This is a genomic window from Eikenella corrodens (assembly GCF_003990355.1).
Lineage (GTDB): Bacteria > Pseudomonadota > Gammaproteobacteria > Burkholderiales > Neisseriaceae > Eikenella > Eikenella corrodens_B.
Genome location: NZ_CP034670.1, coordinates 1031158 through 1088699, shown reverse-complemented (window position 1 = coordinate 1088699; position 57542 = coordinate 1031158). Strand labels below are relative to the sequence as shown.

Genomic DNA, 57542 nt, shown 5'->3' with positions numbered 1-57542 from the left:
ATTCAGGCTTCTCTGACAGACATATTCCCAACATATTATGAACATTACCTGTTTCTCGAACAATGACATAACCATTATCTGGTTGAATATAGAAATCCATTATTTTATTTTTCTTTCTCCAACCTAAAATCCAAACCAAATGGAAAAATATATACACAAGTTGTATCACAATTGAAATTCTTATAGATGCTTAGAAGCCGCCATTTCCATAGTCAGATACCAACTCATGAACAGCGCCATCATCTCTTATAAAATCAATTCATTGTATAACTTCTCAGAAACAATTACATCATTTTCAATATCCGAATAAAAAATCAGTCATGATAACGGCGTATTTACTCTCTGATATATTCACCAATATATACATTCTTAAATTCTGATCGAATAACTTGATATAAATTATCTTTCTTTCATAAATAATCTTACTTTAGAATCCATTTTCCATACCAGCATCCTTAATGAGAGTACCCGCTATATATAAACACCCAATTGCACCTACCAATCCGCAGGATAAAAACTAAAGCTTAACTCTAAATTTAATCCACTAATCAAGTTCATTTGTTCCGGCCATATTGCAGGACCACCAGATATGCCTTTTGCGAACCAAACACATTTTAAAGACATACGGCATTGGCTTTGTAAGGCAAGAATATTTTCTTTTTCCGGATAAATTATATTGAGCACATAGTCTAAATGGTCTCTTGCATCCTTAGAGATAATTTTCTTATCAGAAGAAATTACCCATAAATCATTTGGTACTACCCATTTTTTACCTCTCGAGTTAGTAAGAATTTCTCCCTTTCTTACATCTTTATCAGGTATAAAGGTAGGATGAAATTTTTTCTTGATTTTATTGAAATCACAATAAACAGTAAAAAATACATAAACATCATCACAATTATCATAATCCCTATTAACAGGAGTAAGTCTACTTTGTATATTTGGAAATATTTTCATATATGATCTCCTATGTTACCAAAAATTTCCCCATCCCTACCTATATAATCACCATTAGACATAATTTTCCCATGATGATTATCAGGCAAACCGTAGTAATTTTTTAGCGATTCAAGACCACGACCAATATCCCTTGCATGATAATTGCTGCCTTAATGTTTATTTAACTCATTTGCTGTCCTTTTATTGATCGCATTTCCGCCACTCTGTACAACCCTAGAACCACAACCATTATGTACCCAAACCCCTTCGGTTTGGCTGCCACTGCCACACACAAAATAAGTATGCCAATCCGATACGTTCAGATTGTAGGCAATCCGTGGTTTTTGCTCGGTACTTACCTTTTCCACTACCTGTTCTGAACCGCTCTCAGACAGTAGCCGTTCTCCTGTTTTCCAGGTAGCCTGTCTCTATCCATCTGCCGTTACTGTAAAATATCGGAATTATCTTCTTTTAGAAAATCTCTGAGTCAGCTTAATATTCAAGGCAGCTAACCGTAATATTTCTAAAGACCATCTATAAATTAGTTTTTTATTGAACAACAGATTTTCTTATTACAGATAAATAATTTATTCCAACTTCATCTAATTTTTCCTCTAACTCTTCCACTTTATGATTATCTAAAAATTCTTTTTCTTTATCTGTAATAGGTAATAGCCAAAAAAAGCGAATATTTCCCATATATTCTATTTTTTCCCCATACGGGTAAGGCAGTGATATTAAAAAATTCTCCATATTTGATCCATCTATCCATGGCCTACCTATTTCAATAACACGTCCCAAACCAAAATAACCATCTTTATGATTAAAACAAACAGAAGCCAACATTGCAAGAGTTTCTACATGGATTGAATCTTCAGTTGGACTGACAATAATAAACTCTTGATTAATTATTTTACCCAAGCCAGAACTGATATAAACCCATGGATGACTTCTATCATAAGGAGGAGCTATACGGTAAACAGTAAAATCAGGCAATTCATCCAATATTCTGCCAAATTCCCAAGAAAATGCTGTAATCTCCTGATCTATCCAAAATTTCTTTAAATGTCTAAAGACGATTCTATTATAGTCCATACTTTATTGCCTGCTCTCTTGAATATCTGGCCATCTTAGCTCCCTCTTTTTTCTGACAAATTAAACATTGTGAGCCATTAATACCTTTACTACGTGCATACATCCTTCTTTCTTCATTTGTCATTAGGTGTCCTCCATGTTCATAGTAATGCTGGACTAGGGTCGGCTCATGCTGGGGACTTGGGGCAGTTTTAGTACCACTAACCATAGTATTACCACAAGTTGGGCATACCTGTCCCTCACCAGCAAGTCTTGCCTCCTTTGCAGCAGAGCTATTTGTTTGAGACCCGCCATAATGGGCATTACGGTTATATCGTTCGGAAGGAGCTTTAGTTAGGCACTCATTATGCACCCAAACCCCTTCGGTTTGGCTGCCACTGCCCCTTACAAAATAGGTATGCCAATCCGATACGTTCAGATTGTAGGCAACCAGCGGTTTTTGCTCGGTACTTACCTTTTCCACTACCTGTTCTGAACCGCTCTCAGACAGTAGCCGTTCTCCTGTTTTCAGGTAGCCTGCCTGCACCCATCTGCCGTTGCTGTAAAACGGATGGATGGTATTGGAGACAATGGTGTGCACTCTACCTGTGGAGTCTTTGATGCGGATATAAGTGGTTTCGGCATAAGGGTTGCTGTATTGCCTCAATACTTCTTTATAGCCGGTTTGTCCGTTTCTTTCGTTTCTGGCCAACACCTTGTCGCCTACCCGGATATCGGCAATAGCTTTGTAGCCTGCTTCGGTTTTTACTTGCGTATCGGGGTGAAATGAGCAAGTATAAGCACGGCGGTAGCTGTGACTAACGGTGCCTTCAGCCGATGCAATAGCATTTTTTCCTACCCCGGCCGCCCTTAATCCCGTAGCGGTTTGAATAACATTTCCCCACATTTTGACCGCTTCGGCACTATTCGGATGTTCCCTCGCCCATTCTTGAGCCTGCCCTACCGCATAGTCGGCAAATCCGGCGGTATGCGCCAGTTTTTCCACTGCCGCCATCTTGTCTTCGTCGGACATGCTCTCCAGGCCGTGCATGGTAGTGATGGCGGAGCCATCTTTTATGCCCTGCACAACGTCGCCCATGCCCAGCCCTTCATAAAAGCTGATTCCGGGGTTAGCCACAGCGCCGAATAATCCGTTGACGAATTCCACACCGTTGCCCCACCTGCTCAGATTCGGATTGTGCTCGAACATCTGCCGATGGGCTTCATTGGCCCGATCAGAGAAATTGCCGGGCAGGTTGGTGTAGCGGTCGGATATCCTTTGTGCCGCGCTGCGGGTGTCGTCGCTCTCAAAGCGGATGTTTTGGGCATAACCGCCGATGCTGTAGCTGTATTCGTCCCGCGCCCCAGTGGGCTCAGGATGGCCGCCGCCCTGCTCGCCATCATAGCCATCGGCGGGGTGGCGGAAGCTACCGCTCCAATCTAGGCGCAATATGGTAAACCCGTCTTCCGGACTGCCTTCTGCTTTGGTATCCCTATTGTTTGCAAAATGGTCGGCCGGGCCGTGTTCGTGCCAGGGGTGGTTGTGGAAGCGGGTGGTGTAGCCAACGTTGCCGCTAATCAGGGCTTCCTGGATATGCAAGCTACCCAGTTTGGTATTGTGGGCGGGAATAACGGCAATCTGCCCAGTGCGGTCGGTTACGCTGCCTCGGGCATAACCGGGGAACAGGAAATACGGCTTGTCGGGCTCATAGTTTTTTGGATTGACGGCATTTTGGATCAAAGTGCTGCCGGTAATGTTGTCGCCCCACGCGGGTACGGCAAACAGGGCGGACAGGACGAGAGCCGCCGAAAGGGTGATGTTGCGCAATACCTTCATTCTTATTCCCTCCCCCGCCGCTGACGGATGGTAGCATCGTCCAAACTGCCGACTTCCTGCCCGGCTTCGGTTTTGTTTTCAGGTAGCCCGCCGCCCATTCTGTTTCCGTAGGGCTTGATATCGGAAAAATCCACCAACAGGCCTTCGGCGGCACGGATGTTCTTGGTTGTTTTTACCGGCCCCGTCCACAAAATATAGTTCTCCCGATAACGTGCTTCGTAGGCAGATACGGCAGGCTTAATCAGCAGCCCCCTGCCCTCTCTGGCTACGGCGAAATATTCCAGCTTGGTTTGGGCGGAGAGGGTTTCGGCATTGTAAAGATGCAGCTCGGTGCGGCTGCGAACCGTACCGAATACATCCACGCTGACAAACACATCGGTGTCGGCATAGGCCGGGGGAACCACATCAATGCCGCGCAGGAAAAAGACAGCCTGAATCAGGTTGTCGAGAAAGGCCGCATCGCGCGGATTGGCGGTAAGCGTTTCGTTGCGGTAATCCCCCATCCCGTTGATGGCGAGCCCGATATTGCGCCGACCAGCCGCACCGCTGTTTTTAGTGCGCATGGAAGATGGTGCATTCAGCACAGATTTTGAAGTTGTTGCACTGGTCAACATACCCGATACCGTATTGGCCGTCGATGTATAAACCGGGTACTCATACTGGGTTTGTGAAGCAGGGTTGCTCAAATACTCCCCACGCAACAAGGCATCTATCGAATAGCGGCCTCCGGTCATTGTGCCGGAGCCCTGATCGCCCATAGTGGAAACATGTATTGCCACTTTACGGCCTTGCAATGCAGACAAATCCATATTTTTTACTGCCGCACGCGCAGATGCGGCTACTAATTCCTGCTCAACGGCAAAGCGTTTACCACCGCCGTGAGAGGGAATACCAGTTAATGTGCCGCAGGCCGTCAGTAAGGCGAATGCGGAAAGTAAAGCCAAAATACGCAATTTCATCAATGTTCCGCCCTATTTCCACAAGCTCCACGGCGAAGCCATCCACAGGCCGTAGAAAACGATGGCGACAAAGCCGATGGGAATCAGCACTTTCCAGCCCAAACGCATGATTTGGTCGTAGCGGTAGCGCGGGAAAGTGGCGCGAATCCACAGATAGCCGTAGAGCACGAAGGCCATTTTGGCAAACATCCAAATCGGGCTGGGCGTGCCGACGATGCCCCAGCTTTGCGGAAAGGGCGACAGCCAGCCGCCGAGGAACATAATGGAGGTGAGCGCGCCGATTAGAATCATGAAGATGTATTCGGCCAGGAAAAACAGGGCGAAGGCGAAGCCGGAATATTCAACGTGGAAACCGGCCACGATTTCGGATTCGCCCTCGGCCACGTCGAACGGGGCGCGGTTGGTTTCGGCCACGGCGGAAATCAGATAGACGAGGAACACGGGGAACAGGGTGAACCAGTTCCACGAGAAAATCGAGCCGCCCGCAATACCGGTGCTTTGCGCGGCCACGATGTCGTTGAAGTTCAGGCTACCTGAAACCATAATCACGCACACCAAAGCCGCACTCATGGCGATTTCGTAGGAAATGGTTTGCGCGGAAGAACGCATCGCGCCGAGGAAGGCGTATTTGGAGTTGGACGCCCAGCCGGCAATAATCACGCCGTACACGGAAAGCGAGGTAATCATTAAGATATACAGCAGCCCGGCATCGACTTTGGTTAAGAGCCATTGGTCGGAAAACGGCACTACCGCCCACGCGGCAAACGAAGGCGCGAGCGAGAGCATGGGGCCGATGTAGAACAAGGCTTTATTGGACGAGCTGGGGCGGGTAACTTCTTTAAACAGCAGTTTCAACACGTCGGCAAACGGCTGAATCAAGCCCCACGGGCCGGTTACGTTCGGGCCGACGCGCAGCTGCATGAAGCCGATGACCTTGCGCTCGAAGTAGGTCAGGTAGGCCACGGTCAGAATCAGCGGCACAAGGATAATCACGATTTTGACGACAATCGACACCAAGAGGCCGATGTCGTTACCCGCCGCGCCGAACCAGCCGGCAAACAGGGCTTGAAACCATTCCTGCATCATCAGACTCCTTCCAGTTCAATCGCGTTCATCAGCCCACCCAGCGCGGCGTTGGCCGGATGCTGCGGCAGATGGACGACATTGGGCGGCAAAGTGTTGTCGGCCATTACGGTTACGCGCACGCGGCTGCCGTTCTGCACGGCTTCGGCAGTTGCACCGTCGGCGAGGCCGAGCGCGGCCAGCGTATCGGGGTGGACTTGGGCGGCGGGCACTTGGGCGTGCGAGGTTTGCTGCAGGGCTTCGGCGCGGCGCACGATGGCGTCGGTGTGGTAGATGCCCACGCCGCCGGTGCGGATCAGGCCTGCGGCAGCAGGCGCGGCTTCGCCCTGCCAGCTGCTGCGGTTGTTCAGTTTTTCAGGTAGCCTTTGGGCATCCAACGCGTCGTGCAGGATTTGCTCGCTGCTGTCGTATTCAAAGCCTTCCAGCTCCAGCAGGTTACCCAGCACACGCAGGATTTTCCACAGCGGGCGGCTTTCGCCCAAGCCTTTTACTACGCCGTGGAAAGATTGCAGACGGCCTTCCATGTTGACGAAGCTGCCGGAAGTTTCGGTGAACGGAGCAATCGGCAGCAGCACGTCGCACACCTCGAGCAAGGTGTCGCTGACGAACGGGGTAAACGCCATCACGCTCTTGGCCTGTTTCAGCGCGGCCACGGCGGCGGCTCCGCCAGCCACGTCGGCTTCCGGCTCAACGTTGAGCAGCAGCACGGCTTGTTTCGGCGCGGCAATCATTTCGGCAATGCTGCCGCTGTCGGCGTTCAGCAAATCCGCACCCACGCTGTTGGCAGCCTGCGGCAGGATGCCGAATGACGCGCCGGTTTGTTCGGCCAGCCTTTGGGCGGCGGTGTAAATCACGGCGTAGTCGGGGTGGTTTTGCGCTTCCGCGCCGAGCAGGACGACGGCTTTTTCCGCGTCTTTCAAACCGGCGTGAATCGGATTGGCGGCATCGGCGGCAAGGGCTTTCAGGTAGCCTGCCCATTGGTTCGGATGCAGGGTTTCCTGTGCGGCCAAGGGCATGTGCAACTGCTCTTTACGCGCGGCCACCACGCTGATTTTGCTGCCTTGGTTGGCGGCTACGCGCAGGCGGGCGGTCAGCAGCGGCTGCTCTTGGCGCAGGTTCGCACCCACCACCAGCACGGCTTGCGCATCGGAAAGGTCGGCGATATTGCAGCCCAGCCATTGCGCGCCTGCCAACGTGCCTTTCAGACGGCCGTCTTGTTCGCGCAGGCGGGTGGCGAAGTTGCGGCTGCCGATGCCGTCGGCCAGTTTTTTCGCCAGATAGAGTTCTTCCAGCGTATTCATGGGGTTGGCCCAAAAGCCGATTTGCTCTTGGTTGCCGTCTTTGGCGATGCATTCGATGCCGTTGCGCACGTATTCGAGCGCGGTTTGCCAGTCCACATCGATCCATTCGCCGCCTTGTTTGATTTTCGGATTTTTCAGACGGCTTTCGTGGTTCAGGCCTTCGTAGGCGAAGCGGTCGCGGTCGGACAGCCAGCATTCGTTGATGGCTTCATTTTCCAGCGGCAGCACGCGGCGCACGGTGTGTTCTTTGGTTTGCACAATCAGGTTGCTGCCCAATGCGTCGTGGGCAGACACGGATTTGCGGCGGTTCAGCTCCCAGGAGCGGGCGTTGAAGCGGAAGGGTTTGCTGGTGAGCGCGCCTACGGGGCAGAGGTCAATAACGTTGCCGGAAAGTTCGGTTTCCACGGCGCGGCCGATGAAGGTGAGGATTTCGGAATGTTCGCCGCGGTTGGCCATGCCGATTTCCTGGTTGCCGGCGATTTCCTCGGTGAAGCGGATGCAGCGGGTGCAGTGGATGCAGCGGGTCATCTCTTCGGTGGAAATCAGCGGCCCCATTTCTTTGGCCACCACGGCGCGCTTGGGTTCGAACAGGTAGCGGGTGGTGGATTTGCCGTAGCCGACAGCCAAATCTTGCAGCTGGCATTCGCCGCCTTTGTCGCATACGGGGCAGTCGAGCGGGTGGTTGATGAGCAGGAATTCCATCACGCCTTCCTGCGCCTGCTTGGCCATTTTGGAATGGGTGTGCACCACCATGCCGTCGGTTACCGGCGTGGCGCAGGCAGGCAGCGGCTTGGGCGCTTTTTCCACTTCCACCAGGCACATGCGGCAGCTGGCGGCGATGGAAAGTTTTTTGTGGTAACAGAAGTGGGGGATGTAGGTGCCGAGCTTCTGCGCCGCTTCAATTACAGTCGCGCCCTGCTCTACCGATACTTCCTTACCGTCAATGCTGATTTGTAACATGGTGTATTTCCTACGTTACGGGTATTTAAAATTTTTCGTTGTGAGGCCGTCTGAAAAAAGGCGACGGCCTGCGGGCTGTTTTTCAGGCAGCCTGTTTTCAGACGGCCTTTTTGCTTTCAGGTAGCCCAATTATTCCGGCAGCTAGCACCACTTGTGCTCTTTCATCGGTTTGCCGTGTTCGATGTAGTGGACGAATTCGTCGCGGTAGTGCTTCATAAAACCGCGCACGGGGAAAACGGCGGCGTCGGCGAGGGCGCAGATGGTGCGGCCGGCCATGTTGTTGCCGATGCTTTCCAGGAGTTCGAGGTCTTCCATACGGCCTTGGCCGTTTACGATGCGGTGAACGATGCGGTAGAGCCAGCCGGTGCCTTCGCGGCAGGGGGTACATTGGCCGCAGGATTCTTCGAAGTAGAAGTAACTCAATCTTTCCAAGGCCTTAACCATGCACACGTCTTCATCCATCACGATAACCGCACCGGAACCGAGCATGGAACCGGCTTTGGCGATGGCATCGTAGTCCATGGTGAGGGTCATCATCATGTCGCCGGGAATCACGGGCGAAGACGAACCACCCGGGATAACGGCTTTCAGTTTTTTACCGCCGCGCACGCCGCCTGCCATGGCCAGAAGGTCGGCAAAGGGTGTGCCGAGCGGCACTTCGTAGTTACCCGGGCGTTCAACGTGGCCGGACACGGAAAAGAGTTTGGTGCCGCCTGCGTTGGGAATGCCTTTATCGGCAAAGGTCTGACCGCCGTCGCGGATGATAAACGGGACGGAGGCGAAAGTTTCGGTGTTGTTGATGGTGGTGGGTTTGCCGAACAAACCGAACGAAGCCGGGAACGGGGGTTTGAAGCGCGGCTGGCCTTTTTTGCCTTCGAGCGATTCGAGCAGCGCGGTTTCTTCGCCGCAAATGTATGCGCCGTAGCCGTGGTGGGCAAAGAGTTCGAAATCGAAACCGCTGCCCAGGATGTTTTTGCCGAGGAAGCCTGCCTCGCGGGCTTGGGCGAGGGCGGCTTCGAAGCGTTGGTAGCCTTCGAAGATTTCGCCGTGGATGTAGTTGTAGCCGGCACACGCGCCCATGGCATAGCCGCCGATAATCATGCCTTCAATCAGGGCATGCGGATTGAAACGGATGATGTCGCGGTCTTTGAAGGTGCCGGGCTCGCCTTCGTCGGTGTTGCAGACGATGTATTTTTCGCCGGGGAAGGAACGGGGCATGAAGCTCCATTTCAGGCCGGACGGGAAGCCGGCACCACCGCGCCCGCGCAGGCCGGAAGTTTTGACTTCGGCAATCACGTCGTCTTGCGGCGTTTTTTCGGCCAAAATTTTACGCAGGGCGGCGTAGCCGCCGCGTTTGACGTATTCGTCCAGCGTCCAGCAATCGGGATTGGCGGTATCCACTTGGTCAAAAATCACGCCTGATTGGTAAATAGCCATTTTGGTGTGCCTATGTGTTTCGGTTTCTGCTGCGGCCTTGTCGGTTTCAGACGGCCTGTCAATATTGCGGTGTTTTTCAGGTAGCCTGTTAGGCCGTCTGAAAAGGGTTTTCTGTTTTCTTCCTGTTCGGTTTCGGGGCGGCCTGCGTTGGTTTTTCAGACGGCCTTTACGGTTTCAGGTAGCCTCTAACCCAATTCGGCGAGTTTCGCTTCAATCGCTTCTTCGGTCATGAAGCTGCACATTTTATGGTTGTTCAGCAGCATCACGGGGGCGTCGCCGCACGCGCCCATGCACTCGCCTTCAACCAAAGTGAATTTGCCGTCGGGCGTGGTTTCGCCGTAGCCGATGCCGAGTTTTTTCTTCAGATATTCGCCGGCATCCACACCGCCGCGCAGGGCGCAAGGGAGGTTGGTGCAGACGGTGAGTTTGTATTTGCCGACAGGCTTGAGGTCGTACATATTGTAAAAGGTAGCAACCTCATAGGCCTGCACTGGGGTAATGCCGATATATTCGGCGACAAATTCGATGGTTTCGGGGGCGAGCCAGCCTTTTTCGGTTTGGGCGATACGCAGCGCGCCCATGATGGCGGAACGGCGGCGGTCGGCCGGGTATTTGGCCAGTTCGGTATCGATTTGTTTCAAGGATTCTGCGGATAACATTAGCGGTCTACCTCTCCGAATACGATGTCTTGCGTGCCGATGATGGCAACGACGTCGGCGAGCATGTGGCCTTTGGCCATTTCGTCCATGCCTTGCAGGTGGGCGAAGCCGGGGGCGCGGATTTTCAGACGGTAGGGTTTGTTGGCGCCGTCTGAAATGATGTATACGCCGAATTCGCCTTTGGGGTGTTCCACGGCGGTGTAGGTTTCGCCTTCGGGCACGTGCATGCCTTCGGTGAAGAGCTTGAAGTGGTGGATAAGATCTTCCATGCCGAACTTCATTTCGGTGCGCTTGGGCGGGGCAACTTTGTGGTCGTCCACGATGACGGGACCGGGATTGACGCGCAACCAATCGACGCATTGCTGAATAATGCGCACAGACTGACGCATTTCGTTGATGCGGCAAAGGTAGCGGTCGTAGCAGTCGCCGTTCACGCCGACGGGGATGTCGAAATCCATTTTGTCGTAAACTTCGTAGGGCTGTTTTTTGCGCACGTCCCATTCGATGCCCGAGCCGCGCAGCATCACGCCGGTGAAGCCTTTTTGCAGGGCGCGCTCGGGAGAGACCACGCCGATGCCGACAGTACGCTGTTTCCAGATGCGGTTATCAGTCAGCAGGGTTTCAAGGGTGTCGATGCGGCCGGGGAAGCGTTGGCAGAAGGCTTCAATGAAATCGAGCATAGTGCCTTCGCGGGCTTCATTGAGCTCTTTCAACACTTTGGCGTTGCGAAATTTGCTGGCTTCATATTTGGGCATGAAGTCGGGCAGGTCGCGGTATACGCCGCCGGGGCGGAAGTAGGCGGCGTGCATACGGGCACCGGAAACGGCCTCATACAAATCCATCAGCTCTTCACGATCGCGGAAGGCGTAGAGGATGGCGGTCATCGCGCCGATATCGAGGGCATGTGAGCCGATGCCCATCAGGTGGTTCAGAATGCGGGTTACTTCCGCAAACATGGTGCGGATGTATTTGGCGCGAATGGGGATATCGATGCCGAGCAGTTTTTCGATAGCGAGACAGTAAGCCTGCTCGTTCACCATCATGGAAACGTAGTCCAAACGGTCCATATACGGCAGGGCTTGCAGGTAGGTTTTGGTTTCGGCCAGTTTTTCCGTGCCTCGGTGCAGCAGGCCGATATGAGGATCGGCGCGGACGATTTGTTCGCCGTCCAATTCCAAAATCATGCGCAATACGCCGTGGGCGGCAGGGTGCTGCGGGCCGAAGTTGATGGTGTAGTTTCTGAGTTTAGTGGCCACCGTAGTTCTCCTCGCGGACGACGCGCGGGGTAATTTCGCGCGGCTCGATGGTTACAGGCTGATAGATAACGCGTTTTTCGGTTTCGTCGTAACGCATTTCGACATAGCCGGAAATGGGGAAATCTTTGCGGAAGGGGTAGCCGACAAAGCCGTAGTCGGTAAGGATGCGGCGCAGGTCGGGGTGGTTTTCGAAAACGATGCCGTACATATCAAAGGCTTCGCGTTCGTACCAGTCGGCACTGTTGTAAATATTGATAACGGATTGAACCAACGGGAAATCGTCGTTTTCCGCCCACACACGCACGCGGATGCGCTGGTTATTCTTCACAGATAACAGCTGGCTGACCACGGCAAAGCGTTGACCGGGCCAAGGTTCGTTTTTATAGGTGCTGTAATCGACACCGCACAAATCCACCAAGAGCTCAAAGTGCATTTCTTCGTGGTCGCGCAGGGTTTGCATAATATCGAGATAGTGTTCAGGGCGGCATTCGACAGTTACTTCATCCAAAGCCAACAATACTTTATCCGCCTTGCCTGCCAAGATGCGCTGTGCCGCGCTGTATAAATCTTTCGGGTGCATGGTGCGCTCCTAGTTGCGGGCAATGGTGTAAGTGCGCTTGATTTTGCCCTGAAGCTGAATCAGGCCGTAAATCAAGGCTTCGGCAGTCGGCGGGCAGCCGGGCACATATACGTCTACCGGCACCACACGGTCGCAACCGCGCACCACGGAATAGGAATAATGGTAATAACCGCCGCCGTTGGCGCACGAACCCATCGACAACACCCAACGTGGCTCGGCCATCTGGTCGTACACGCGACGCAGGGCGGGTGCCATTTTATTGGTCAGCGTACCGGCCACAATCATCAAGTCGGATTGGCGCGGCGACGGACGGAAAATGATACCGAAGCGGTCGAGGTCGTAACGCGCCATACCGGCATGCATCATCTCTACTGCGCAACAGGCCAAACCGAAAGTTACCGGCCACAGCGAACCGGTACGCACATAGTTGAGCACGGTATCCGCGCTGGCGGTAATGAACCCTTTGTTCAGAATGCCTTCTACTCCCATTCCAGCGCTCCTTTTTTCCACTCGTATACAAAACCTACACCGAGCACGACGATGAAGACAAACATCGACCAGAAGGCAAACTGCCCCGACTGAGCCAGCAAATCTTTGAACACCACTGCCCACGGAATCATAAATGCCACTTCCAAATCAAACAGGATAAACAAAATCGCCACCAAGTAATAACGCACGTCAAACTTCATGCGCGCGTTTTCAAACGCCTCGAAGCCGCACTCGAACGGCTGGTCTTTTTCGGCATAGTGGCGCTTGGTGCCCAGCAGCGTACCGAGCAGGATAAACAGCACGCCGGCAATCAGGCCGACCAAAATAAAGACAAAAACGGGAAAATAGTTAGCCAACATGGTTTGCACTCTGAAATAGACATAAAAATGCAGGTAAAACCAACTCGCATTGTAACCAAATTTTTTTCCGCATTCAAAATAAACAGGCTTAAAAGTACAATATTATCATTATATTATAATGATAATAATTTTCTATATTAAAATAGTGCTGGTAAGAATCACACCTTTTTACAGAGTTTTTATTTAAATCAATGCCATAAGTTTAGCCGTATAAAATATATGGATATAGTGCATGATTTCTCTGCTGCAGGCTACCTGAAAGCGGTTTGTCGCCTCAGAGCAAAAACGTGTAGAATATATCGGTTTGCTATTGATGCCAGATTGGGGCGCCAAACTTATGGATCCTTCCGGTTCCCATCCGATTTTGTTTTCCCTTATTTATTCTTCCTGATTTCTCCCGTGCGCCATTACCGTGATGCACGGTAAGGAGTGCGCATGCCTACCCTACTGCCCTCTTCCGAACAACCGCAGATCGACACCGGCCGTATTCACGAACTGGCCGATGCCCTGCTGCCCGTGTCCAACACCATCCGGCCCGACAGCGTGCTGGATAATCCCTATCTCAACAGCTGCCTGGCCGAACTCATCGAAATTCTGCACGAACTGCATCCGGCCGACATTGCCGCCGTATTGGAATCGTTGCCGCTGCAATCGCGCCTGTTGGTGTGGAAATTGGTGGAGCCGGAGAGCGACGGCTCCATCCTGTTGGAAGTATCCGATGCCGTCCGCGAATCTCTGATTGAAAACATGGAGCGGCAGGAAATTCTGGCCGCCGTGGAAGACATGGATGTGGACGACCTGGCCGAGCTGGCAGACGACCTGCCGCGCCAAGTCGTGGCCGAAGCCCTGAAATCATTGGATGAAGACGAACGCGCCAAGGTACAGGCCTCCATGTCGTTTGCCGACGACCAAGTGGGCGCCATCATGGACTTCGAACTGGTGAGCATCCGCGCCGATGTTACCTGCGAAGTGGTGATGCGCTACCTACGCCGCTTCGAGAGCCTGCCCGACCACACCGACAAAATCTTCGTGGTCGACGAAAACGACGTCTTGCAAGGCGTGCTGCCCATCCGCAAGCTCCTCGTGGCCGACCCCGACGAAATCGTCGAGCACATCATGGCGCGCGACATTGTGTGCTTCCACCCCGAAGACAACACCGAAGAAGCCGCACAGGCATTTGAGCGTTACGACTTGGTAACCGCGCCCGTGACCGATGCCGATGGCAAACTCATCGGCCGCCTGACCGTGGACGAAATGGTGGACGTAATCCGTGAAGAAACCGAAGCCGATATGTTGAACATGGCCGGCTTGCAGGAAGACGAAGACCTGTTCGCCCCCGTGCTTGATTCCGTGAAAAACCGCTGGATGTGGCTGGCCATCAACCTCTGCACCGCCTTCCTCTCCAGCCGAGTGATTGGCGCATTCGAAGGCAGCATTGCCCAAATTGTCGCCCTGGCCGCGCTAATGCCGATTGTGGCCGGTATCGGCGGCAACTCCGGCAACCAAACCATCACCATGATCGTGCGTGCCATGGCCATGGGGCAGCTTTCAGGTAGCCAAGCGCTGCACCTGTTGCGCAAAGAAGTGGGCGTGGCGCTAATCAACGGCGTGATTTGGGGCGGCGTGATGGGCGTGGTGGCCTGGCTGTTATATAAAAACATCGGCATCGGCCTGGTAATGGTGGCCGCCATGACGCTCAACCTGCTGCTCGCCGCCACCGTGGGCGTGCTGATTCCGGTGATTATGGACAAACTCGGCCGCGATCCGGCACTGGGCAGCTCGGTGCTGATTACCGCCGTAACCGACTCCGGCGGCTTCCTGATTTTCCTCGGGCTAGCTACAATCTTTTTGCTTTAATATCAAGCTCAAATTTTCAGGTAACCTGTTCCTTCCACACGAAGGCTACCTGAAAAATTTAGCGACAGAAAGCTTATAGCTGCAATAATGATGTTTTCATACACGGCGGTGGTCCGTAGGCAGTACTAAGTAGTACGGCTAGACGAGCCAACAACGCATGAAGAAGTAAGTATTTTAGTTATCCTCCACCATACGGCGATAGCCACTTCAATTTAAAAAAAGGCTACCTGAAAACCTCGCAGCTCTTTCAGGTAGCCTTTCTCTTTAACTCAATACAACAGGCTACTGCCCCGTTTCCATCCTTGCCACCTCATGCGGATTAAGGCGAGCCTGGTCTTCCTGCCCCAAGCCGACCAGTTGGCGCAGGCGGGTCATGTAGAGGTTTACATCCAGCCCCTGCCCGTTGCGTTGCGCGCTCCAAATGGTTTCGGCCAGCGCGTCCATCATATCGTGTTCGGCACGCACCCAGTCGCCGGCATAGCGGCCTTGCAGCTCGCGGTGGATGGCGCGGATGCCGGGCGGTTGGTCGATATCGCTCTGCTCCTGTATCGAAAGGTGCAGCGACAGATGCAGGAAGGGGTTGGTTTCGCCCTGCTCCGGCGTCCAGTTGTGGTCGAGGTAGCGTTCGATATTGTCGAGATAATGGTGGTATTCGGGGTGGGCTTCGATGATGCGCAGGGCTTTTTGCTGGAGTTTGTCCAGTTGCAGCGGGGCAAGGCGTTGCCGCCATACGTCGGCAAAAAAGCGGCGCACGTCGTGGGTGTTTACGTCATACATTTTCAGGTAGCCTTTGGCGCTTAATCGCGGATAACCAAGGTTTTGGCCAGCATATCCTGCCCGGTGCGGCGGTTGCCGTCTTCCATAAACATCATCAGGATGCAGGCCGCAGCCACTACCAAGGAGAGCATGCCGCCGATAAGCGGGAGGAATTTCAGCAAGATGGCCAGCGGCAGCAGGATGACGGCTTCGCGCAGCAGAAGGTATTGCACCAGGCTGGGCTCGCTGCCGTCTTCGCTGATCACGCGGATGCCCATAATGCGTTTGCCCAGGCTTTGCCCGCTATTGGCCATCAGCATGGCCTGCCCGATAACATAGGCCAATACCGTGCCGTAGCCGATAAGGGCGGGGCTGCCGAAATTGCTGCCCAACAAGCTGCTGATCAGGCTGACGATGAGGCCGATGCCGAAAGTCAGCACCATGAGCAACAACAGATTCAAGAGTGCTGCCATGATGCGCCGCCACGGGGCGGCCAGCTCCACGTTGATGCCGTCCTCATCAAACGGCTCGTCTTCCAAAATGGCGGCGGAGAAAATTTGTTTGATCTGTTCGCCCATCTGGCTGTTGAAATCTGGTTTACGAAAATCCCGCATGATTGTTCCTTTCTGATTAGTCTGACGTTTGGCTTATGTGGCTACCTGAAAGCTGCCTCCCGCTGTTTTCAGGTAGCCTGTGAAATGCCGCTACTGATAGCGCTGTCCGTTATGCTCCAGCCAGCCGTCCGCATGGCGGCCGGCCGGGTCGTGGTGCGTCCAGTGGATCACCCCGCCTTGGGCATTGTATTCGTATTCGCCGGAAAAGCCCACCGTGTCGCCGCGCTGCAAACGCGGAATGCGCGGCGCGAGGTCGATATTATGCGCCACCAATACGGTTTGGCCGTTGGAGAGCTTCATGATGAAACGCTGGTGGCGCGAGCCCTGGGTGTCATCAGGCAGGGTGCGGTGCACTTTGCCGCTGCCGCTCACCTGCACATCGCTGCGCTGCTCGGCAAAGGCTTGGGCAATCAGTTCGGCACCGTCTGCTGCCGGCTTGGCAGAGGGTTGGGCAGCGTTTCGGTGTGGTGTGCGCGTCTGCTCGACTACAGCGGTTTGCGGCTGCGGCGCGCCCTGCTCCGGCTTGGATTTTGGCTGTTCGGCAAAGTGGAAATAGGCGGCGATGCCGAGCAACACCAAGAGCCACAGCCATTTGTTTGGTTTATTATTCATTGTTGTTTTGATTGGTTGGCAGGCTACCTGAAAGTTTGAGCTTATGAAAGCGGTGTTTTAGCTTCGCAGAAACTCCGCTTCCTTCGGAAGCTCCGTTTTCAGGTAGCCTCAAATAGGTTAATCGTCGTGCCGCACATCGGGCAGCAGCAGGCTCAGCAGAATCGCCAGCAGTGCGCACAAGCCCACGCCGGCAAAGCTGAAACTGCCCAGCTTCATTTCCATGCCGCCCACGCCCACGGTGAGCACCGAGCTCACAATCACCAGGTTTTTCGGCTGCATCAGGTTCACTTGCGCATCGATCAGCGTTTTCAGCCCCAGCGAAGCAATCGTGCCGAACAGCAGAATCATCACTCCGCCCATCACCGGCAGCGGAATCGAAGCCAGAAAAGCATTGAATTTGCCGAAAAACGCCATGCAGATGGAGAAGACGGCCGCCCAAGTCATGATGGCCGGATTGCTGTTTTTAGTGAGCATTACCGCGCCCGTTACCTCGCCGTAAGTGGTTACCGGCGGGCCGCCAATCAAGCCGGCCACGCACACGCCCAAGCCGTCGCCGGCCAGCGTTCGGTGCAGCCCCGGCTCGGCGGCATAATCCTTGCCGGTTACCTTGCCGATGGCCATGATGCCGCCGATGTGCTCAATCGCCGGGGCAATCGCCACCGGCAGATAAACAGCGCAGCCTGCCAATTCACCTGCGGCGAATGGAAATGCGGCACGGCAAACCACGGCGCAGCCGCAATCGGCGCGGTATCCACCATACCCATGGCCAGGGCCATCAAATAGCCCGCCGCCACCCCGATTAAAATCGGCACCAGCTTCATCATCTTGCTGCCGAACACCGCCACCATCACGGTTACCGCAAAGGTAAAGCCGGAAAGTAGCAGCGAATGAGTGTAATCTAACACCTGATTGCCGCCCGCCCGGCCCATCGCCATGCTGCCGGCCACCGCCGCCACCGAAAGCCCGATCACCATAATCACCGGCCCGATCACCACCGGCGGCAGCAAACGGTTGACCACCGGCAGCCCGAAATACTTAATCAGCGCGGCAAACACAAAATACATAAAGCCCGCCGCAAACAGCCCGAACATCGTGCCGCCCATGCCCCATTCCTGCATGGCATAGATAATCGGCGCGATAAACGCAAACGACGAACCCAGAAAAATCGGCACCTTGCGGCCGGTCAGCGCCTGAAACAGCAGCGTACCGATGCCCGCGCCCAGCAGCGCCATCGCCGGGTTCAGCCCCGTGAGCAGCGGCACCAGCACCATGGCGCCGAAGGCCACAAACAAAATCTGCGCCCCCGCCACTGCGGTTTTAAACGATTGAAACATGTTTCCTCCTCGAAAAATTCAGTCGGCAAAACGGGCTGGATTATACCCGAGAGCCTGTGCCTCCGCATCGCTTGGGCTACCTGAAAATGGGAATCCCGCCTGCCGGAAGAAACGCTAAAAATGATGGCGGATTAAAAAACGGCACTTTCCCGAAAGGCAGAAAAGATGGCAGAATCACATATTGGCTGGAAAGCGAAATCCAGCGTCGGATTCTTGAAACCGCAGAAGCCGCCGGTAAAATTAATACAATATTACAAATCAATAATATATTCAAATTATGCTTTTGTTTATCGATAACTACGACTCCTTCACCTACAACATCGTCCAATATTTCGCCGAGCTCGGCCAGGAAATCAGCGTGCGCCGCAACGATGACATCACGCTAGACGAAATTGCCGAACTCCGGCCCCAATATCTCGTGATCGGCCCTGGCCCCTGCTCGCCCAAAGAAGCAGGCATCTCCGTGCCCGCCCTGCGCCGCTTTGCCGGGCAGATTCCCATTTTGGGCGTGTGCCTCGGCCACCAGGCCATCGGCGAAGCCTTCGGCGGCCGCATCGTGCGCGCGCAAGAGATGATGCACGGCAAAGTATCGCCCGTGCACCACACCAACAGCGGCGTATTCGCCGGCCTGCCCAACCCCGTAAACTGCACCCGCTACCACAGCCTAGCCATCGAACGCGCCAGCCTGCCCGAATGCCTCGACATCACCGCCTGGACGGCAGACGGCGAAATCATGGGTGTGCGCCATAAACAATACGCCGTGGAAGGCGTACAATTCCACCCCGAAGCCCTGCTCACCGAACACGGCCACGACATGCTGGCCAATTTCCTCAAAGAGCACGCTGCCCGTACGTAGCCAATGAGCCGAACTTTCATTCCCGCGTCGGCTCGCCTCGTTGCAACAATAAAGGCTACCTGAAACCCAAAATTCAAACCTCAAACAAATAAGGAGAACACCATGAGCCTGAAAGCCCGCCTCACCGAAGACATGAAAACCGCCATGCGCGCCAAAGACACGCTCGCCCTATCCACCATCCGCCTGGCCAACGCCGAAATCAAACGCTACGAAGTGGACGAGCGCACCGAAGCCGACGACGCCAAAATCACCGCCATGCTCAGCAAAATGATTAAGCAACGCAAAGAAAGCGCCGCCATCTACCACGAAGCCGGCCGCCAAGACCTGGCCGACAAAGAGCTGGCCGAAGTAGCCATCCTCCAGCGCTACCTGCCCGAAATGCTTTCCGAAGCCGAAATCCAAAGCGCCGTGGCCGAAGCCATCGCCCAAACCGGCGCATCCGGTATGGCCGATATGGGCAAAGCCATGGGCGTGCTGAAAAAACGCCTTGCCGGCCAGGCCGACATGAGCGAGGTGAGCCGCCTGCTCAAAGCCGCCTTGCAGAAATAGCATCCCACAGGCTACCTGAACATGCCGACAGCTTTCAGGTAGCCTTTCCTTTTTCCGCAAAGGCTACCTGAAACCCAAACCACCTCATAAGGAAACCCCATGTTTACTCCCCAACAAGCCCTGCAGCGCCTGCTCAGCAACAACGAACTCTTCCACGACGAAATGACCGACCTCATGCGCCAAATCATGCGCGGCGAAGTCGCCCCCGAGCTGATTGCCGCCATCCTCATCGGCCTGCGCATCAAAGTGGAAACCGTGTCTGAAATCAGCGCCGCCGCCCAAGTGATGCGCGAATTTGCCGCCCAAGTGCCCGTGTCCGAGCCCGACAAGCTCGTCGACGTGGTCGGCACCGGCGGCGACGGCGCGCACACCTTCAATATTTCCAGCACAGCCATGTTCGTGGCCGCCGCCGCCGGGGCAAAAGTAGCCAAACACGGCAACCGCAGCGTCTCCTCCTCCAGCGGCTCGGCCGACGTGATGGAGCTGGCCGGCATCTCCCTCGCCCTCTCGCCCGAGCAGGTGGGGCAATGCATCGACCAATGCGGCGCAGGCTTTATATTTGCCCCCAACCACCACAGCAGCATGAAATACGTCGCCCCCGTGCGTCGCGCGCTGGGTGTGCGCACCGTGTTCAACATCTTGGGCCCGCTCACCAACCCCGCCGCCGCCGCCAACCAGCTCATCGGCGTATTCCACATTGATTTGGTGGGCATCCTCGCCCGCGTGTTCCAGCAGCTGGGCAGCAAACACGCCCTCGTGGTGCACGGCAGCGACGGGCTCGACGAAATCACCCTCACCGGCCCCACCCGCGTGGCCGAACTCAAAGACGGCCTGATCGCCGAATACGACATCCACCCCGAACAATTCGGCCTGCCCGTGCGCGCCAATCTCAACGACATCAAGGTAGCCTCCGCCGCCGAATCGCTCGCCATGATAGACCGCGTGCTCGCAGGCGAAGCCGGCGCCCACCGCGACATCGTGCTACTCAACGCCGGCGCCACGCTCTACGCCGGCAACGTGGCCGCCACGCTCGACGAAGGCGTGGACATGGCACGCGAAGCCATCGACAGCGGCAAAGCCCACGCCAAACGCGAAGAAGTGGCCGCCTTCTCGCAAAAACTGGCCGCACAACAGGCGAAATAATGCAGACAAGTTTCAGGCAGCCTTTGAGGCCGACCTAACATGACGAAAGGCTGCCTGGAAAGAAAAGAAACCGCCTAAGATACTGTTAAGTCAGGCATTTACCGCTTTCCCCTATGATCGGGCATCATATAAGGCTACCTGAAATTTCAGGTAGCCCCTATGCCCCGCAACAACCAAGGAAACCCATGCGCGACCCCGAATTTTTCCTCCACCGCTACGCCCCCACCACCAATCTCATGGCCTTTTTCGAAACTCCCTATGACGAACTGGTTGATTTTATCGTGCAGTGGGAACGCAAACGGGATGTGGTTAACGAACGCCGTGTGCCTGTACAAAAAATTGATATCGGGGGCACATGGGAGCAGCGATTGAATAGCCTGTTGCCACTAAACCGATCCAAAGTGATGGTTTCCGAAACCCAGTCTAATTGGTGTGTTTATGTTAATAATAGTCCCAATGGTACAGATCTCTATGCGGATCCTCCATATTTATGTGAGAAATTAGGAGTGCGTGAAATAGCCGTAACCTTGGTACGGGATATTCCTAAAATCAAACCAGGCTCAACACAATTTCTTTATGAAGACTATACGCGGGCAGAAAAAGTGCTTTCTGCAACAGGGACAGGCTGGTGCGATCAATTTCCCCGCCGTTATATTGCGGCACATCATGAAAGCCGCTGGGAGTTTGTCGACCAGGGCGATCCATTACCCTTTGAAGAAATAGAACAATACCAAGCCCGGCGCATCAAAGACCGCCTGACCCCGGAAATGGTGGAACGCTATTGCAGCCATTTCGGTATCGATTTATTCAATCCCGATTTTTACAGTGGGAGGGCCTGCGTGTTTGAAAGATGGGTGCATCCGGAGCGTCGGAAATTATTGCACTTCCCCAACCAACAGCCGTAGTGATTAGGTTGGGTTAGCCATAGGCGTAACCCAACAAATTAAATTGTGGAATGTCGGGTTTACCAACCCAACCTACGCCCTGCCCTATCAACAGGCTACCTGAAAATGAATTTCAGGTAGCCTGCCCATTGTGCGGGGTGTAGGGTGTGTGCGGAACGCACGCACGCGGTTTTGGAATAACTGACAACGGCGTGCGTGCCCGTGGCACGCACCCTACGCACCGTGCAGGCTTTCCTGCAGCAAAGGCTACCTGAAACATTTTTCAGGTAGCCTTTCTCCGCCACTGGAGGATGGAAACCGCCCGTTTGAAGCACCAACAGCCTGCCATATAAGCAAACCGTCTAAACAAACAACCAACGATTCTTTCCCTTTTTCGCCGCCGCTGGGTAGAGTAGCGCCTGTCTGCAATCCGATTGAAAGGAACACCACCATGAACATCCGCACTTTCGCCCCGCTGGTTGCCGCCGTGCTGCTGGCTGCCTGCTCGCCGCAGGAAGGCGCGCCCGGGGGCGGCAACGCATCATCCGCCGCCTCCGGCCCTGCCGCCCCTGCCGCGGGCAAGGTTGAGCTCACCAACGTATCCTACGACGTGGCGCGCAATTTTTACGAAAAATACAACCCGCTGTTCAACCGGCAAAATCCCGACATCGCCATCAAACAGTCGCACGGCGGCTCGAGCAAGCAGGCGCTGGCCGTGGCCAACGGCCTGCAGGCCGACGTGGTGACCATGAACCAGAGTTCCGACATCGAGCTTTTGGTGGAGAAAGGCCTCGTTTCGCCCGAATGGCAGAGCCGCCTGCCGGATAACGCCGTGCCGTTTACCAGCACCACCGTTTTCCTCGTGCGCAAGGGCAATCCGCAAAACATCCGCGATTGGAACGATTTGGCGCGAGACGGCATCAAAGTAATCATCTCCAACCCGAAAACCACCGGCAACGGCCGCTATTCCTTCCTCGGCGCCTACGGCTACGCGCTGAAGGCCAACAACGGCGACGACGCGAAAGCGCGCGAATTCGTGGGCAGGGTGATGCACAACGTGCCGGTATTCGACAACGGCGGCCGCGCGGCCACCACCACCTTCGTGCAGCGCCAGATCGGCGATGTGCTGGTAACGTTTGAAAACGAAGCCCGGCTGGCTGCCAAACAGTTTGGCGAAGGGCAGTTTGAAGTTGTGTATCCCGCCTACTCCGTGCGCATGGAAAGCCCGGTGGCCGTGGTGGACAGCGTGGTGGACAAACGCGGCACGCGCGAAGCGGCCACTGCCTACCTGAAATACCTGTGGAGCAAAGAAGCGCAAGAGCTCGGCGCCAGCCTCTACCTGCGCCCGGCTAACCCTGAAGTGCTCGCCGCCCACGCCGACACCCTGCCGCCGGTGGAAACCTTCCGCCCCACCGACGTATTCGGCCCGTGGAAGGAAATCATGCCCAAATACTTCGGCGACGGCGGCGTGTTCGACCAGCTGATGAAATCCCCCGCCAAATAAGCCTGCCGCTTTAGCATGGAAAAGGCTACCTGAAATTTCAGGTAGCCTTTCATTTCTGCGGCAACGCCCGCTGTTCAGCTATAGTGGATTAAATTTTTATCCTTTTAATCAGCCCTGAGAAATAATATGGACATCCCGTTGCGGGAAGGGAATATTGATATTGGCGGCGCGCAGGTTTTCCACCACCTGCTCGTTCAGGCCGAAGCGGAATGCGCCCAAATCGGCTTCGTTCGTCCACGCCCACAGCGTGATTTCGATGGCGCTGTCGCCCAGGTTGGTGATGTATGCCACGGCCTGCCTGTCTTTGGTCTGCACACACAGGGGATGCTCTGTGGCGGCTTTCAATACGGCGGCTTTGGCGGCTTTCAAATCGCAGGCGTAATCCACGCCCACCACCACCTGCACGCGGCACAACGGGTTGGAAGAACGGTTGACGATGCTGTTGCCCATCACCACGCTGTTGGGCAGGATGACTTCTTCGTTGTCCGGCGTGTGCAATGTGGTCTGCACCATTTTGATTTCGCCCACCGTGCCTTCAAAGCCGTTCACTTTGATGAAATCGCCCACTTTGAACGGGCGGAACAGGATAATCAGCGTGCCGGCGGCGAAGTTCGACAGTTGGTCTTTCAGCGACAGGGCGACTGCCAAGCCCGCGCCGCCGATTAAGGCGGTAACCGACGTGGTGGGAATGCCCAGCTTGCCCAGCGCGGCGATGATAACCAAGATAAGCAGGCCGACATTGGCTACGTTGCCAAGGAAGCTGACCAGCGTTTTATCCACTCTGGCACGAATCAGCGCGGCCTTCATCAGGATAACGATACGGGTGGCAATCCATCTGCCGATAAAGAAAATGGCCAACGCGGCCAGCAGGTTGGTACCGAAGGCAATGCCGACTTCGATAAGCCGTTCCCAGCCGGAAATTGAAGAGAGTTGTTGAATATCCAAATCCATGATTTTTGTATGTGTGTAGTTGAAAAAGAAAATTCTAAACAAGGAAATCTGAAAATCAAAGCAGTAGTTTCAGTAGTTTAGAGTGAGTAATTCGGCATTTATAGTGAATTAACAAAAACCAGTACAGCGTTGGCTCGCCTTGCCGTAACGTGTGTACTGTCTGCGGCTCGCCGCCTTGTCCTGATTTTTGTTAATCCACTCATAATAAAACTATCGGCAAAGGCTACCTGAAGTTTCAGGTAGCCTTTCAGCCTATTTCATAACACGCAGCAGCCCGCGCCACAGTTTTTCTTCCCTATCCGCAATTTCGCGCAGGAAGGCGGCGATTTGGGCGCAGCCTTGTTCGCTTGGGCGGCGGCATTGTTTCACGCACTGGCTGGCCAGCTGCCGCCATTGGTCGCCGATGGCGGTCATTTCCTGCGAGGCGGCTTGCAGGGCGGGGTTGGCGCAAATATCGGCGGCCTGTTCCAAAAAATAGGCGTAAAGATAGCGGAAGCCGGCGCCGCCGGTGCCGATTTCTTCCTGCATGCGAACGAGATGGCCGAGCCACAGCTTTTGGTATTTTTCTGGCTCTTGCGGCAGGCACTCGATTTTCTTGGCCACGGTGCGGATGCCGCGCACGCCCACGAAAAACACGGGGGCGAGCATTTGTTTGGCGTTTTTGCGGATGGCGGCATACAGCAGGGCGGGCAGGCGCTCGGCCAGCTGTTGCTTTGTCGGCAGGCTGGCGATGTCGAGCGTGTACATCAGGCCTTTGCCGGCCAGGGCGCCTTTGGCAAAGCGGGCGCGCTGCAAATCGGCAGCGGCGCAGCGCTGGGGCGTTTCAAACACGGGGTCGCTGATTAAATAATCCCCGCCTTCGCGGCCATACACCAACAGATTGTGGGCGTTGAAATGAAAGCGCATTTCGGGCGGAAAATAAGGCAGCCAATACACAGAGGTTTGCAAACCGGCAATCTGCCCACGCAACAGCGCCTCATCCAGCGCGGCCGCACCACGCTCGGCTTGGGCGAATTTGCGCATATCCAGCTTCACACCAAGGGCGCGGCAAACGTTTTTGATGATGCCGCGCGGGGCGATGCGGTAGGAGATCAGGGGCATACTGTTGAGCTTGACCACGGGCAAATACACAAAGGTGAGCGCGTGGGCAAGCCCGAACACCATGGCTTCGTTCATGGCGCAGCCGTGGTGGGTGAGGAGGGCGGACATCACGCCGCTTTCGCAGTGGGCGGTGTGTTGGTGGGTGAAGGTAGTCATGACGTTGGCGTTGGTTGCGGGGAGGCAGATGATACGTGAAAAATGAAGCAGATGGAATTTCAGGTAGCCTTTAGCGCACGGGCAGGCTGGCTGAAACGCCTCTGCTTAGCCCAGCAAATCAGGCTGCATCTGATGCCTGCCCTGTTCGTGGTCGAGCAGCCATTGTTTGCGCTGCAGGCCGCCGCTGTAGCCGGTGAGGCTGCCGTCTTTGCCGATGACGCGGTGGCAGGGGATGAGGATGGAGAGGCGGTTGGCACCGTTGGCAGCAGCCACGGCGCGCACGGCGGCAGGGTTGCCGAGCTGTTCGGCCAGTGCCTGATAATGTGTGGTTTCGCCATAAGGGATGGTTTGCAGCGCGTCCCATACCCGCCGCTGAAACGGGCTGCCAGGGGCGTGCAGCGGCACGTTAAACTCGCGGCGCGTGCCTTGGAAATATTCGCCCAGCTGGGTTTGCACCAGGCGGGTGTGTTCGTTTTCGCCCTGTTTGGTTTGGCAGCCGAGCAGGCGCTGAAGATCGCGCAATTCGCTGTCGATACGCTGGCTGCCGGCAAATTCTAGCAGGCACAGGCCGCGTTCGCTGGCGGCGGCGAGGATATTGTCCAAGGGCGAGGGAAAGGCGTGCAGATAGAGCATGGGCTTGGGGTTGGATGGCATTGGGCAGAAACCCTGCAATGTTTTCAGGTAGCCTGCCGTGTGGGCGAAAGGCTACCTGAAAACATGGCTATTGCGAAGTGAAAAGGCTTACAGCGCGGTAAAACAGGCAGCCAAACCCAAAAAGATACCCGGCACGTTGGCCACCACAATCGGCCAGTCGCGCGGTTTTTTAAACAGGCCGTAGCCAGTCCACAGCGTGCAGTTCACAAAGGCCACGAAAGGCTGTACCGGATTGCCTTTGTGTCCGGCCAGGTTGTCGGCAATCTGCGGAATGTAGGCCACATACATGCCCACAGCCATGATGCTGGCCACGACACCTAAAATTTTGATTTGTTTTTCAGTCATTATTTTTACCTCTTAAAAGTGAATCAGACGTTTCATGCCGGCATATACCGGCTTCCCGGTTTCAGGTAGCCTTCATCATGCGGGCTCGCTGGAAGCGCGCAATTATAAAACCCCCTTCCCGCTGCCCGCAAGGCATACTACAAAACTTAACCCGTTCTCCCGCGATGGTTTCAGCCAGCCCCACCGCCCCGCAGGCTACCTGAAAACCCTTGCTTGCTTTACAATTACGGCGTTTAGCAACCGAAACGCCAGCCACACCATGCCAGAAAACACCGCATCCGCCGAAAACCGCGACATCCTGCTGCTCGCCCCCTACGCCGAACGCGCCTACCTCGAATACGCCATGAGCGTGGTGAAAGGCCGCGCCCTGCCCGACGTGGGCGACGGCCAAAAGCCCGTGCAGCGGCGCATCCTGTTTGCCATGAAGGAAATGGGGCTGACCACCAACTCCAAGCCGGTGAAATCCGCGCGCGTGGTGGGCGAAATCCTGGGCAAATACCACCCGCACGGCGACGCTTCCGCCTACGACGCCATGGTGCGCATGGCGCAAGACTTCACCCTGCGCTATCCCTTAATCGACGGCATCGGCAACTTCGGCTCGCGCGACGGCGACGGCGCGGCCGCCATGCGCTACACCGAAGCCCGCCTCACCCCGATTGCCGAACTGCTGCTTTCCGAGCTGCATCAAGGCACGGTGGATTTCGTGCCGAATTACGACGGCGCGTTTGAAGAGCCCGTGGCGCTACCCGCCCGCCTGCCCATGGTGCTGCTCAACGGCGCCTCCGGCATTGCCGTGGGCATGGCCACCGAAATCCCGCCGCACAACTTGGGCGAAGTCACCGCTGCCGCCGTGGCCCTGCTCAAAAAGCCCGCGCTCACCACCGCCGAGCTGATGGAACACATCCCAGCCCCCGATTTCGCCGGCGGCGGCCACATCATCACCCCGGCCAAAGACCTGCTCCAGCTCTACGAAACCGGCAAAGGCAGCATCCGCGTGCGCGCCCGCTACGAAATCGAAAAACTGGCGCGCGGCCAATGGCGCCTCATCATCACCGAGCTGCCGCCCAACACCAGCGCGCAGAAAATCCTGGCCGAAATCGAAGAGCAAACCAACCCCAAGCCCAAATCCGGCAAAAAACAGCTCAACCAAGACCAGCTCAACACCAAAAAGCTGATGCTCGAGCTCATCGACAAAGTGCGCGACGAGAGCGACGGCGAACACCCTGTGCGCCTCGTGTTCGAGCCCAAATCCAGCCGCATCGAACCGGATAACTTCATCAACACCCTAATGGCGCAAACCGGGCTGGAAGGCAATGTGCCGGCCAACTTGGTGATGATCGGGCTCGACAACCGCCCCGCACAGAAAAACCTGAAAACCATCCTGCAGGAATGGCTCGATTTCCGCGTGTCCACCGTAACCCGCCGCCTGCAACACCGTTTGGAACAGGTGCTCAAACGCATCCACATCATCGACGGGCGCATGACCGCCTTTTTGCACATCGACGAGGTAATCCGCGTCATCCGCGAAGCCGACGAGCCCAAGCCCGAATTGATGGCTGCCTTCGGCCTCTCCGAAATCCAAGCCGAAGATATTTTGGAAATCCGCCTGCGCCAGCTCGCCCGTTTGGAAGGTTTCAAACTGGAGCAGGAATTGGCTGATTTGCGTGAAGAAGAAGGCTACCTGAAAAACTTATTGGCCGACGAAGGCGCGAAGAAAAAGCTCATCATCAAAGAGATGCAGGCCGATGCCAAGCAATTTGGCGACCCGCGCCGCACGCTGGTGGCCGAAGCCGAACGCGCCGCGCTCACCCACACCACGGCCGACGAACCGGTAACGCTCATCCTGTCGCGCCAGGGCTGGATTCGCAGCCGTGCCGGGCACGGGCTGGATTTGTCGGCCACCGCGTTTAAAGAAGGCGACGAATTGCAGCAAACGCTGGAAACGCGTACCGTCGATCCGGTGGTGGTGCTCGACACGCTGGGCCGCAGCTACACCATCGATCCGGCCGAAATCCCCGGCGGGCGCGGCGACGGCGTGCCGCTGGCCTCGCTCTTGGAATTGCAGCCGGGCGCGTCGGTGCTTACCATGTTGGCCGGGCAGCCGCAAGAGCACTACCTGCTGGCCGGCAGCGGCGGCTACGGCTTCATCGCCAAACTGGGCGATTTGGTCGGCCGCGTGAAGGCGGGCAAGGAAGTGGTGAAACTGGAGGCTGGCGAAACCCTGCTGATGCCGCAGCCGGTGCGCCAGTCTGCGCTGATCAACCCCGATTGCCGCTTGGTGCTGGCCAGTGCGGAAAAACACCTGCTCGCCTTCCCAATCGGCGAATTAAAAGTGATGGCCAAAGGGCGCGGCCTGCAATTGATGTCGCTGCGCGGCGGCGACACGCTGCAACTGACCGCCTTGGTGTCCACTCCCGATTTCTGGGTATGCAGCCGCGGCAAACGCGGTGCGGCACACCGCGAACGCTTACGCGTGCAGGATATTGAAGGCAAACGCGGCCGCAAAGGCCGGGTGTTGGATGTTTCAGGCAGCCTCATCAGCCTGAGCGGCACGCAGGAGGGCGAAGCATGATTCAGCTGCCGAAACCGTATACCCCCAACGAATGGGACAGCCAACTCAACCGCCTGCCCTGGCTGATGAACATCGCCCGCGTGAGCCTTTTGCTTTCGCTGCTCACCTTCCACGTGCTGGTCAATGCCTACGGCTCGAATGTGGGCATGGCCAGACTGGCTTCGATGCCCATTTTCGGCAGCCGTTTCTATATCTGGGCGGCGGTGTACGGCGGGCTGATTGTGTTCAGCATGGTATTTCCCAACTGGCAGCAGCAGAAAAACAACCTGCCCAACATCAGCGCGGTGGCCGACATCACCATGATGGTGCTGCTGATGCACCTGGCCGGCGGCATTTCCTCCGGCTTCGGCATCCTCATCCTGCCCTTTATCGGCGTGTCCTGCCTGCTCAGCCACGGCCGCTATCCGCTCTTGTATGCCTCTTATGTCGCCCTTTTGCTGTTTATCGGCACTTGGCTGCGTTATTGGCCGTTTGACGCCAACAGCCAGGCAGGCAGCAGCGCAGTCGTCCACACCATCGTACTCTCGGCGGTGGGCTACCTGGTGGCGCTGATCACCTCGTTTTATGCCTCCTTCCTCAACCGCGCCGCCAACACCCTGAGTAAACACCGCCGCGCATTCGACCGCCTCAAAGGTCTGAACGAACTGGTGCTCAACCATGTGGCTGAGGCCGTGGTGGTAGTGGATACTGGCAGCCGCATCTGGCTGATGAACCGCCAGGCCGGCCTCTATTTCCCCTATGTAAAAGTCGACCGACACGAAGAAATGTTCGATATTTTGGTGAAACGCTGGCAGCGCGCGCCTACACGCAACTTCATCACCCATGTTGAGCTGGGCGGGCAAGGCGTGCAGGTGCGCGCCCGCCCGCTGGTGCGCGAAGACGAATCGCTGCTGATGCTGTTTATCCGCTCCGACCAAGAAGTCGCCATGGAAGCCATGGCCACCAAACTGGCCGCGCTCGGCCAGCTCACGGCCAACCTGGCGCACGAAATCCGCAACCCGCTCTCCGCTATCCGCCAATCCAACGGCTTATTGGCCGAGGAAGACGAAGATCCGATGACCACCAAGCTGTGCGGCATCATCGACAACAACATCCAGCGCATCGATAAAATGCTGGAAGAAGTGAGCAGCCTGAACAAGAGCGACCGGCTCGACGCCCAATCCATCAACCTGATGAAATTCTGGCTCGATTTCAAGCAGGAATTCCTGCTCACCCATCCCGAAGCCAAACACGCCGTGCACCTTTATATGCAGGGCGGCGCGCTGAAAGTGTATTTCGACAAAATGCACCTGCAGCAGATTATGTGGAACCTCATCAACAACGCCTGGCAGCACGGCAGCAAGCAGGCCGACTCCATCACCGTGTTGGTGAAGCCCACCGACGACAACGTATCCGTATCGCTCACCGTGATGGACGACGGCCCCGGCGTATCGCCCGAAAACCAGCCGCGCCTGTTCGAGCCGTTTTTCACCACCCGCGCCGAAGGCACCGGGCTGGGGCTGTATGTGGCACGCGAATTGGCGCACGCCAACTCCGGCCAGCTTCACTATCATCCCGAAATCAAGGGATTCGAACTAATCATGCCGAAAGATATCAATGAGTAAACAAAGCCTGCAAAAGCCAGTATTGGTTGTGGACGACGAGCAAGACATCCGCGACCTGATGGAAATGACCCTGATGAAAATGGGCTTGTCGGTGGAAACCGCCGAGGGCGTCAATGCCGCCAAAAAGTGGCTCGACAGCAAAAAGTTCTCCCTCGTGCTCACCGATATGCGCATGCCCGACGGCTCCGGACTCGAAGTGGTGGAATACATCAACGAAAAAGAGCTCGACGTGCCCGTGGCCGTGATTACCGCCTTCGGCAATGCCGACCAGGCCGTGCAGGCCATCAAAACCGGTGCCTTCGACTACCTGCAAAAGCCCATCACCCTGGCGCAACTGCGCACCCTGGTGAAATCCGCCATCAAAATCCACGAAGAAGACAGCCGCCCCGCCCCCGCACCGGCCAAAGAAGAGCCCCCGCCCCAAGCAAACGGCGCAGACGAAGGGCTACCTGAAAGCGAGGGGCTACCTGAAAGCGAGGGGCTACCTGAAAGCGAGGGGCTACCTGAAAGCGAGGGGCTACCTGAAAACGAAGAGCTGCAAGAAAGCAAAGCCGCCGGCCGCAAGCTCCAGCCCGCAGCCGACGAACAGCCGGCCGCCAATCCCGAAGACATCCCCCGCCTCATCGGCCGCTCCCCGCAAATCGAAGAAGCCCGGCAGATGATCCGCAAACTTGCCCGCACCACCGTGCCCGTGTATATCGCCGGCGAATCCGGTTCCGGTAAGGAGCAGGCCGCGCGCAGCATCCACGAGCTCTCCGAGCGGCGCGACCGCCCCTTCGTGGCCGTAAACTGCGGCGCCATCCCCGAAAACCTGATGGAAAGCGAATTCTTCGGCTACAAAAAAGGCAGCTTCACCGGTGCCGATCAAGACCGCCTCGGCTTTTTCCAACACGCCCACGGCGGCACCCTCTTCCTCGACGAAGTGGCCGACCTGCCCCTGCACATGCAGGTGAAACTCCTGCGCGCCATCCAGGAAAAAGCCGTGCGCCGCATCGGCGATGCGCAAGAAGTGAAAGTAGACGTGCGCATCATCTCCGCCACGCATAAAGACCTCGCTGCCCTCGTGGCCAAAGGCGCATTCCGACAAGACTTGTTCTACCGCCTCAACGTCGTTTCCCTCACCATGCCGCCCCTGCGCGAAATGCGCGAAGACCTGCCCCAGCTCATCACCCAGCTCTTGCGCAAACACCGCCAAGGCGGCGACTACACCCTCACCCAGCCCGCCAAACAGGCGCTGTTGCAATACAGCTACCCCGGCAACTTCCGCGAGCTGGAAAACATCCTCGAACGCGCCGTCGCCCTGGCCGCCGACAACACCATCGATGCTGCCGACCTCCAGCTCTCCAGCTCCCCGCTATTGGATGAAGACGACTGGGGCAGCGCCATCGCCGCCGTCAGCCAAAACAGCGGCAGCGCCGACACCGCCGAAGCAGCCGCCCCCGAAAGCAGCGGCCAGCTCGACAACCTGCCCGGCTTCGTCCTCGGCCGCACCCAGGTGCAGGACTACCTCGACGACGTAGAGCGGCTGATTATCGAGCAAGCCCTGCAAAAAACCCGCTACAACCGCACCCAGGCCGCCAAACTGCTCGGCATCAGCTTCCGCTCCATGCGCTACCGGATGGAGCGCTTGGAAATCGAATAGCCAGGCTGCCTGGCCGGAATCAAACGGCAAAATTTCAGGTAGCCTCAAAGGCTACCTGAAAATTCGCGGGCTATCGTGGATTCATAAAATCCAAGCAGAGCAGCAAACCGCAAACAGCATAAAGTTACAGCAAAGCAAACGAACACAGTAGCTTCTTAATTTTCATTCACTATATTTCAGCTATCGTTTCCTTGCCCCGCATTTTCAGGTAGCCTCCCTCCTCAGCAAAGGCTACCTGAAAACAGCTAATCTCCATGAGCACCCTACTCTCCCGCCTGCCCGACGGCATCCTGTTCGCCGCAGTATTGCTCGCGATTGCCCCGGCCTATGCCGCCCTGTTGCACCTGCTCACCCTGCCGGTGAAGAAACCCCGCCGCCGTCCCGCAGCCCGGCTGCTTATCGGCATAGCCTGCCTGGCCTGTTTCCTCGCCGGCATCGCCTCATATTTCCAAACCAAGCCATAGGCTACCTGAAAGCGTGTGCTACAACAAAGTTAAAACACCCAATCCGCCATGTCCCTCATCCCGCTCATCACCTCCGCCCCTCACACCCTGCCCGACTACGCCCGCCATCCCGCATTGGCTGTCTCCACCACCCCGCCTGCCTCCGGCCTCTACCTGGCCGCCGAAGAGCATGGCATCGTGTTGCACCGCGCGGGCGACAAAGGCAGCGTGTGGGTAGATTTCACCGCCGGCGCGGCGCAGCACAGGCGGCTGCACGGCGGCGGCGAGTTGCTGGCCAAAGCCGCCGGCCGCAGCAAACAGCCCACCGTATGGGACGCCACCGGCGGGCTCGGCCGCGACAGCTTCGTGTTAGCCGGGCTCGGGCTGAACGTGCATATTTTCGAGCGGCATCCCGCCGTATACTGCCTCTTGGCCGACGGCCTCGCTCGCGCCCTGCTCCACCCCGATATCGCCGAAACTGCTTCCCGCCTCACCCTGCACCACGCCGATGCCGTCGAATATATGCCGCGCCTGGCCGCCGAAATCGGCCGCCCGCAAGTGGTTTATCTCGACCCGATGTACCCCGAACGGCGCAAATCGGCAGCGGTAAAAAAAGAAATAGCTTTTTTCCACGAGCTGGTCGGCACCGCGCAAAACGACGCCGCCCTGCTCGATGCCGCCCTCTCCGCAGCCACCGCCCGCGTGGTGGTCAAACGCCCGCGCTTGGGCGATTTCCTATGCGGCCGCAAGCCGGATTACCAATACACGGGCAAATCAACCCGGTTTGACGTGTATAGCGGGAGCGGTAGCAAACATAGCATTTAAAGTGAATTAACAACAACCAGTACAGCGTTGTCTCGTCTTGCCGTAACGCTGTACTGGTTTTTGTTAATCCACTATATTTTTCAGGTAGTCTCCCGTCAAGGGCTACCTGAAAACAGCTTCCGAAAAAACCGGACAACCCAACAAAAAGCAGCCTGCACTTCAAATTCCCAAAGTGCAGGCTGCTTTTTATATCACCATCACGCCCTACCGAACACCTTCTCCAAATGCGCCCGATAATCCGCCAAATACCGCTCCACCTGCGGATTCTTGATTACATCGTTGCAGATGAACGAGGGCAGGCGCGTCGTGCCGAGGAACTCGTTGGCCTTGTGGAAATGCAGGTACACGCCGTCCACGCCCGCGCCCTCAAAGAAATCGCCTTCTCGGGTAAACGCCTCAATCGGCGCGTTCCAAGTGGATGAAATCATGTGTTTTTTGCCATGCAGCAAGCCGCCCGTGCCGTAGCCTTCCGTCGGGTTTACACGGTGGCGGCCGTCGTTGGCCACCAGCTTGTTCTCGCCCACGCCTGCGGTAAATACTTCATCGATATATTTTTTCACCGTCCACGGCTCGCCCATCCACCAGCCGGGCATCTGCCAAACCACCGCGTCCATCCACAGCCATTTTTCCACTTCGGCGGCAGTGTCGTAGCCCTCTTCAATCACGGTTTCCTTCACCGCATGGCCGAGTGCGGTCAGCGTGTCGCGTGCGGTTTGGTGCAGCGTGTGGTTCAGGCGGCCGGCGGAATGGCCAAAATGTTGGCCGCCGTCAATTAACAGAATATTCATGTTGGTCCTTCAAATATTTGCGTTGAAAAAGCATTATTGTACTCCGATGCTTTATAATGAAAACGGCAATAATTGCAAAACACTTTTCCAGGAAAAGCAACAATGAAAACCCATTCAGACGAACTGGCCGCGTTCGTGCAGGTGGTGGAAAGCGGCAGTTTCAGCCGCGCGGCAGAGCGGCTCGGGCTGGCCAACTCCGCCGTCAGCCGTACCGTGAAGCGGCTGGAAGACAAACTCTCCGCCAACCTGCTCAACCGCACCACGCGCCAACTGCGGCTCACCGAAGAAGGCTGCCGTTTTTTCGAGCGCGCGCGGCAGATACTGCACGACATCGAAGCCGCCGAAGCCGAAATCCTCTCCGCGGGCGGCGCGCCGCAGGGCGTACTTCGGGTGGATTCCGCCACGCCCACGCTGCTGCACCTCGTCGCTCCGCTGGTACGCCCGTTCTGCGAACGCTACCCGCAGGTGTCGCTGCTGCTCACCTCGTCCGAAGGCTACATCGACCTCATCGAGCGGCGCGTGGACATCGCCATCCGCGCAGGCAGCCTGCACGACTCCGCCCTGCGCGCCCGCCATCTGTTTGACAGCCGTCTGAAACTCGTTGCCGCGCCCGATTATCTCGCCCTCCACGGCACGCCCCAAACCGTTGCCGACCTGTCGCAGCACATCCTCATCGGCTTCTCCGAGCCCAAAACTCTGAACAACTGGCCGTTTGCCGACACCGGCCACACGCCCTACGCCGCCGTGCCGCAACTGTCCGCCAACAGCGGCGAAACCATCCGCCGCCTGTGCCTGGAAGGCAACGGCATCGCCTGCCTGTCGGATTTCACCGTCGCCGCCGATATTGCTGCGGGACACCTGCACGAACTCCTGCCCGACCGCGCCTTGAACGAAGCCAAACCGTTTTACGCCGTCTATTACGGCGACAATGCAGTCAGCCCGAAAATCCGGGCTTTTGTGGATTTTTTGGCGGAACGGCTGGGGGAAAAGGCGGGCAGGGGCGACCTGAAAGATTTTGCAGGGTGGGTATAGCAGGTTAAATCTAAATTAGAAGCAGGCGATGAAGCCGAAGCAGTACAGATGCAGCAAGGCAACGTTGTGCTGGTTTTTGTTAATCCACTATAAAATGCTGCTGCGGTGGCTCGTTTTGCTATGTTGCGTTTTGCCCATTCTTGCTTTCTCTAATCCACTATATTCTTCAGGTAGCCTCCGGGTTTCGGCATAACCGCCTACGTTCAAACGACATATCTCACAACCAAGCCCGCCAAGCGCAAAAAGGCTACCTGAAAATCAAACACGACGTTTTCAGGTAGCCTTATAGTGGATTAAATTTAAATCAGGACAAGGCGGCGAGCCGCAGACAGTACAGATAGTACGGCAAGGCGAGGCAACGCTGTACTGGTTTAAATTTAATTCACTATAAAAATGGCTTCAGCCTTTCAGGCAGCCTCCCAGAAGGCTACCTGAAAACTTCAAGCCCATCCAAACCGAAACCTCCTGCCGCCCCATTCGGAACGGCAGGAGGTTTGATCTTTCATTCCGCCTTAACGCTGCTGATTTTGCAGTAAGGCGGCACGTTCTTTGAATGCCTCGTTTTCCTGCGGGGTCAGTATCCACATTTCCAATATATTGCCCGCTCCGTCGCGGCGCAGAGCCACGATGCGGCCGGTGTAGTTTTGCAGCTGGCCGTGGGTAATGAAGCGGTTGTTCTCGTCTTTAATGCGCACGCCCTGCACCATATTCACAGTTTTCGCGCCATCGTCCAGCCAGCCCAAAGTCAGGGTACGCAGCCAGGAAAAGCCGTCTGTAGTGAGCGTAACCTGTGGGAAAGAAGCGGATTTCAGCACGGCCACTTCCATGCTGTCGATGGGGAAGCGGTATGCCCAAGCGGTGCTGCTCAAGGCCAGCAGCAAAGCCAGCAAATATTTTTTCATGTTTCGTCTGCCTGTGTAGTTAATCGGGTTAAAACGCTGCCATTATAATATTCTGGCAGGCAATCGGCTACTTGCACGCCGCCGGGATGCCGCGCCAAACACGCGACAGCGTGGTGCCGTTGGCATACAGTTTGATCACCGAACTTTTCACGCCGCGTTGGCGCACATCTATCAGCACGCCATCTTTGTTGGTAAAGGGATTGTGTAGCGCCACAGTATAGGCCGAATTGGTGTAGCTGCGGACTTGGATAAAGTTATCCGGCAGGCGCAAACGGGTTTGCAGCTGTTTTTGCAGGCACTGCGCCGCTTCGCCCGGCGCTTTTTCGCTCTGCACCTCCACTTCCGGCCTGCCGCGCGTGGGCTGGCTGCGGAAGCCGTAGGCTCTGATTGAGCTGCCGATTTTCACATCATCGCCGTAATTGATATGCGATTGCTGTCGGCGGATACCCGCCGCTTCCGGCGACACGCAGCCGGCCAGCACCAAAAGCAGCAGCAGCCACAACAAATTGGAATATTTCAACTTTCCTCTCCTACCTAAATGGCGGATTAACAACAATCGGGGCAAGGCAGCAAGGCGGGCCAACGCAGTACCGGTTTTCGTTAATTCGCTGTACAGCCGGCCAAATCTTTTATCTCCGGCCAATTTGAAAAAATGAGGAATGCCCGTGAAGCATCCGTAAAGCCGAGCATGATAGCAGCCAATCAAGCAATTTCGAAACCATTTAACCCGGCTTTACGCCAATATGCTGTTCGCGCTGTTATTTTTACAATTTCCAGGCCGCCTGCAAGCCCTGAGAGGCTACCTGAAAACGCCAACCCCGCCGCCGCCCGGCACTTGACAGCCCCCGCCGCGCCGCTTACACTCCCTCCCCATGAATACGCAAAACTTCTCTTTCGCCCCGTTTTATTGGTACCGCCCAGCCGAGCGGTATCTTTTGCTGTGCGCCTGATTTGCGCCACACCAGCCGAAAGAAAAACTACCGCCCGGAACGCCCGAGCGGTTTTTTATTTGCCCCGGCAAGGCCGCTCACCCACGGAACCCCTCCCATGAACCGCCAAACCGAACAGGAACATAAAATGTCTGCCCTAGCCCGCCAACTCCGCCAGCTTCCTCCCGCCCGCCCCCGCACCGAGCTGCAACGCTGGTATTTGGCCGTGGACGGCAACCAGCACCGTGCCGACTTGCAGGCCGATACGCCGCAGCAGCAAGATTTCATGCTGTGCGAAGCCCTGCTGCCGCAAATCCGTTCCCTGGCCTGCCTGATTGCTGCCGAGCGGCACAATTTCGAGCAGCACAGCCCGGAAGTGTTCACAGAAGAAGCCGATTGGTTTGCCGCCCGTATTTTGGTATTGGGTGTGCGCGTGTTTCATTTAGACATTACGCTGATTCCGATGCTGCAAACCGCCAACCGCCGCGCCGCCGAATACGCCCGCAAGCACAACCTGCCCTTCACCCCCGCACAAATGCGCATGAGCCTGCACGCCTCACGCCCCAACGGCGGGCTGATTTTGGAAAACGCCTGCTTTGCCGATGCGGATTTGGGTATAATCGGCAATTCGCTGCAACTGAGCCACAGCCTGCCCAATCTGATTACCGGTTGAACGCAGGCTGGCGGCAACGGGCGCACAAAACACACCTTCTGATAAAAAGGCTACCTGAAACGAAATTTGCCCAAGCAAACCGAGTTTCCGCAAAGTATAGTGGATCAACAAAAATCAGGACAAGGCGGCGAGCCGCAGACAGTACACACGTTACGGCAAGGCAACGCTGTACTGGTTTTTGTTAATTCACTATAAACAACCAAGCCGCCACCCAACCCAAACCGCCATGCTCGTTTTCAACCCCGAATACATCGACCAACCGCCCGAACGCCTGCCGCGTTTGGGCGTTCTATTGCTGCTGCTATGGATTACCCTGCCGCTGGCTTTTGCCCTGCCCGTTGGTGTCATTATCGTATTCGGCGTGCTGTGGCTGATCCAGCTCGGGCTCACGCTCATCGGCAGCCGCGGCCTGCCTGCTTGGGCCACCGCCATCGGCGGCCTGGCTGTGTTTGGCTTCGTGTTTTCGCAGTTGGGCACCTTTCTCGGCAGCGAAGGCGGCAGCGCACTGCTTCTGCTGCTGGTGCTGCTCAAAACCTATGAAAGCCGCGTGTTGCGCGATTGGCATATGCTGCTCACCGCCATGGTGTTCCTGATGGGCGCCACCGTGCTGCTCAACCAAGGCATGTTCATCGGCCTGTGGCTGTTGGCCGGCCTGTTCGGCACCGCTACCTGCATCGCCCTCCTCAATATGCCGCTGCGCCTGGCCGCACGCCACGCCGCTACCGCCCTGCTGCTCACCCTGCCGCTGGCCGCCGTATTATTTATCGCCGTGCCGCGCATGAGCGAGCCTTTATGGCGTATCCCGCAGCCGCCCAAACCCGGCCAAGCCCAAACCGGCCTTTCCGACACCATGCAGCCGGGCAGCATCAGTAATTTGGTGCAGAGCAACGAGCTGGCTTTCAACGCCACTTTCGACGGGGGCTACACCCCCAACCAATCCGACCTTTATTGGCGCGCCATCACCATGAGCCAGTTTGACGGCGAGCAATGGCGTGCCGATGATGACGAACTGCCCACCCGCGCCGACACTGCCTACACGCAAACCATTGTCTCCTACAGCATCATTATGCGCGACGAGCAAGGCCGCATTCCTGCGCTGGACTACCCCATCATCAACTTCAACGCCGACAACGCCCGAAGCAAAATGCGTTTTGCCGAAGGCCACACCATCCGCGTGCGCAGCCATGACGGCCTGCGCCGTTTCGTGCTTCGCGCCGCCATCGGCAACAGGCTACCTGAAAAACTTTCCCCCTCGCGCCAGCGCCAGCTGAGCCGCCTGCCCGGCTACAGCAACCAGCGCACCCGCGCGCTCGCCCGCCAGCTGCGCAGCCAATCCGCCAACACCGCCGATTTCGTCAACCGCACCCTGGCCTACTACCGCAACCAATCCTTCGCCTACACCCTCAACCCCCCGCTAGACCGCAGCCCCGACCGCATCGACAACTTCGTGTTCGACAACCGCCGCGGATTTTGCGAACACTACGCCGAAAGCTTTGTGGTCATCATGCGTGCCGCGGGCGTGCCCGCCCGCGTGGTTACCGGCTATCAGGGCGGCGAATACAACCCCGACGGCGGCTTCTGGCAGGTGTGCGGCAAAGATGCCCACGCCTGGGCCGAAGTGTGGCTGCCCGAAGAAGAAGCCTGGCTGCGTGTCGATCCCACCGCCGCCGTGAGCAGCAACCGCATCGAACAAGGCCTTTCCTCCGCGCTGGAGGGCGGCGAGCAAGAGCTGGTGGCCGGCAGCGGCAATTGGCAGTGGTGGAACAAACTCAGCGCCGAAGGCCAGTTTTACTGGCAGCAATGGGTGGTGAACTACGACAGCAGCTCGCAACAAAGCCTGTTCCGCAGCTTAGGCTTGGGCGGCTTCAACCTATTGAGCCTGCTCATATTCCTGCTGGTTGGCGGCACTTTGGCCCTAATTCCGTTGTGGCTGTGGTGGCGGCGCAGCAGCCGGCGTTATGCCAACCTGCTGGAAGAAGGCTTCGCCCGCATCAAAGAACGCCTGCCCGACGTGGAAGGCATCGACCCCGCCGCCCTCGGCCCCGCCGAAACCGCCAACATCCTGCGTGAGCAGGAATACCTCAGCCCCGAGCTGGAAAGCCTGCTGGCACAATACGAGCGCTGGAACTACGCCGATGACGGCCTGCCCCCGAAAGCCGCACAAAAACGCTGGTATCGCCAATGTTGCCGCGCCGTGCGCCAGGTTAAGCGGTAACACCCCCGCCTTTACCTGCCCAAGCACGGATTAACGTTTAATTTCCCGTTTATCTGTTATCTTTCAGGTAGCCTTGATCAGAGCAAACTTACGCCTGATTAAGGCTACCTGAAAATTCATTTGCAACACCCCAAAGGACAACCCATGAAACGTTTCCTCCCCCTGATGGCCGCCCTCGGCCTGGCCGCCTGCGCAGGCAGCCAAACCCCTGCTGCCGCCTCCGAACCGGCCGATGCCTCCATGCCCGCCGTCGGCATGGGCAACCCTGCCAGCGTGTACTGCGTGCAGCAGGGCGGCAAATCTGAAATCCGCAAAAACCAAGACGGCAGCGAATACGGCGTGTGCATCCTGCCCGACGGCAAAGAAGTGGAAGAGTGGGCATACTACCGCGCCAACAACAGCGGCAACGGCAAATAAGCTCCGCCCGGCCATACAGGCAGGCTACCTGAAATCCGGTTTTCAGGTAGCCTGTTTGCCTTTTCCTGTCGCCAAGAATAGCGTTGATAATGCTAAAATACCGCCCTTGGCAACATCATGCCGTACCGCGCATCCGTGCGCCCGAACAACCCCATCAAAGCATTCCACATGGCCTATCAAGTTCTCGCCCGCAAGTGGCGTCCCAAAACCTTTGCCGATTTAGTCGGGCAGGAACACGTTGTCAAAGCCCTGCAAAACGCCCTGGGCAAAGGCCGCCTGCACCACGCCTACCTGCTCACCGGCACCCGCGGCGTGGGCAAAACCACCATCGCCCGCATCCTCGCCAAAAGCCTCAACTGCGAAACCCCGCACGAAGGTGAGCCCTGCGGCCAATGCCAATCCTGCCGCGACATCGACGCCGGGCGGTTTGTGGATTTGCTGGAAATCGACGCCGCCTCCAATACCGGCATCGACAACATCCGCGAAGTGCTGGAAAACGCCCAATACGCGCCCACCGTCGGCAAATACAAAGTCTATATCATCGACGAAGTGCACATGCTCTCCAAATCCGCGTTCAACGCCATGCTCAAAACGCTGGAAGAGCCGCCCGAGCACGTCAAATTCATCCTCGCCACCACCGACCCACACAAAGTCCCCATAACCGTGCTCAGCCGCTGCCTGCAATTCGTGCTGCGCAACATGACCGCCCAGCAGGTATCGCAGCACCTCGCGCACGTTCTGGACAGCGAACAAATCCCCTACGAAGCCCCCGCCCTTGCCCTGCTCGGCCGAGCCGCCGCCGGCTCCATGCGCGACGCACTCAGCCTGCTCGACCAAGCCATCGCCATGGGCTCCGGCAACGTAACCGAAGCCGACGTGCGCCAAATGATCGGCGCCGTTGATCAACGCTACCTTTATTCCCTGCTGCAAGCCGCCGCCAACCAAGACGGCGCCGCCCTGCTCGCCACCGCACAGGAAATGGCCGGCCGCGCCATCGGCTTCGACAGCGCCTTGAGCGAGCTCGCCCTCTTACTGCAAAAGCTTGCCCTGCTCAAAACCATCCCCGCCGCCGTGCCCGCAGACGACCCCGAACGCGACACCCTGCAACAGCTCGCCGCCCAACTGGGCGACGAACAAATCCAGCTGTATTACCAATGCGTTATCCACGGCAAACAAGACCTGCCGCTCGCGCCCGACGAATACGCCGGCTTCGTGATGACCCTATTGCGCCTGCTCGCCTTCACCCCCCTGGCCGCAGCCGAACTGCCCGAAGGCAGCCGAATCAGCGGCAGCGAACTGCACGATCCCGCCCCAAAGCCCCGTCCGGCTGCCACACCGCAGCCGGATAAGGCCCGCATTCCAGCCGAAAACCATGCAGCAGAAGCCCCGCCCGCCCAAGCCGAACCCAGGCTACCTGAAGGCGAACATAACGAGCTTCTGCGCAGCAAAAGCGGGCAACACGAGTTTCCGCACAGCCAAAATGAACACGGCAGCTTTTCAGGTAGCCCAGACGACAACGGCAGGCTTTCGCCAAACGAACCCCTGCCGCAAGAAGCCGTCCCCGCTGCCCGCCATACCGAAAGGCTACCTGAAAATATTTCAGGCAGTCCAAACAGCCAGCATCGGCTTTCGCCCAACCCAAACGAATCCGGCAACTCCTCGCCCGGTTCGTCCGAACCCGGCCGCCCCCATCCTAGCGAGCCGCAACCTGCCGCGTCGGAAGCCATCCCCGCCGCCTTCGAAAGCAGCCCGCCGTGGGACGATGCCCCGCTGCCCGCCGGTTTTGAAAGCGGCCTGCCCGACAGCCCCCCAAGCCCAGGGTTAGCTGAAACCGGGCCCGGCCAAAACCCCGCAAACGAGTTTCCGCATAGCCGAAACCAAAATGACAGCCTGCCCCAGCACAAACATGATGCCACATCCCGAAACGAATCCGAATTAGGCAGCGAAAAGCTACCTGAAACCGAACAAAGCGGATTTTTACACAGCCAAAACGGGCAAACCGAAGCCCAATCAGCCGCTGCCGAAACCCCGGAAAGCACTGACACTGCAGCCCTGCCCCTGCCCGATGCCGACACCTGGCCGCACATCGTCGCCGCCATCGCCCCCAAAATCGGTGCCGCCCAAATGAGCGCCCAGCACACCGCCTGCCTCGGCTACGACCCGCAGCAACACCTGCTCACCCTTGCCGTGGCCGAAGCCGGGCAAGTCAGCATCAGCCGCGAACACATCCAGCGCATCGAGCAGCACCTGGCTGCCGCCTACAGCCATCCCATCAGCATCCGCACCACCGATTGGCCGGCCGGCGGCACAACCGCCGAAACCCCCGCCATGCGCCAACAACGCCTGCACCAGGCCGCCCGCGACCAAGCGCAAAGCCTGCTGGAGCAAGACCCCGCCGCGCAAGACATCCTCAATCTATTCGGCGCCCGCTGGCTACCCGAAAGCCTTGTATTGCAGGAAAACGGCCAAACCTAAGGCCGCTCCCGCACTGTTTATTCCCACCCACTCTTTAAATTAGGAGCACACTCATGTTCAACAAAGCCGGCCTCGGCAACCTGATGCAACAGGCACAAAAAATGCAGGAAAAAATGAAACAGGCACAGGCCGAACTGGCCAATATCACCGTGGAAGGCGAAGCCGGCGGCGGCATGGTGAAAATCACCCTCAGCTGCCACCACGCCGTCCAACGCGTGCATATCGACGACAGCCTCGCCGCCGATGCCGCTTCCGACAAAGAAATGCTGGAAGACCTGATTGCCGCCGCCTTCAACGATGCCGCGCGCAAAGTGGAAGCCGCCGCCCAGCAGCATATGTCGCAATTCACCCAAGGCCTCGGCCTGCCCCCCGGCATGGACAACTTCTTCAAGTAATCCGCACATAAACACCGGCTGCCAGAACCCGTCAGGCAGCCGGTTTGTTTGGCCATTGCAGTGAATTAAATTGCAGTGGATGAAAATATAGCGGATTAACAAAAATCAGGACAAGGCGAGCCAACGCTGCACCGGTTTTTGTTGATTCACTATAAATATGCCGCTGCTCGCCCGCCACACGCATGCACTAAAGTTCGTCTGGTTTGCCATATCGCCTTAAGGCTACCTGAAAATTAGAAAACAGCTTTCAGGTAGCCTCCCGACCACCTGCCTCATGCTAAAATCCGCCATTATTTTTTATCCAAACCCCGAGGCCACATCATGAATACCCGCCCCGAAATCCTTGCCGCCGCCTTTGATTTGGACGGCACCTTAGTCGATTCCCTTGCCGACCTCGCCGCCGCCGCCAACGAAGCCCGCCGCAGCGAAAACCTGCCCCTGCTCGACGAAAAACTGATGATGTCCTACGTAGGCGACGGCGTGGGCAAACTCGTGCACCGCGCCCTCACTGCCGATCCGGAAGGCCAAGCCCCCGACGAAGTGTGGCAGCGCGCCTTCGCCGTGTTTGCCCAACATTATTCCGAACACCTCGACCGCCACACCTACATCTACCCCGAAGTGAAAACCGGCCTCCAGCTCCTGAAAACCCTCGGCATCCCGCTGGCCGTGGTAACCAACAAACGCGAAGCCTGGGCCGCCGAACTGCTGCGCCGCCTCGGCCTGGCCGACCTGTTCAGCCTCGTGGTGGGCGGCGACACTCTGCCCCAGCGCAAGCCCGATGCCGCGCCCCTGCTGCACGCCGCCGAAGTATTGGGCGTGAAGCCGGAAAACATGGCGATGGTGGGCGATTCGCGCAACGACATCCTCGCCGCCAAAGCCGCCGGCTGCTTTGCCATCGGCGTGCGCTACGGCTATGCCGATATGGACCAATTGGCCGAAAATCCCGCCACCCGCCCCGATTGGATTGTCAGCACCCTGCCCGAAATCTACGACCGTCTGCGCCCCGATGACCGCCGTTAAATCCCTGCGCAGCCGCGCCCTAGATTTATTGTCGCGGCGGGAAATGTCGCAGGCCGAACTGCGGCGCAAACTCGCGCCCTATGCCGAAGATCCCGCCGAAATCGACGCTTTGCTGCAAGAGTTTGCCGAGCGCAACTGGCAATCCGACCGGCGCTACGCCGAAAGCTACGTGTACAGCAAAAGCAGCCGCTACGGCCGCCTGCGCCTCGCCCAAGGCCTGCAACAGCAAAAGCTGGACAACGAACTCATCGAAGCCGCCCTGCCCGACCGCGACAGCGAACGCGCCACCGCCTGCGCCGTGCTGCGCAAAAAGTTCAAACAGCCCCCCGCCGATTTCGCCGCACAGCAACGCGCCGCCCGCTTCCTCGCCTACCGCGGCTTCGACAGCGACACCATCCGCCACGCGCTGGATAAGGCCTGGCAGGATGAAGAAGAGTGGGACGAATAAACAGAAAGGCTACCTGAAAACACCCGTTCGGTATTTTCAGGTAGCCTTTTGCAATACAGAACCCTACTGGACAGGCTACCTGAAAAATATAGTGGATTAACAAAACCAGTACAGCGTTGACTCGCCCTGCCGTAACGTGTGTACTGTCTGCGGCTCGCCGCCTTGTCCTGATTTTTGTTAATCCACTAAATATGGCCGCCTGCCGTTTACGCGCAAACCCGCCAATATTTTCAGGTAGCCTTTTTCTAAACTCGCCATACCCGTTACCGCCTATCCCGTTCTCATCCCTTTTGCCCTCATCGCCTCATGCAACTGGCTCTTCCTGCGCAAAGGTTATTCGCTCACCCCCTTGGTCGGCCCCATCCTGCTCTTCCTCGGCAGCATAAAGTGGGCAGAGCCGTGGTATTACTGGCTGCTCCTCCTGCTCGACCCCGGCAGCATCACCACCCTGCTCGACCTGCCCGCCATACTCAAACTCATATGGGACGGCAGCTTCGTCAACCGCACCGCCACCTACCGTAGCCCGCAACACACCTTACGGCTCTACCGCAACGGCAGCTTCGAGCTGGAATACGAGCCCAGTAAAGCCGAATTGGCCGCCTGCACAGGGGAAATCGACTGCGGCTGCAGCGGCGATTGGCGGCGCGAAGCGGATAAACTGTACCTCTTCCACGGCGGCGCGTCCCTTAGCCTGCTTCGCCATCGCCCGAGCAAACGAGCGGGAATACCTGCTGGCCGATCACCCCGATCCGCCCTTCCGTCTGCACGGCGTGCACCTCTTCCGCCGCTGACCCGTAACCACCATTGCCATCTAAACCATCTATCCGCCGCCCCGCTGGGGCTACCTGAAAACCATCGGCAGAAAATGGCAGAATCTTTGCCACACCTGCCGCAAGCCCCCTGATTTACGCTACAATGCAACCGTCTGTTCCAATCCCCCACCACCTCAACACCGAGCAAGCAGAAAGGATGCAGGATCATGAAGTTTAACGAACTCTTCCACCACAACGACTTTATCGGCCGCCACCTCAGCCTGTCCGACCGCGCCGCCCTTTTGGCCGCGTTGGGCGAAAAAGACATGGACAGCTTTGTGGGGCACACCGTGCCGCAAAGCGTGCGTATGCCCGGCCAGCTGCAGCTGCCCGAAGCATTAAGCGAAGCCGATGCCTTGGCCAAACTCAAGGGCATCGCCGCCAAAAACCGTATCAATAAAAGCTATATCGGCCTGGGCTACTACCCCACCCGCCTGCCGAACGTGATTCTGCGCAATGTGCTGGGAAATCCGGGCTGGTACACCGCCTATACGCCCTATCAGGCCGAAGTGTCGCAAGGCCGTTTGGAAGCCTTGCTGAACTTCCAACAGGTGTGCATCGACCTCACCGGCTTCGAACTGGCCGGCGCCTCCCTGCTCGACGAAGCCACTGCCGCCGCCGAAGCCATGACCATGGCGCGCCGCGTGGGCAAATCCAAATCCAACCAATTCTTTGTGGACGAGCGCGTTTACCCGCAAACGCTGGACGTGATCAAAACCCGTGCCAAATATTTCGATTTCGAGCTGGTGGTGGGCAATTTCGACACCGCCCGCAACGGCGAATACTTCGGCGCGCTGTTCCAATATGTGGGCAAAGACGGCGACGTAGCCGATTTGGGCGACGTGATTGCCGCTGTAAAAGCCAAAGGTGCAGTGGTGGCCGTGGCTGCCGACATCATGAGCCTGGTGCTGCTAAAAGCACCCGCCGAGTTGGGCGCCGACATTGCCTTGGGCAGCACCCAGCGCTTCGGCGTCCCGATGGGCTTCGGCGGCCCGCACGCTGCTTACTTTGCGTTTAAAGACAAAGATAAACGCTCCGCTCCCGGCCGCATCATCGGCGTATCGGTGGATGCCTCCGGCAAGCAGGCGCTGCGTATGGCGCTGCAAACCCGCGAGCAGCATATCCGCCGCGAAAAAGCCAACTCCAATATTTGTACTTCACAAGTGCTGCTGGCCAACTTGGCCGGTATGTACGCGGTGTATCACGGTCCCGAAGGCGTAAACCGCATCGCCCGCCGCATCCACGCGCTGGCTGTTGCTTTTGCCGATGCGGTACAGGCTGCCGGCGGCAAAGTGGTGCATTCGGTATTCTTCGATACTGTGGCCGTGGATTTCGGCAGCAAGGCGCAAGCCGACGGCGTGTACCAAAAAGCGCTGGATGCCGGCTTCAACCTGCTGCGCATTGGCGAGAACGTATTAGCCGCCGCCTTCAGCGAAACCTCCAGCGCCGAAGAGTTTGCCCAACTGGTCGAATTGTTCACCGGCAAGGCGGCCGCCCTGCCCGAGAACGCGCCCGCCGGCAGGCTACCTGAAAACCTGCAGCGCAAAGGTGCGATCTTGCAACACCCCGTGTTCAACAGCTACCACACCGAACACGAAATGCTGCGCTACCTGAAAAAACTGGAAGAGCGCGACTTGGCTATGAACCGCAGCATGATTTCGCTCGGTTCCTGCACCATGAAGCTGAATGCCACCGCCGAGATGATTCCGATTACCTGGCCGGAATTCACCAATGTGCACCCGTTTGCCCCGCGCGAACAAGTACAAGGCTGCCTGGAAATGATCCACGGCCTGCAAGAGCAGCTCAAGGCCGTTACCGGCTTCGACGCCATCTCTATCCAGCCCAACTCCGGCGCGCAAGGCGAATACACCGGCATGCTGACCATCCGCCGCTACCACGAAGCGCAAGGCCACCCCGAGCGCAACGTGTGCCTGATTCCGCGCTCCGCCCACGGCACCAACCCCGCCACCGCCCACATGGCCGGTATGCAGATTGTGATTGTGGATACCGACGAGCACGGCAACGTGGATATTGCCGACCTGAAAACCAAGGCCGAACAGTATAAAGATACGCTGGGCGCGCTGATGATTACCTACCCGTCCACCCACGGCGTGTATGAAGAAGGCATCCGCGACATCTGCCGCATCATCCACGAAAACGGCGGCCAGGTGTATATGGACGGCGCCAATATGAACGCCCAGGTCGGCATCATGCAGCCGGCCGAAGTGGGCGCCGACGTGTTGCACATGAATCTGCACAAAACCTTCTGTGTCCCGCACGGCGGCGGCGGCCCGGGCATGGGCCCCATCGGCTTGAAAGCCCACCTTGCCCCGTTTGCCCCAAGCCACGTTGTTGCACCGGTGGAAGGCGCTACTGTAGGCATGGGTGCCGTATCTGCCGCGCCCTACGGCTCCGCCAGCATCCTGCCGATTACCTGGATGTACATCAGCATGATGGGGGCAGACGGTTTGCGCCAGGCCACCGAAACCGCCCTGCTCAACGCCAACTACGTTGCCAAGCAGCTCTCCGCCGATTATCCGGTGCTCTATACCGGCAAAAACGGCCGCGTGGCGCATGAATGCATCATCGACCTGCGCCCGCTCAAGGCCGAAAGCGGCATCACCGAAGTGGACATCGCCAAACGCCTGATGGACTACGGCTTCCACGCCCCGACCATGTCCTTCCCCGTGGCCGGTACGCTGATGATCGAGCCCACCGAAAGCGAAAGCAAGGCCGAGCTCGACCGCTTCATCGCCGCGATGAAGCAAATCAAGCAGGAGGCGCTGAAAGTACAGCATGGCGAATGGCCGAAAGACGACAACCCGCTGGTCAACGCACCGCATACCGCCGCCGATGTAACCGGCGAGTGGAAGCGTGCCTACAGCCGCGAAGAAGCCGTCTACCCCCTGCCCTATGTGCGCGAAAACAAATTCTGGCCGAGCGTAAACCGTATCGACGACGTATACGGCGACCGCCACTTGGTTTGCTCCTGCCCCAGCATCGAGCACTATGAAGGCTAAAAAACATCGGCATTAACCCTGCCATCAAGGCAAAGGCTACCTGAAATTCCATTTTCAGGTAGCCTTTTATAGTGGATTAACAAAAATCAGGACAAGGCGGCGAACCGCAGACAGTACAGCTAGCACGGCAAGGCGAGCCAACGCCGTACTGGTTTTTGTTAATTCACTATAAATCGATTGGCCGCCAGCCCAACGCACACCAAAGGCTACCTGAAATTTTTCAGGTAGCCTTTCAACTCCGTATTGCCGTTCAGACAGCCGTCTTCATTCCGCCTTTTCTTCCCGCAAACATTCTGCCGGGCCTTCTTCCCCGCTGCCCGCGCAGACTTCCCGGGCGGGCACGGCGGAAGCTGCTGCCGCCTCTTTCGAGAGGTCGGCCAAGGCGCGGGCATATTCGGGCGATTGGCGCATCAGCACGCGGGCGGCTTCTTTCAGGTTGTTGATGTCTTCGTGCGGCAGGTAAAAGCTGGTGGAAATATTGAGCACGTTTTTGCGCAGGGGGGAATCGGGCAAATCGCGCAGGCTGAGGCTCACGAAATGCATGCCGATCGGGTGGCCCTTGCGGCTGCCGGCCTGGCTGTTCCATTGGTCGGCCACGGCGCGGATGCGGCGTAGCGACTCCTGCGAATTTTGGTCGATGGGCACGTTGATGATGGCGCCCAGCACATCGTAGAGGCCGGGCACTTTGGCGCTTTGGTCGATGGTGCTGTCGGGCTGGTTTTGCGCGTTCACGCTGATTACGATGATTTTGCGCACATTTTGGTTGGCAAACTGGCGGTACAGGGTATGGCTGGGGTAGATTTCAGCGGCTTCCAGCAGGCCGTGCAAACCGAGGTTGTCGGTGAGTCCGCCGTCGAGCAGGTGGATGTAGGGGCGGCTTTTGCTGTTTTGATATAGCGCCAACTCTTGGCCGAACTCGCGGCGGGTTCGGGTTTGCTGCTGCTCGTCGCTGCCGTGTTCCAGCGCGTTTTGCAGGCGCGGCGGCAGGGTGTAGCCGCAGTTGCCGCCATTGTTGTTGATCGTAATCGGGCTGAACACCACGGGCACGGCGCTGGAGGCGGCCACGGCGCGCGCCAGGCGCAAATCGGAAAGGTCGAGGCACATCATGTCGAAAAATTCTTGCGTGAAATCAAAGCGCCGCCCTATCGACATATCGGTGGCCGACACCACGGCAAACGGCCCTTTGCGCCGCCTGGCCAAATCGCCGAAGGTGGCGTGGCCGAACAGGCTGGCTTCAAACTGCTCCTGCAACAAATCGCCGCGCCCGAATTCGGGCGAGGTCAGGCGCGGCAGGTTGGCCAGCGAAAACACCTGCCGACTCACCAGTTTTTGGAAATTCTGCTTCAAGAATTGCCGTTCGAATGCGGGGATGGTGTCGCGCCCGTGGAGCGAATAATAAGTGGCCAACACCGAGCCGCCGGACACGCCGTACACCAAGTCCACGCTATCGAGCAGCGGTTTTTCCCGCCCTTCGATGTACACCGGCTGTTTGGCCAGCTCTTCGAGCACGCCGTAGCCCAAAGCCGCCGCGCGCGTACCGCCGCCGGAAAACAGCAGCACCACGAATACATCGTCGTTCTGCTGCGCGATGCTCTGCTCCAGCCGGTAGCCCTGCGCGGTATCTACTTTCGAAATGATGGCCACCGGCCGATAGTTCACCAGCGAGCAGGCCGAAAGCAGCGCCAGCAAGGCAGCGGCCGGGCTGCGTTTGAATATTGCGTGGGGTGTTTTAATCCGCATCAGTCTGTTTTCCGTTTATTTGTTGTGCCGCAACGTGACGAGGCTACCTGAAATTTCAGGTAGCCTTGATTTGGAGCGGTATTATACTCATCCCGCCCCGTAATGACACGCTCCCCGCAGCAAGGTAAGATATACGCCTGCCGCCGAGCATACCCGATAGCGGCTTCACCCTGTTTCCGCTACGGCCACGGCCCGCCTTGCCGTATTGTGATTCGGCCCGCCGCCCTGTATCGAAAGTGAATTGAATCCCCATATGACCATCCCCGCCAATATGCTGGCCGCGGTAGACCTCGGCTCCAACAGTTTCCGCCTGCAAATCTGCACCAACCACAACGGGCAGCTGCAAATCGTTGATTCCATCAAAGACATGGTGCGCTTTGCCGCCGGACTGGACGAACACAAACAGCTTAGCCAGGCCGCCCAAGAGCGCGCACTGGCCTGCCTGGCCAAATTCCACGAGCGCCTGCGCGGCTTCCCGCCCGAACAGGTGCGCGCCGTGGCCACCAACACCTTCCGCGTGGCCAAAAACATCGCCCCCTTCATGCCGCTCGCTGAAGCCGCCTTGGGCTTCCCCATCGAAATCATCGCCGGGCGCGAAGAAGCCCGCCTCATCTACACCGGCGTCATCCACACCCTGCCGCCCGGCAGTGGGCAGATGCTGGTGGTCGATATCGGCGGCGGCTCCACCGAATTCGTAATCGGCAGCCGCCTGCAGCCCGACATCACCGAAAGCCTCAACCTCGGCTGCGTGAGCTACAGCCTGCGCTTCTTCCCCAAAGGCAAAGTATCCGCCGAATCCTTCAAGCTCGCCGTCAACACCGCCCGCAGCGAAATCCAGCGCATCGCCAAGCTGTTAAAAAACACCGGCTGGCAGCTGGCCGTAGGCACTTCCGGCACCGCCCGCACCCTGCGCGACCTCATCGCCGCCGCCAATCCCGAAGACAACCGCATCACTCCCGCCGCCCTGCAAAAAATCGCCGCCCGCCTGATTGAAGCCGGCAGTGCCAAAAAAGCCAAATTCGACGGCATGAAGGCCGACCGCATCGAAGTATTCGCCGGCGGGCTGGCCGTGATGAGCGCCGTCTTCGCCGAGCTCGATATCGACAGCATGACCGTAACCGATGCCGCCCTGCGCGACGGCGTGTTCTACGACCTCATCGGCCGCCAGCTCAACGAAGACATGCGCGAGCAAACCATCGCCCATTTCCAACAGCGCTACCACGTCAGCCAAAACCAAGCCGAACGCGTGGCCACCCTCGCCGCCCAGTTCTTCGAGATGCTCGCCGAACGCGAATCCGAAAAAGAGCGCCACTATTGGCAACAATACCTGCGCTGGGCCGCCCTGATGCACGAAATCGGCACCGACATTGCCTACACCGCCTACCACAAGCACTCCGCCTACATCCTCGGGCAGGCCGACATGCCCGGATTTTCCCGCCAAGAGCAGCAAATCCTTGCCACCTTGGTGCTCGGCCAGCGCGGCGACTTGAAAAAAATGGCCGAACTGCCCATCAGCCCCGCCATGTGGCTCGCCGTGGCCGCCCTGCGCCTGGCCGTACTGTTCTGCCGCGCCCGCCAACCCATCACCCTGCCCGCAGGCACCCGCCTGAACTACGAAAACAAAAACTACACCCTCGCCATCAGCCGCCAATGGCCGGAAGACAATCCCCTCACCGCCGGCGCGCTGGCCGACGACGCCGCCCAATGGCGCAAAATCGGCATCCGCTTCGGGCTGCTGCTGCAATAGCGCCGGCATGGTGCAAACTTTTCAGGCAGCCCTCCGCCGCCACACCAAACAGGGGCTACCTGAAAAACTACGGCCACAACGATAATAGAACACCAATCGAAAGCCCGTTTGATTTGCTATAAAATACCGCCATTCCCATCCAGCCAAAGAAATCCAGACATGAACCCCCTCATCCGCCCAGCCCTCCCCCTCCTGATTGCCGCCGCGCTTGCCGCCTGCGGCAAGGAAGAAACCAAACCCGCCGCCCTAAGCTGCCAAGCACCCGAAGCCATCGGGCAGCTTACCGACCAAATCCAGGCCGCCGTGTCGCCCGCCCAAGAAAGCGGCCTGCCCTACTTCGAATCCGGCGCATCCGAAGTGCAGGCCGCCTTCGGGCAGCTCGGTTTCGAAATCACCGACATCCGCACCACCAGGGCCGCCTCCGAAGGCAGTAAAACGCTCTCCTGCGAAGCCACCCTGCGCCTCGCCCCCAAGCCCGAAGCCCAAACCCGCATCAAACAAAGCATCGAGAGCTATCTTGAAATCAACGAAACCGACGGTATCGACTACAACGGCCTGATGAGCGCGGGCGATATGCTCAAGCCCGACGGCAAAGGCGGCTTCATCGCCCCCGTCAGCTACACCGTCAGCCAAACCGATAAGGGCGACAAACTCGTCGTGAACGTGGCCAGCAAAGAAATCGCCGCCGGCCTGCTCTATCCCGCCGCCTTCTACCTTGCCGCCCCCGATTTGGCCAAACAAGCAGCCGAAATCCGCCAGAAATCCGCGGCTGAGGAAACCCGCCAGCAAGAGTTGAACACACTCGACCAAAACCGCCTGCAAGCCCGCATCGAACTCTTACGTACCCAAAACAAACAGGCGCACGACGAACTCAATCAAGCCTGGCAAGCCCTACCCGCCGCCGCCCGCACCCAGCTCAAAGAAGCTCAAAACCAGTGGAGCCGCCTACGCGAGAGCCAATGCGCCTACCAAAGCAAGGCCGACTCCACCGAACCGCTGGAGCAGGAAGCCCTGCGCATCGAATGCGACACCCGCGAGGTGCAGCAGCGCATCCCCGCCCTCAAGCAAGAGGCCGAGAACCAGGCCGCCAACCAAATCGCCGAAGCCGGCAACCGCAGCCGCGCCGCCGTACAGGAATTGCAAAGCGTGTGGCAGAGCGTGTCTGACGACGTGAAAGACATCATCGGCCAAGACTTCCAAAGCTGGAAGCGCAGCGCCTCAGCCAAATGCACCGCCGCCGCGCAGCAGGCAGGCGGCGGCACTGCCGGGCAGCTGGCCGAACAAGAATGCATTGCCGCCGAAGCCCGTGCCAAAGCCAAAGAATTGCGCGGCTACGTTTCCCAATAACCTGTTCCCATAAAGGCTGCCTGAAAACCCAATCCCCTTCAGAAACTTCGTTTTAGCTCGCAGAAACTCAGCTTCGGCCACGCCGAAACTTCGTTTTAGCTCCGCAGAGACTTTGCTTTTTTTGGAAACTTCGTTTTAGCTCCGCAGAAACTCAGCTTCGGCTCCGCCGAAACTTCGTTTTCAGGTAGCCTGAATAAATACTATGAACCTCACCGAAACCCAACTTTCTTCCGAGCCGATTTTCGACGGCAAATTCGTGACCATCGCCCGCGACACCGTACGGCTGCCCAACGGCAACCAAGGCTACCGCATCGTGATCCGCCACCCCGGCGCCGCCTGCGTGCTGGCCGTTACCGAGGCAGACGAAGTGGTGCTGGTTCGCCAATGGCGCTACGCCACCGGCCAGGCCCTGCTCGAGCTGCCCGCCGGCAAGCTCGACCCCGATGAAGACCCGGCCATATGCGCCGCGCGCGAACTGGAAGAAGAAACCCCCTACCGCGCCCAATCCGTGCGACTGCTGCACACCTTCTACACCGCCCCCGGCTTTTGCAACGAGAAAATGTACCTCTACCTCGCCGAAGGCATCACGCCCACCAGCACCCGCAAGCCCGACCAAGACGAATTTGTCGAAACCGTATTGCTCTCGCGCCAAGCCGTGCGCGAAGCCATTGCCAACAACCGAATCCAAGACGGCAAAACCCTGATCGGCCTGCAATATTGGCTGCTCAACAGCCCGTCCGCCGATTAAGGCTACCTGAAAAAAAGTAGGCGGGTCATACCGACCTACCCGCCCAACAACAAAGGCTACCTGAAAATGCGCCAATTCACCCTCAGCACACCCAACGGCACTCTGCTCGGCTTTCTCGTACTCATGGCCGACAACGACGACGAGCCCGTTTCCGGCAACGCCATGATTCAGGCGCACGCAGCAGCGTTGCCGCCGGGAGATACCTCGCCCGCCCGCGCGCTGGAAGCCCTGGCCGGCCAGCTGCTGGTTTGGCAGCCGCACGGCGAGGGCATTGCCCTGTATGATGCCGAAGGCGGCTTGGCGGCCGACATCCGCCAGCAATACCTGCGCCTCGGCGGCCACACCCTGCTGCTCACCGATTTGGAAGGAAACCTTTGATGGACAGCGTGTTTATCCTGATTCCCATCAGCATCGTGCTGGCCTTCGTAATCGGCTATTTCTTTTGGTGGTCCGGCCACAACGGCCAGTTTGACGATTTGGAAGGCCCCGCCCACCGCATTCTGATGGACGACGATTCCGTGCATCCCGACTCCCCACCCCCGCAGGACAAACCATGAACCCAGGCTTCAAATTCGCCGCCACCCGCCGCTTTGCCCCGCTGTTCGGCACCCAATTCCTCGGCGCGCTCAACGACAACTTATTCAAAATCGCGCTGGCCACCATGATCAGCTTTTATGGTTTGGGCAAAAACGGTTTCATCGAGCCGGCACAAATGATTAACGTGAGCGCGCTTCTGTTTGTGTTGCCCTTTTTCCTGTTTTCCGCCCTCTCCGGCCAGCTGTGCAATAAATTCGACCGCAGCCGCATGGCGGTGGCGGTAAAGGTGGCCGAAGTGCTGATTATGCTGCTGGCTACGGCGGGCTTCCTCAGCCAATCGCTGCTGCTGTTGCTGCTCTGCATTTTCCTGATGGGCCTACATTCCACCCTATTCGGCCCGCTGAAATACGCCGTGTTGCCCGATTATTTGGACGAACACGAGCTGATTGCGGGCAACAGCCTGGTGGAAGGCGGCACGTTTCTCGCCATCCTATTCGGCCAGATTTTGGGCACCATTCTGGCCGGTATCGGCGGCACCACGGTATCCGTTTTCCTGCTCATCATTGCTGCCGGCGGCCTCGCCTCCAGCCTCTTTATGCCGCGCGTGGCGCCGAAAACCTCGGAAGCAAAAATCGACTGGCACATTGTGCGCAACTCCAAAGCCATTCTGAAACAAGCCTTTGCCAACCGCGAAATCTACGCCGCCATCATCGGCATTTCCTGGTTTTGGTTTATCGGCGCGGTGTACACCACCCAGCTGCCCACCTTCACCAAACTGCACCTGGGCGGCAACGATAATGTGTTCAACCTGATGCTCACCCTGTTTTCCGTCGGCATCGGCGGCGGCTCGGTGCTGTGCGCCAAACTCAGCCACCGCCGGCTCAACCTCGGCTGGGTGGCCGTGGGCACGGTGGGCATGGCCGTATTCGGCCTGCTGCTCGTTGCCCTCGTGCACGGCACGCACTACCACGAATACAGCGGCATCGGCAGCTTCCTGTTGCGCGGCGACGCCTATGCCGTGATGCTCTGCATCGTGCTGCTCGGCTTCTGCGGCGGCTTTTTCTCCGTGCCGCTCTACACCTGGCTGCAAACCGCCAGCAGCGAAGAATTCCGCGCCCACGCCATCGCCGCCAATAACATCATCAACGGCCTCTTCATGGTGGCCGCCGCCCTGCTCTCCGCCATCCTTCTATGGCTGTTCGACAGCATCAACCTGCTTTATTTCATCGTGGCGGCGGGCAATATCGTGGTGTTGGTATACCTGCTGAAAATCGCCCCGCCAATCCGCGAAGGCTGGCAACGCTGGTTTGGCAAAGAAGAATAAGCCTCGGCCTGCAAACAACAAAAGGCTACCTGAAAAACAAAAAAGCATTTTCAGGTAGCCTTTGCCAGTCCTCCAAATAAACCGCGCCGCTTCGCATCCGCCCCGCCCTGGGCTATACTGCCGCCCTTTAATCGGCCACACCGAAACCCATGCTGAAAAAAACCCTCTATTCCCTACTTGCCCTTATCCTGCTGGCCGCCGCCCTGTTTGCCGGCCTGCTCTTCGCCCCCAAAGACACCCGCAGCCAACGCCTGCGGATAGAGCGCGGCAGCGGCATCGGCAGCGTAAGCCGCACCCTCGCCGCCAACGACGCCATCTACAGCCGCTGGGTATTCGTGGCCGCCGCCTACCTCACCGGCACCCACAAACAGCTCCTGCCCGGCAACTACCGCCTCCAACCCCGCGCTTCCTCCTGGCAAATCCTGCGCCACCTCAAAAACGGCCGCCCCGACACCGTCACCGTGCGCATCATCGAAGGCATGCGTTTTGCCCAAATGCGCCGCCTCATCAACCAAACCGCCGACATCCGCCACGACACCGCCGGCTGGAGCGACCGCCAACTCCTCGCCGCCGTCGCCTCCGATGCCGCCGTGCAGCACCCCGAAGGCCGCTTCTTCCCCGATAGCTACGAAATCGACTACGACAGCAGCGATTTGCAAATCTACCGCCTCGCCTACCGCAACATGCAAAACCGGCTGCAATCCGCCTGGAACGGCCGTGCCGGCGATTTGCCGTATAAAGACCCCTACGAGCTGCTCACCATGGCCAGCATCATCGAAAAAGAAACCGCCCACGAAGACGACCGCGCCAACGTGGCCGCCGTATTCGTCAACCGCCTCAGAAAAGGCATGCGCCTGCAAACCGACCCCACCGTGATTTACGGCATGGGCAGCGCCTACAACGGCCGCATCCGCCGCGCCGATCTCCAGCGCGACACCCCCTACAACACCTACACCCGCGACGGCCTGCCCCCCACCCCCATCGCCCTGCCCGGCGAAGCCGCTCTCCAAGCCGCCGCCCACCCCAGCAACGCCGACTATCTCTATTTCGTCTCCCGCATGGACGATACCGGCAAAAGCGAATTCAGCCACACCTTAGAAGAACACAACGCCAACGTCCGCCGCTATATTTTGAAAAGACCGTAACATGACCGCCCTACTCGACCTCCTCCCCCTCATCGCCTTTTTCATCGCCTCCAAGAAATTCGGCCTCTTAGCCGGCGCTGCCGCCGTATTGGCCGCCACCCTGGTTGTGTACTGCATCCACCTCGTGCGGCAAAAATGGCGGCTTACCAAACAGCAATGGGTGGTGCTCGTGCTCACCATCCTCTTCTGCGGTGCCACCATCCTCCTGCGCGACGACCTCTACCTGCGCTGGAAAACCCCCATCATCAACCTCAGCTTCGCCCTCGCCCTGGCCGTGAGCGCCCTTATCGGCAAACCCCTGATGCAGCCCGTGGCCAAAAATGTATTCCGCTTCGGCCCGCAAGGCTGGCAGCGCCTCACCTACGCCTGGGCCGCCTTCTTCCTCCTGCTCGCCGCCCTGCACTACTGGTTCGGCCTCTACCACTACGACACCTCCGAGCAGGCCAAAAACCTGTTTATCCACTTCAAAAGCTACGGCCAGTTCATCCTGATG

General features: G+C 57.6%; 54 protein-coding genes and 1 pseudogene (2 of these 55 only partly in view). 29 read left to right on the top strand and 26 right to left on the bottom strand.

The features are described 5' to 3' along the window. The 14 genes from ELB75_RS05465 to ndhC all read right to left on the bottom strand — a co-directional run. Positions 1–100, bottom strand: the 5' portion of a protein-coding gene (locus ELB75_RS05465; protein ID WP_126983054.1) for a hypothetical protein. Its footprint begins 290 nt before the window's first position; only the first 100 of its 390 coding nucleotides appear in the window; it begins with the start codon at positions 98–100; its stop codon lies beyond the left edge, outside the window. 395 nt (positions 101–495) lie between these two features. Further along, entirely contained in the window at positions 496–957 is a 462-nt protein-coding gene (locus ELB75_RS05460) for a DUF4279 domain-containing protein (protein ID WP_126983053.1), read from the bottom strand. A gap of 152 nt (positions 958–1109) precedes the next feature. Continuing rightward, the gene (locus ELB75_RS13215) at positions 1110–1307 is read right to left on the bottom strand and encodes a polymorphic toxin-type HINT domain-containing protein (RefSeq protein WP_431306052.1); all 198 of its coding nucleotides are present in this window, start codon (positions 1305–1307) and stop codon (positions 1110–1112) included. Between the two features lie 181 nt (positions 1308–1488). Continuing rightward, positions 1489–2034, bottom strand: a complete 546-nt coding sequence (locus tag ELB75_RS05450) for a suppressor of fused domain protein (protein ID WP_126983052.1) — start codon at positions 2032–2034, stop codon at positions 1489–1491. After that, complete coding sequence (locus tag ELB75_RS05445; protein ID WP_126983051.1) at positions 2024–3850, bottom strand: MafB family polymorphic toxin; 1827 nt, start codon at positions 3848–3850, stop codon at positions 2024–2026. Before ELB75_RS05445 ends, ELB75_RS05450 begins: the two co-directional genes overlap by 11 nt. A gap of 2 nt (positions 3851–3852) precedes the next feature. Continuing rightward, a complete protein-coding gene (locus tag ELB75_RS05440; RefSeq protein WP_431306056.1) occupies positions 3853–4803 on the bottom strand; it encodes an adhesin in 951 nt (316 codons plus the stop codon). An 18-nt stretch (positions 4804–4821) separates the two neighbouring features. Further along, the gene (nuoH, locus tag ELB75_RS05435; RefSeq protein ID WP_035580103.1) at positions 4822–5892 is read right to left on the bottom strand and encodes an NADH-quinone oxidoreductase subunit NuoH; all 1071 of its coding nucleotides are present in this window, start codon (positions 5890–5892) and stop codon (positions 4822–4824) included. Between the two features lie 2 nt (positions 5893–5894). Further along, on the bottom strand, positions 5895–8153 hold the full coding sequence (gene nuoG / locus ELB75_RS05430) for an NADH-quinone oxidoreductase subunit NuoG (RefSeq protein ID WP_126983050.1): 2259 nt from the start codon (positions 8151–8153) through the stop codon (positions 5895–5897). Between the two features lie 141 nt (positions 8154–8294). After that, positions 8295–9590 (bottom strand): NADH-quinone oxidoreductase subunit NuoF, encoded by a 1296-nt coding sequence (gene nuoF / locus ELB75_RS05425; protein ID WP_126983049.1) that lies wholly within the window; start codon positions 9588–9590, stop codon positions 8295–8297. Positions 9591–9775: 185 nt separating this feature from the next. Next, complete coding sequence (gene nuoE / locus ELB75_RS05420; protein WP_126983048.1) at positions 9776–10249, bottom strand: NADH-quinone oxidoreductase subunit NuoE; 474 nt, start codon at positions 10247–10249, stop codon at positions 9776–9778. After that, on the bottom strand, positions 10249–11505 hold the full coding sequence (gene nuoD, locus ELB75_RS05415) for an NADH dehydrogenase (quinone) subunit D (protein ID WP_126983047.1): 1257 nt from the start codon (positions 11503–11505) through the stop codon (positions 10249–10251). Before nuoD ends, nuoE begins: the two co-directional genes overlap by 1 nt. Further along, complete coding sequence (locus ELB75_RS05410; protein ID WP_126983046.1) at positions 11495–12085, bottom strand: NADH-quinone oxidoreductase subunit C; 591 nt, start codon at positions 12083–12085, stop codon at positions 11495–11497. Before ELB75_RS05410 ends, nuoD begins: the two co-directional genes overlap by 11 nt. A 9-nt stretch (positions 12086–12094) precedes the next feature. Next, positions 12095–12574: a NuoB/complex I 20 kDa subunit family protein gene (locus tag ELB75_RS05405; RefSeq protein WP_003771161.1), complete on the bottom strand. Its 480-nt coding sequence runs from the start codon at positions 12572–12574 to the stop codon at positions 12095–12097. After that, positions 12565–12933 carry an NADH-quinone oxidoreductase subunit A gene (gene ndhC / locus ELB75_RS05400; RefSeq protein ID WP_126983045.1) on the bottom strand — a complete coding sequence of 123 codons (369 nt, stop codon included), beginning with the start codon at positions 12931–12933 and terminating at the stop codon, positions 12565–12567. The genes ELB75_RS05405 and ndhC overlap by 10 nt, the downstream gene beginning before the upstream one ends. Positions 12934–13368: 435 nt before the next feature. Between ndhC and mgtE the strand changes: the two genes are divergently transcribed. Next, complete coding sequence (mgtE, locus tag ELB75_RS05395; RefSeq protein ID WP_126983044.1) at positions 13369–14790, top strand: magnesium transporter; 1422 nt, start codon at positions 13369–13371, stop codon at positions 14788–14790. Positions 14791–15072: 282 nt separating this feature from the next. On the opposite strand, the gene ELB75_RS05390 is transcribed toward mgtE, so the two are convergent. From ELB75_RS05390 to ELB75_RS05375, 4 genes and pseudogenes are all read right to left on the bottom strand, one after another. Further along, entirely contained in the window at positions 15073–15567 is a 495-nt protein-coding gene (locus ELB75_RS05390; protein ID WP_126983043.1) for a DUF1841 family protein, read from the bottom strand. 20 nt (positions 15568–15587) lie between these two features. Continuing rightward, complete coding sequence (locus ELB75_RS05385) at positions 15588–16160, bottom strand: RDD family protein (protein ID WP_126983042.1); 573 nt, start codon at positions 16158–16160, stop codon at positions 15588–15590. 90 nt (positions 16161–16250) lie between these two features. Beyond that, positions 16251–16772, bottom strand: coding sequence for a DUF3465 domain-containing protein (locus ELB75_RS05380; protein WP_126983041.1), 522 nt, complete (start codon positions 16770–16772; stop codon positions 16251–16253). 117 nt (positions 16773–16889) lie between these two features. Then, positions 16890–18106, bottom strand: a pseudogene (locus ELB75_RS05375) (uracil-xanthine permease family protein). 277 nt (positions 18107–18383) lie between these two features. Between ELB75_RS05375 and ELB75_RS05370 the strand changes: the two are divergent. The 5 genes from ELB75_RS05370 to ELB75_RS05350 all read left to right on the top strand — a co-directional run bounded on the left by ELB75_RS05370 (position 18384) and on the right by ELB75_RS05350 (position 23042). Continuing rightward, positions 18384–18962, top strand: a complete 579-nt coding sequence (locus ELB75_RS05370) for an aminodeoxychorismate/anthranilate synthase component II (protein WP_126983040.1) — start codon at positions 18384–18386, stop codon at positions 18960–18962. Between the two features lie 102 nt (positions 18963–19064). Beyond that, a complete protein-coding gene (locus ELB75_RS05365; protein ID WP_126983039.1) occupies positions 19065–19511 on the top strand; it encodes a GatB/YqeY domain-containing protein in 447 nt (148 codons plus the stop codon). A gap of 99 nt (positions 19512–19610) precedes the next feature. Further along, on the top strand, positions 19611–20654 hold the full coding sequence (gene trpD, locus ELB75_RS05360; RefSeq protein ID WP_126983038.1) for an anthranilate phosphoribosyltransferase: 1044 nt from the start codon (positions 19611–19613) through the stop codon (positions 20652–20654). 185 nt (positions 20655–20839) lie between these two features. Beyond that, positions 20840–21559, top strand: a complete 720-nt coding sequence (locus ELB75_RS05355) for a hypothetical protein (protein WP_126983037.1) — start codon at positions 20840–20842, stop codon at positions 21557–21559. 430 nt (positions 21560–21989) lie between these two features. Then, complete coding sequence (locus ELB75_RS05350) at positions 21990–23042, top strand: sulfate ABC transporter substrate-binding protein (protein WP_126983036.1); 1053 nt, start codon at positions 21990–21992, stop codon at positions 23040–23042. Between the two features lie 108 nt (positions 23043–23150). Here ELB75_RS05350 and ELB75_RS05345 read toward each other — a convergent pair whose 3' ends face one another. The 4 genes from ELB75_RS05345 to ELB75_RS05330 form a co-directional block, all read right to left on the bottom strand. Beyond that, on the bottom strand, positions 23151–23993 hold the full coding sequence (locus ELB75_RS05345; RefSeq protein WP_126983035.1) for a mechanosensitive ion channel family protein: 843 nt from the start codon (positions 23991–23993) through the stop codon (positions 23151–23153). A gap of 252 nt (positions 23994–24245) precedes the next feature. Then, entirely contained in the window at positions 24246–25250 is a 1005-nt protein-coding gene (gene darH, locus ELB75_RS05340; RefSeq protein WP_126983034.1) for a BtrH-related acyltransferase DarH, read from the bottom strand. Between the two features lie 105 nt (positions 25251–25355). Continuing rightward, complete coding sequence (locus tag ELB75_RS05335; protein WP_241236113.1) at positions 25356–25904, bottom strand: methylated-DNA--[protein]-cysteine S-methyltransferase; 549 nt, start codon at positions 25902–25904, stop codon at positions 25356–25358. 87 nt (positions 25905–25991) lie between these two features. Next, entirely contained in the window at positions 25992–26249 is a 258-nt protein-coding gene (locus ELB75_RS05330) for a SemiSWEET family transporter (protein ID WP_126983033.1), read from the bottom strand. 259 nt (positions 26250–26508) lie between these two features. Here ELB75_RS05330 and parC point away from each other — a divergent pair, with 259 nt between their 5' ends. From parC to ELB75_RS05305, 5 genes are all read left to right on the top strand, one after another. Further along, complete coding sequence (gene parC / locus ELB75_RS05325; RefSeq protein WP_126984213.1) at positions 26509–28821, top strand: DNA topoisomerase IV subunit A; 2313 nt, start codon at positions 26509–26511, stop codon at positions 28819–28821. Continuing rightward, a complete protein-coding gene (locus ELB75_RS05320) occupies positions 28818–30425 on the top strand; it encodes a sensor histidine kinase (protein ID WP_126983032.1) in 1608 nt (535 codons plus the stop codon). The genes parC and ELB75_RS05320 overlap by 4 nt, the downstream gene beginning before the upstream one ends. Then, complete coding sequence (locus ELB75_RS05315) at positions 30418–32067, top strand: sigma-54-dependent transcriptional regulator (protein ID WP_126983031.1); 1650 nt, start codon at positions 30418–30420, stop codon at positions 32065–32067. Before ELB75_RS05320 ends, ELB75_RS05315 begins: the two co-directional genes overlap by 8 nt. Positions 32068–32321: 254 nt before the next feature. Continuing rightward, complete coding sequence (locus tag ELB75_RS05310; protein WP_126983030.1) at positions 32322–32531, top strand: hypothetical protein; 210 nt, start codon at positions 32322–32324, stop codon at positions 32529–32531. Between the two features lie 48 nt (positions 32532–32579). Further along, on the top strand, positions 32580–33335 hold the full coding sequence (locus tag ELB75_RS05305; protein WP_126983029.1) for a class I SAM-dependent methyltransferase: 756 nt from the start codon (positions 32580–32582) through the stop codon (positions 33333–33335). A 197-nt stretch (positions 33336–33532) separates the two neighbouring features. Here ELB75_RS05305 and ELB75_RS05300 read toward each other — a convergent pair whose 3' ends face one another. Then, positions 33533–34123: an NAD(P)H-dependent oxidoreductase gene (locus ELB75_RS05300; RefSeq protein ID WP_126983028.1), complete on the bottom strand. Its 591-nt coding sequence runs from the start codon at positions 34121–34123 to the stop codon at positions 33533–33535. A 102-nt stretch (positions 34124–34225) separates the two neighbouring features. Here ELB75_RS05300 and ELB75_RS05295 point away from each other — a divergent pair, with 102 nt between their 5' ends. Continuing rightward, positions 34226–35155, top strand: coding sequence for a LysR family transcriptional regulator (locus ELB75_RS05295; RefSeq protein WP_126983027.1), 930 nt, complete (start codon positions 34226–34228; stop codon positions 35153–35155). Between the two features lie 512 nt (positions 35156–35667). On the opposite strand, the gene ELB75_RS05290 is transcribed toward ELB75_RS05295, so the two are convergent. Beyond that, a complete protein-coding gene (locus ELB75_RS05290; protein ID WP_126983026.1) occupies positions 35668–36057 on the bottom strand; it encodes a hypothetical protein in 390 nt (129 codons plus the stop codon). A gap of 67 nt (positions 36058–36124) precedes the next feature. Next, positions 36125–36577, bottom strand: a complete 453-nt coding sequence (locus ELB75_RS05285) for a hypothetical protein (protein WP_241236112.1) — start codon at positions 36575–36577, stop codon at positions 36125–36127. A 527-nt stretch (positions 36578–37104) separates the two neighbouring features. Between ELB75_RS05285 and ELB75_RS05280 the strand changes: the two genes are divergently transcribed. The 9 genes from ELB75_RS05280 to gcvP all read left to right on the top strand — a co-directional run bounded on the left by ELB75_RS05280 (position 37105) and on the right by gcvP (position 48461). Then, on the top strand, positions 37105–37659 hold the full coding sequence (locus ELB75_RS05280) for a hypothetical protein (protein ID WP_126983025.1): 555 nt from the start codon (positions 37105–37107) through the stop codon (positions 37657–37659). Positions 37660–37885: 226 nt separating this feature from the next. Further along, positions 37886–39874, top strand: a complete 1989-nt coding sequence (locus ELB75_RS05275) for a transglutaminase TgpA family protein (RefSeq protein ID WP_126983024.1) — start codon at positions 37886–37888, stop codon at positions 39872–39874. 144 nt (positions 39875–40018) lie between these two features. Continuing rightward, complete coding sequence (locus ELB75_RS05270; RefSeq protein ID WP_126983023.1) at positions 40019–40291, top strand: putative hemolysin; 273 nt, start codon at positions 40019–40021, stop codon at positions 40289–40291. 168 nt (positions 40292–40459) lie between these two features. Further along, the gene (gene dnaX / locus ELB75_RS05265; RefSeq protein ID WP_126984211.1) at positions 40460–42766 is read left to right on the top strand and encodes a DNA polymerase III subunit gamma/tau; all 2307 of its coding nucleotides are present in this window, start codon (positions 40460–40462) and stop codon (positions 42764–42766) included. Positions 42767–42819: 53 nt separating this feature from the next. Further along, on the top strand, positions 42820–43161 hold the full coding sequence (locus tag ELB75_RS05260) for a YbaB/EbfC family nucleoid-associated protein (protein ID WP_126983022.1): 342 nt from the start codon (positions 42820–42822) through the stop codon (positions 43159–43161). A 321-nt stretch (positions 43162–43482) separates the two neighbouring features. Next, entirely contained in the window at positions 43483–44181 is a 699-nt protein-coding gene (locus ELB75_RS05255) for a phosphoglycolate phosphatase (protein WP_126983021.1), read from the top strand. Beyond that, positions 44168–44629 (top strand): recombination regulator RecX, encoded by a 462-nt coding sequence (gene recX, locus ELB75_RS05250; RefSeq protein WP_126983020.1) that lies wholly within the window; start codon positions 44168–44170, stop codon positions 44627–44629. Before ELB75_RS05255 ends, recX begins: the two co-directional genes overlap by 14 nt. Positions 44630–44978: 349 nt before the next feature. Continuing rightward, the gene (locus ELB75_RS05245; RefSeq protein WP_126983019.1) at positions 44979–45533 is read left to right on the top strand and encodes a hypothetical protein; all 555 of its coding nucleotides are present in this window, start codon (positions 44979–44981) and stop codon (positions 45531–45533) included. Between the two features lie 75 nt (positions 45534–45608). Next, entirely contained in the window at positions 45609–48461 is a 2853-nt protein-coding gene (gcvP, locus tag ELB75_RS05240; RefSeq protein ID WP_126983018.1) for an aminomethyl-transferring glycine dehydrogenase, read from the top strand. Between the two features lie 264 nt (positions 48462–48725). Here gcvP and ELB75_RS05235 read toward each other — a convergent pair whose 3' ends face one another. Further along, positions 48726–50201, bottom strand: a complete 1476-nt coding sequence (locus ELB75_RS05235) for a patatin-like phospholipase family protein (protein WP_241236111.1) — start codon at positions 50199–50201, stop codon at positions 48726–48728. A 253-nt stretch (positions 50202–50454) separates the two neighbouring features. On the opposite strand from ELB75_RS05235, the gene ppx reads away from it, so the two are divergent. The 8 genes from ppx to ELB75_RS05195 form a co-directional block, all read left to right on the top strand. Continuing rightward, positions 50455–51948: an exopolyphosphatase gene (gene ppx, locus ELB75_RS05230; protein ID WP_126983017.1), complete on the top strand. Its 1494-nt coding sequence runs from the start codon at positions 50455–50457 to the stop codon at positions 51946–51948. A 159-nt stretch (positions 51949–52107) separates the two neighbouring features. After that, complete coding sequence (locus ELB75_RS05225) at positions 52108–53295, top strand: AAA family ATPase (protein WP_126983016.1); 1188 nt, start codon at positions 52108–52110, stop codon at positions 53293–53295. Between the two features lie 202 nt (positions 53296–53497). Continuing rightward, positions 53498–54043, top strand: a complete 546-nt coding sequence (locus ELB75_RS05220) for an NUDIX hydrolase (RefSeq protein WP_126983015.1) — start codon at positions 53498–53500, stop codon at positions 54041–54043. Positions 54044–54109: 66 nt separating this feature from the next. Beyond that, a complete protein-coding gene (locus ELB75_RS05215) occupies positions 54110–54421 on the top strand; it encodes an HLGFF motif protein (RefSeq protein ID WP_126983014.1) in 312 nt (103 codons plus the stop codon). Then, positions 54421–54600 (top strand): cbb3-type cytochrome oxidase assembly protein CcoS, encoded by a 180-nt coding sequence (gene ccoS / locus ELB75_RS05210; protein WP_003822854.1) that lies wholly within the window; start codon positions 54421–54423, stop codon positions 54598–54600. Before ELB75_RS05215 ends, ccoS begins: the two co-directional genes overlap by 1 nt. Beyond that, positions 54597–55904 (top strand): MFS transporter, encoded by a 1308-nt coding sequence (locus ELB75_RS05205; protein ID WP_126983012.1) that lies wholly within the window; start codon positions 54597–54599, stop codon positions 55902–55904. Before ccoS ends, ELB75_RS05205 begins: the two co-directional genes overlap by 4 nt. 149 nt (positions 55905–56053) lie before the next feature. Then, positions 56054–57049 carry an endolytic transglycosylase MltG gene (gene mltG / locus ELB75_RS05200; protein ID WP_126983011.1) on the top strand — a complete coding sequence of 332 codons (996 nt, stop codon included), beginning with the start codon at positions 56054–56056 and terminating at the stop codon, positions 57047–57049. A gap of 1 nt (position 57050) precedes the next feature. Beyond that, positions 57051–57542, top strand: the 5' portion of a protein-coding gene (locus ELB75_RS05195; protein ID WP_126983010.1) for an inner membrane-spanning protein YciB. 111 nt of this gene lie beyond the right edge of the window; 492 of the gene's 603 nt are visible here — the first part of the coding sequence; its start codon is at positions 57051–57053; its stop codon lies off the right edge, out of view.

Excerpts from the sequence above, each read along its gene's own strand:
- ELB75_RS05460 (WP_126983053.1), bottom strand. The coding sequence starts at position 957 with ATGAAAATATTTCCAAATATACAAAGTAGACTTACTCCTGTTAATAGG.
- ELB75_RS05310 (WP_126983030.1), top strand. The coding sequence starts at position 32,322 with ATGAGCACCCTACTCTCCCGCCTGCCCGACGGCATCCTGTTCGCCGCA.
- ELB75_RS05370 (WP_126983040.1), top strand. The coding sequence starts at position 18,384 with ATGCTTTTGTTTATCGATAACTACGACTCCTTCACCTACAACATCGTC.
- ELB75_RS05270 (WP_126983023.1), top strand. The coding sequence starts at position 40,019 with ATGAAACGTTTCCTCCCCCTGATGGCCGCCCTCGGCCTGGCCGCCTGC.
- ELB75_RS05300 (WP_126983028.1), bottom strand. The coding sequence starts at position 34,123 with ATGAATATTCTGTTAATTGACGGCGGCCAACATTTTGGCCATTCCGCC.
- ELB75_RS05305 (WP_126983029.1), top strand. The coding sequence starts at position 32,580 with ATGTCCCTCATCCCGCTCATCACCTCCGCCCCTCACACCCTGCCCGAC.
- trpD (WP_126983038.1), top strand. The coding sequence starts at position 19,611 with ATGTTTACTCCCCAACAAGCCCTGCAGCGCCTGCTCAGCAACAACGAA.
- nuoE (WP_126983048.1), bottom strand. The coding sequence starts at position 10,249 with ATGTTATCCGCAGAATCCTTGAAACAAATCGATACCGAACTGGCCAAA.
- nuoG (WP_126983050.1), bottom strand. The coding sequence starts at position 8,153 with ATGTTACAAATCAGCATTGACGGTAAGGAAGTATCGGTAGAGCAGGGC.
- ndhC (WP_126983045.1), bottom strand. The coding sequence starts at position 12,933 with ATGTTGGCTAACTATTTTCCCGTTTTTGTCTTTATTTTGGTCGGCCTG.
- mgtE (WP_126983044.1), top strand. The coding sequence starts at position 13,369 with ATGCCTACCCTACTGCCCTCTTCCGAACAACCGCAGATCGACACCGGC.
- ELB75_RS05445 (WP_126983051.1), bottom strand. The coding sequence starts at position 3,850 with ATGAAGGTATTGCGCAACATCACCCTTTCGGCGGCTCTCGTCCTGTCC.
- ELB75_RS05385 (WP_126983042.1), bottom strand. The coding sequence starts at position 16,160 with ATGCGGGATTTTCGTAAACCAGATTTCAACAGCCAGATGGGCGAACAG.
- ELB75_RS05260 (WP_126983022.1), top strand. The coding sequence starts at position 42,820 with ATGTTCAACAAAGCCGGCCTCGGCAACCTGATGCAACAGGCACAAAAA.
- ELB75_RS05215 (WP_126983014.1), top strand. The coding sequence starts at position 54,110 with ATGCGCCAATTCACCCTCAGCACACCCAACGGCACTCTGCTCGGCTTT.
- ELB75_RS05235 (WP_241236111.1), bottom strand. The coding sequence starts at position 50,201 with ATGCGGATTAAAACACCCCACGCAATATTCAAACGCAGCCCGGCCGCT.
- recX (WP_126983020.1), top strand. The coding sequence starts at position 44,168 with ATGACCGCCGTTAAATCCCTGCGCAGCCGCGCCCTAGATTTATTGTCG.
- ELB75_RS05290 (WP_126983026.1), bottom strand. The coding sequence starts at position 36,057 with ATGAAAAAATATTTGCTGGCTTTGCTGCTGGCCTTGAGCAGCACCGCT.
- ELB75_RS05390 (WP_126983043.1), bottom strand. The coding sequence starts at position 15,567 with ATGTATGACGTAAACACCCACGACGTGCGCCGCTTTTTTGCCGACGTA.
- ELB75_RS05295 (WP_126983027.1), top strand. The coding sequence starts at position 34,226 with ATGAAAACCCATTCAGACGAACTGGCCGCGTTCGTGCAGGTGGTGGAA.
- ELB75_RS05335 (WP_241236113.1), bottom strand. The coding sequence starts at position 25,904 with ATGCCATCCAACCCCAAGCCCATGCTCTATCTGCACGCCTTTCCCTCG.
- ELB75_RS05205 (WP_126983012.1), top strand. The coding sequence starts at position 54,597 with ATGAACCCAGGCTTCAAATTCGCCGCCACCCGCCGCTTTGCCCCGCTG.
- mltG (WP_126983011.1), top strand. The coding sequence starts at position 56,054 with ATGCTGAAAAAAACCCTCTATTCCCTACTTGCCCTTATCCTGCTGGCC.
- parC (WP_126984213.1), top strand. The coding sequence starts at position 26,509 with ATGCCAGAAAACACCGCATCCGCCGAAAACCGCGACATCCTGCTGCTC.
- nuoH (WP_035580103.1), bottom strand. The coding sequence starts at position 5,892 with ATGCAGGAATGGTTTCAAGCCCTGTTTGCCGGCTGGTTCGGCGCGGCG.
- ELB75_RS05275 (WP_126983024.1), top strand. The coding sequence starts at position 37,886 with ATGCTCGTTTTCAACCCCGAATACATCGACCAACCGCCCGAACGCCTG.
- ELB75_RS05355 (WP_126983037.1), top strand. The coding sequence starts at position 20,840 with ATGCGCGACCCCGAATTTTTCCTCCACCGCTACGCCCCCACCACCAAT.
- ELB75_RS05280 (WP_126983025.1), top strand. The coding sequence starts at position 37,105 with ATGAACCGCCAAACCGAACAGGAACATAAAATGTCTGCCCTAGCCCGC.
- ppx (WP_126983017.1), top strand. The coding sequence starts at position 50,455 with ATGACCATCCCCGCCAATATGCTGGCCGCGGTAGACCTCGGCTCCAAC.
- ELB75_RS05405 (WP_003771161.1), bottom strand. The coding sequence starts at position 12,574 with ATGGGAGTAGAAGGCATTCTGAACAAAGGGTTCATTACCGCCAGCGCG.
- ELB75_RS05450 (WP_126983052.1), bottom strand. The coding sequence starts at position 2,034 with ATGGACTATAATAGAATCGTCTTTAGACATTTAAAGAAATTTTGGATA.
- ELB75_RS05350 (WP_126983036.1), top strand. The coding sequence starts at position 21,990 with ATGAACATCCGCACTTTCGCCCCGCTGGTTGCCGCCGTGCTGCTGGCT.
- nuoF (WP_126983049.1), bottom strand. The coding sequence starts at position 9,590 with ATGGCTATTTACCAATCAGGCGTGATTTTTGACCAAGTGGATACCGCC.
- ccoS (WP_003822854.1), top strand. The coding sequence starts at position 54,421 with ATGGACAGCGTGTTTATCCTGATTCCCATCAGCATCGTGCTGGCCTTC.
- dnaX (WP_126984211.1), top strand. The coding sequence starts at position 40,460 with ATGGCCTATCAAGTTCTCGCCCGCAAGTGGCGTCCCAAAACCTTTGCC.
- ELB75_RS05320 (WP_126983032.1), top strand. The coding sequence starts at position 28,818 with ATGATTCAGCTGCCGAAACCGTATACCCCCAACGAATGGGACAGCCAA.
- ELB75_RS05315 (WP_126983031.1), top strand. The coding sequence starts at position 30,418 with ATGAGTAAACAAAGCCTGCAAAAGCCAGTATTGGTTGTGGACGACGAG.
- ELB75_RS05410 (WP_126983046.1), bottom strand. The coding sequence starts at position 12,085 with ATGCACCCGAAAGATTTATACAGCGCGGCACAGCGCATCTTGGCAGGC.
- darH (WP_126983034.1), bottom strand. The coding sequence starts at position 25,250 with ATGACTACCTTCACCCACCAACACACCGCCCACTGCGAAAGCGGCGTG.
- ELB75_RS05255 (WP_126983021.1), top strand. The coding sequence starts at position 43,483 with ATGAATACCCGCCCCGAAATCCTTGCCGCCGCCTTTGATTTGGACGGC.
- ELB75_RS05380 (WP_126983041.1), bottom strand. The coding sequence starts at position 16,772 with ATGAATAATAAACCAAACAAATGGCTGTGGCTCTTGGTGTTGCTCGGC.
- ELB75_RS05330 (WP_126983033.1), bottom strand. The coding sequence starts at position 26,249 with ATGACTGAAAAACAAATCAAAATTTTAGGTGTCGTGGCCAGCATCATG.
- ELB75_RS05225 (WP_126983016.1), top strand. The coding sequence starts at position 52,108 with ATGAACCCCCTCATCCGCCCAGCCCTCCCCCTCCTGATTGCCGCCGCG.
- ELB75_RS05220 (WP_126983015.1), top strand. The coding sequence starts at position 53,498 with ATGAACCTCACCGAAACCCAACTTTCTTCCGAGCCGATTTTCGACGGC.
- ELB75_RS05345 (WP_126983035.1), bottom strand. The coding sequence starts at position 23,993 with ATGGATTTGGATATTCAACAACTCTCTTCAATTTCCGGCTGGGAACGG.
- gcvP (WP_126983018.1), top strand. The coding sequence starts at position 45,609 with ATGAAGTTTAACGAACTCTTCCACCACAACGACTTTATCGGCCGCCAC.
- ELB75_RS05365 (WP_126983039.1), top strand. The coding sequence starts at position 19,065 with ATGAGCCTGAAAGCCCGCCTCACCGAAGACATGAAAACCGCCATGCGC.